The organism is Synechococcus sp. RC10A2 (genome assembly GCF_047502605.1).
The window spans coordinates 1-57671 of record NZ_JANSHP010000023.1 but is presented as its reverse complement, the minus strand read 5'-3'; the positions used below and the strand labels follow the sequence as shown (position 1 = coordinate 57671).

Genomic DNA, 57671 nt, shown 5'->3' with positions numbered 1-57671 from the left:
GCAGCCGCTCCGCCTTCACCGCGTCGGGTACTTGGTCGCGCATCGTTTCGGCGGGCGTGTCGGGACGCGGTGAATAGCGGAACAGGTGCGCTCGGCAGAACTCCACCTGCTCCACCACGAAGCAAGTGTTCTGGAACGCCGCCTCGTCCTCGCCTGGGAAGCCAACCATGATGTCGGTGCTGATGGCACAGTTCGGAATCCGCGCGCGCAGCCGACGAATCAAGTCCAGATAGAACGCCTGGTCGTAGGGACGGTTCATCGCCTTCAGAATGCCAGAATCGCCGCTTTGCAACGGGATGTGCAGATGGGGGCACATCTTCGGGTGTGTTGCAATAAGGTCTATTAGGCGGTCGGACACTTGGGTCGGCTCGATGGAACTGATGCGGATACGCTCCAGCCCCTCAATTTCGCCCAGCATCGCGCACAGTTCGGCAAGGTCGGGACCACCGCTGCCCGTTTTGGGACCGTAGTCGCCAATCAGCACGCCTGTTAGCACGATTTCGCGGTAGCCGTCTTCGACCATCGAGCGCGCCTCTTCCAGCACCTCGGTGTAAGGCGTGCTGCGCATCACAGGGCGCGTATAGGGGATGGAACAGAAACTGCAGTAGAGGTTGCAGCCGTCTTGGATTTTCAGCACGGCGCGGCTGCGGCGGCGAATGGGCATCTCGCCGTTTCGGTGCGCCTGCGCCAGCTGCTCCTTGAAGCGCGGGAAATGCTCCAGCAGGTACTCGGCGGTTCGCAGTTTGTCGGGGTTCGGCACGACCAAGTGCGCCTCCTCCAGCCGCTCGCCACGCCGTATCGTGAACTGCGCGTAGCAGCCCGTCATCACCACGACCGCGTTTGGGTTCTGCCGTGCGGCGCGGCGCACCGTCTGGCGCGACTTCGCCTCCGCCGTCTGCGTCACCGAACAGGTGTTGATGACATACACATCGGCGGGCGCGTCAAAGGGCACGATTTCGAAGCCCAACGCCTCGAACCGTTCCAGAATCTTCTGCGTCTCGTATTGGTTGACCTTGCACCCCAGCGTGGTGAACGCAGCGGTCGGCATAGCGGGGGAATTGTACCTTTTTTATGCCTGCTTACGCTTCCCTCCAGTCTACCATGCGAAGCGGATAACCTAACGCCGTCACGCGCTCGTAATGACGCGCATTACCCGTCACCAACACCAATCCGTGCGTGATTGCTTGGGCAGCTACGATTGGATCTGCCCGCCCGATTGGCTGACCCGTGCGCAGCAAGTCCCCATCGATTCGACCCGCCAGCACTGCGCTTTCCATGTCCACAGGCAGCACTTCCATCGCGTCAAGCGCCTGCAAAAACCGCTCTAACTGCTCCAAACGTGCCACCCGCTGCAACCCGCTCACGATCTCTATCACGGAAATCACCGAGACTGTCAGCATAGCGTGATGCCGCAGGTATGCTTCCGCCTGCGCGACCACTTGGGGATTGCGTCCCTTGAGAACTTCGGAGAGAATGTCTGTGTCAAGTAAAGCTTTATCCATCGTACTGGCGTAGGGGACGGGTTTCTCGATCGGTCATCACAGCTTCCAACAGAGTATCTAGAAGCTCCGCCTCATCGCGAAACAACCCGATGAGGCAGTGACTGTCCGTTTTGCCCACTGGAAGCACGAGGACGCGAACGCGCGTGCCCGCAGGGAGGTTGACAGGCTCCTCCAGCTCGATTCGGTTGCCTTGAACGGTTCCGAGGTGTGTCATCCGCGTCGCCTCACGCATAGGATACCTCACACCGAGTTGAAAGCCTGGGAGGCAGAAAACTAAGCACGCAGGACGAGTCCGCTCCCGACAAGCGCATCTACCAGCGTCGAAGAAGTGTTCGGGTACTTATGAAAGATTAACTGATGCATCGCGCGCGTGCTGACGACATAGAGCTTGCGCCTATTCTCTTCGCTGTTGGGAGCATACTGCGCGTCGGCGGCGTTCCACTCGCCCATGCGCGTGTCGTGCTTCTTGAAAGACTGGCTATACAGTACCTCTGATTTTCGCTCAAGCGGCGAAAGGCACAACCCCTTGACAAATCTGTCTGACCTGTGGTATAATCTTGACCGATGGTCATGATTGACCATCGGTATATCACTGACCGTTGGTACGCATGTTGGAACGCGCTATGAGCAAACCATCGTTAACCCGTCCGAGTCGACGCGAGCGCCGCCGAGAGGAGACGCGCCAACGCCTCATCGAGGCGGCCCTCGCGTTGATGCAACGAAAACCGTTCGAACAGGTGACCGTCGAGGAGATCACCGAACTCGCCGATGTCGCCAAAGGCACCTTCTTCACCTACTTCCCCACCAAAGAGCATCTGCTGCACGCTTACATGCGCGACCTGGCGGATGAGGTGTACGAGTTTCTGGAGGCGTTGGACGCGGAGAACGCGCCGAGCCAGTGGGAGGTGCTGCGGCAGGTGATGCTGTTCATCGCGCGGCGGGACGCCCGCTCGCTGCAGATTAGCCGCTCGCTGATGGTCGCTTGCTGCAACAACCCCGAAGTGCGCGAGCAGATGATGGACATCGTGCGCGAGGCGACCGAGTACGCTGTGGAGGGCTTCCGTAAGGGGCAACAGCGTGGCGAATTCCGCAACGATGTGCCCCCAGAAACCCTCGCGCACCAAGCGATTCGCCTCTACCGCCTGTGCCAAATGGAGTGGATGATGGAAAACGAACACGCCCCGCTGGAGCAAATTGTGGAGCAGATTCTGGCGTTTTACAAGCCCGCGTTTGTGCATCCCAGCCGCTTGCAGGAGGAGTCAACGGAATGAGAATAGAGCGCATCTTAGGGACAATCGTTTGCGCGTTGATGGCGTTTGGCGCGTTTGCACAGGGCGGCGAGCCGCTGACCCTGCAGGAGGCGGTCGCGCTCGCGCTGCGCAACAACCGCGCCGTGCAGATTAGCGCGCGGGGCGTCGACAAGACGCGCAACGCGCTGCGCGAGGCGCGCAGCAACGCCAACTTCACCATTCAAGGCAACGCGACCTACACCCGCTTCGATCGCGTCGCCGAGGCGCGCTTCGGACCACAGCCCGTGCGCATCGGCAACCTCGAGAACCGCACCGCGCGCATTACGCTGACGCAGGTGGTGGACATCAGCGGGATTATCCGCACGGCGATCCGCGCGGCAAACCTGACGCTGACCGTGAGCGAACTGGAGTTCGAGCGCACGCGCAACGACACGATTCTGCAGGTGGTGCAGGCGTATCAGGGCGTGGCGCGCGCCGATGAGTTCGTGCGCGTGGCGGAGGAGGCGCTGCGCAACGCCCAAGAGCGACTGCGCCTAATCCGCGCGCAGGTGGACGCAGGCGTCGCCGCGCAGTTCGACCTGCTGCGCGCGGAGACGGCAGTCGCCCAAGCCGAGCAAGCCGTGCTGAACGCCCGTAACCAGCGCGAACTCGCCGCCGCCGCGCTGAACAACCTGCTCGGACGCGACCTGAACACGCCCGTGCGAGTCGCCAAGCCCGAACGCCTGCCCGAACTGCAACTGCCCCCGCTGGAGACACTTACCCAGCAAGCGTTCCAGAACCGCCCCGAACTCATCGCCGCGCAGCGTGGCATTGAACTGGCGCAGGTCGGCATCACCAGCGCACGGCGTAGCCTGCTGCCCAACATCGTGCTGACGGGGCAGGCGGACTTCAACCTGAACACCTCGCCGTTCAACCCGCGCCGTGAGACCTACACGGGCGTCGCTGTGCTATCCGTGCCGATTTGGGACGGCGGGGTCGCCCGCGCGCGCGAAGCGCAAGCGCGCGACGACCTCGAAATCGCCCAGCTGCGCCTCAAACAGGCACAGGAAGGCGTCGCGCTTGAGGTGCGCCAAGCCTACCTGAACCTGCAGGACGCCAAAAAACGGCTCGAAGTCGCCCGAAAAGGGTTGGAGCAAGCGACAGAAGCCTTACGCCTCGCGCGCGTGCGCTTCGAAGCGGGCGTCTCGCCCCAACTGGAGATTAGCGACGCCGAACTCGCCTTCACCCAAGCCCAAACGAATCTCGTGAATGCACAGTTTGACTACCTCGACGCCTACGCCGCGCTGCTGCGCGCGATTGGCGCAATTGATGAGCAATACACACGCCTGTAATGCAGGAGGGCAGCAATGAAAACGAACCTTCGGAAACGGAAACTGTATGGGATTGTGGGTATCGTCGCACTGACGACGGCACTACTGGCGGGTTGCGGGCGCGGTGGAGGTGGTGGCGCGCCCGCCCCGCAAGCGCAAGCGAACGAAGCCGCCGCCGTCACCGTCGCCGTGCAGACCATCCGCACAGGCAACCTCAGCGAGACCGCCGCGGTCACGGGCGAACTGCAAGCCTACAACGACACAACTGTCGCGACCAAACTCGGCGGCAAGATTATCGAAGTGCGCGTGTTGGAAGGGCAGCGCGTGCGCAAGGGCGATGTCATCGCTGTGCAAGACCCGACCGACCTGAAGTTGCAGATTCGGCAGGCGGAGGCGGCGGTGCGCGCGGCGGAGTCGAACCTGCGCCAGGCGGAAATTGCCGCCCGCACGCAACCTGACCAGACCGACGCGCAGATTCGCGCCGCGAAAGCCGCGCTGGAGTCGGCGCGGGCGCGCCTGCGCGCCCTGCAAACGGGCGCACGCCCGCAGGAGCGCCAGCAAGCCGAGCAAGCCGTTGCCGCCGCACGCGCGAACTTCGAACTCGCCCGCGCGAACTACGAACGCGCCCAGCAACTCTACCAGCAAGGCGCAATTCCCAAGCAGCAGCTCGATTCGGCACGCACAGCGTTCGAGGCGGCGCAGGCGCAACTGCGCCAAGCGGAGGAGGCACTCAGCCTCGTGCGCGAAGGTCCGCGCCAAGAGGAGATCGAGGCAGCCGAGCAAGCCGTGCGCCAAGCGGAGGAGGCGTATCGTCAGGCGACGCTGGGCAAGGCGCAGGATGAACTCGCGCAGCGTCGGGTGGAAGCCGCACGCGCCGCGCTGCAGCAAGCGCAAGCCAATCTCGCGCTGCTGCGCCAGCAACTCGCCGATACGGTTATCCGCGCGCCCTTTGACGGCGTGGTCGCCCAGCGATTCGTGGATATCGGCGTCGTGGCGGGCGCGGGCACGCCCGTAGCGCGCATCGTGTCGCTTGACCGCCTCTACTTCGAGGGCACGCTGCCCGAAGTGCTGCTGCGCGAGGTGCGCGTCGGCATGCCCGTCACGGTGCGCGTGGACGCCTTCCCGAACCGCGTCTTCAACGCTCAAATCGAAGCGATATACCCTGCTGTCGCCGACCAAGCACGCAACCTACGCATCCGCGTCAGCCTCGCTAACCCCAGCGACCTGCCCCTCAAAACAGGGTTGTTCGCGCGGGGCGAGATACTTATCCGCGAATACAAAAATGTGCCGCTGACGCCGAAACTCGCGCTACTTGAAAAAGGCGGCACGACGCGCGTGTTCGTCGTCGAAGACGGCGTCGCCAAGCAGCGCACGCTCAAAGTCGTCGCGACCAACACCGACTACATCTACGCTGAAGGCGTGCGCGTCGGCGAAACCATCGTCACGCGCGGGCAAGACCTGCTCAGCGACGGGCAACCCGTGCGCGTGCTGGAACCATAAGGAGGCAAGCCCATGTGGATGACCCGATTGGCTCTGAACCGACCCGTCACCATCATGGTGTTCGTGGTCGCCATTCTCGTGCTGGGCTACTACGCGCTGGGGCGCATGCAGGTCGAACTGCAGCCGAAGGTGGACTTCCCCGTGATTACCATCGTCACGGCATATCCGGGCGCGTCGCCCGAAGAGGTAGAGACGCTGATTACTAAGCCCATAGAGGACGCTGTGGCAGGCGTGGAAGGGCTACGGGAGATTAACTCCGTCTCGCAGTTCAGCCTCTCGCAGGTCGCGCTGGAGTTCTACATCGGCACGGACATTTCGCAAGCGTACATCGATGTGCAGGCAAAGCTCAACACGGTGCTGAACCAGCTGCCCGACGGTGCAGAGCGCCCCTCCATCCTCAAGCTCGACACGCAGTCGCAGCCGACCATGTATATTTCGCTCACAGGCAACCGCCCCGCCTACGAGTTGCGCGAGCTGGCGGAAAACATCATCAAAGACCGCCTCTCCAGCGTGCCTGGCGTGGCGGCGGTCTCGGTAGCGGGCGGCGAGAAGCGCGAGATTCAGGTGCTGGTCGACAAACAGCGGCTGAACGCCTACGGGCTGTCCATCAACACGATTGTGCGCACGCTGCAGGGCGCGAACCTGAATGTGCCTGCAGGGCGCATTACAGAAGGCGAGCGCGACTACAGCGTGCGCCTGCTGGGCGAGTTCCAGTCGATAGACGAGCTGCGCGAGCTGGAGATTTACCTGCCGAACAACCGCAACCCGATGGCGCGCGGGAGCATCATCCGCCTCAAGGATGTCGCGACGGTGCGCGACGGCGTGGTGGAGCGCACGGACATCACCCGCGTCAACGGCAAGGAAGATGTCACGCTGGTCATCCAAAAGACCAGCGATGGCAACGCTATCGAGGTCTCGGAAGGCGTGCGCCAGCAGATTGCCCGCATCCAGAGCGAGTACCCCGACCTGAATTTCACCATCACTCAGGACACGGCGGACGCCGTCAAGGAGAGCCTGGCGGACTTGCGCCTCGCGCTCGGCATCGCGATTTTCCTCGTGGTGGTGATTATCTACCTGTTCCTCTACAATGTGCGCGGCGCGCTGATTGTCTCGCTGGCGATTCCGACCTGTTTCTTCGCGGCGTTCATCGCGATGTATTTCTTCGGGTTCACCATCAACTTTATGACGATGCTCGCGCTCTCGCTCGCGGTGGGGGTGCTGGTGGACGACGCGATTGTGGTCATCGAGAACATCTACCGCCACCTGTCGATGGGCGAGGAGCCGATGGAGGCGGCGTACAACGGGCGCACCGAGATTGGGCTGGCAGCCATCACGATTACCTTCGTCGATGTGGTGGTCTTTCTGCCGATTGCGTTTATGGGCGGCGTCACGGGGCAGTTTTTCCGCTCCTTCGGGTTGACCGTCGCTGTGACGGTGCTGTTCTCGCTGATTGTGTCGTTCACCCTGACGCCGATGCTCGCCAGTAGGCTCTATCGTCGGGGCGAGGGCGTCGAGGAGCCGCGCGGCTTTTTCAAGTGGTTCGACGACCGCCTGAACGCGCTCAAGCGGTCGTATCGGCGCGCGCTGGCATGGTCGCTGCGCCATCGCTGGCTGGTGATTCTAACCGCCAACGGCACGCTGGTGGCGGTCTTCGCACTGGTGATTGGCTCGGCGATTAGCGGCAGCCCGCTGCTGCCGTTCCGCTTCGCGCCCTCGCAAGACCAAGGGCTGATACAGGTGTCCATCGAGCTGCCGCCTGACGCCGCGCTGGAGCAGACCGACCGCGTGGCGCAACGCATCGAGCAAGCCGCGCTCTCCATCCCCGAAGTGAAGTATGTCTCCACGCGCTTGGGGCGGCTTGGGTCGAGCTTCTTTGGCGCAGGCGACACAGGTCCCCGCTTCGCCGCGATGCAAATCACCTTGCACGAGAAGAAAGCGTTGTTGGACAGCCTGCTGTTCTGGGTCAAGCATGACGAGCAGCTGCGCACGCGACGCGACATCGAAATCGCTGCAGAGTTGCGCCAGAAGGTGGGTGATATCCCCGGCGCTCAAGTAACGATTAACGCCGTGTCGGGCTTTCGCGGGGGCGGCTTCGGCGCGCCCATCCAAATCGCGCTCGTCGGCAAGGACACCGAGACGCTACTGGAGACCGCGACCAAAGTGCGCAACCTGATTGCGCAAATCCCAGGCATCAAAGACCCCGACCTGTCGTGGTCAGCGGGCAAGCCCGAGTTGCAAGTGCGCGTTGACCGCGAGAAGGCGACCTCGCTGGGCATCAGCCTTGCCGAGATTGCCGCCGCGCTGCGCACCGCCTACGAGGGCGACACCAGCGCGAAGTTCCGCGAGGCAGGGCAGGAGTACGACATTCGCGTGCGACTGCGCCCCGAACAGCGCCAGCGACTCAGCGACCTGAACGACCTCGTGGTCGGCTATGTGCAGGGCGCGCCTGTGTACCTGCGCGATGTGGCGAGCGTCTCGCTGGGCGAGGGACCGACCAAAATCGAGCGCACCGACCGCCAGCGACGCATTACCGTCACGGCGAACCTGCTGCCAGGCTTCACGCCAGGCAACATGCGCCAGGTCATCGACGCGAAGCTGGCGGAGGCGAACGCGGTTCCGCCCGGCGTGCGCGCCTCGTGGTTCGGCGAAAACGAGGTGATGGCACGCGAGGGCGTCTACATGGCACAAGCCCTGCTCCTCGCGCTCATCCTCGTGTACCTGCTGATGGTCGCGCTCTTCGAAAACTGGCTCTACCCGTTCATCATCATGTTCAGCCAGCCGCAGGCACTGGTGGGTGCGCTGCTTGCGCTCATAATCTTCCGCTCCGAGCTGAACATCATCTCGATGATTGGCATCATCGCGCTGGTAGGGATTGTGGGCAAGAACGCTATCCTGCTGGTGGACTACACGAACACGCTGCGCCAGCGGGGCTTGCCGCGCGACGAGGCGTTGCTGGAGTCGGGCGAGACGCGCCTGCGCCCAATTCTGATGACGACGCTGTCGCTGGTGCTGGCGATGGTGCCGATTGCGCTGGCGGTCGGGCGCGGCTCGGAGTTCCGCGCGCCGCTCGGTATCGTGCTGATTGGCGGGCTAACGGTTAGCACGCTGCTGACGCTGATTGTCATCCCGTGTACCTACACGGTGATGGACGATGCGACGCGCTGGCTGGGCAAGCTGATTTGGCGACGCGGTGCTGTGCCCGTAGAAACGGCAGCGGTGGAACCTGCAGAGCGCGAAGAGGAAGAGGTCGCCCCGCGCCGATAAGGGGGCGACCCCCTTGACAACCCCCTTGAAGCGGGTAGAATTGGGACGCTGGCGCGAACCCTGAAACTTTTCGCGCCACAAGATTCCAGAAACAGGAGGAGAGATGCTATGCGGTGGACAGTAGGGCTTGCGGCAATCGCGTTCTGTTGCGCACTGTGGGCGCAAGACGATGTGGCAGATGTGCCTTCCCAGACTCTGTATGCTGGCGACGACAAGAACAAGATGTATTTCCTCATCGGTCCGTACCCGAACACGCCTGCGCCGAAAGAGGGCTACCGACTGCTGCTGATTCTGCCAGGCGGCGACGGCAGCGCGGATTTTCACCCGTTCTGTAAGCGCATCTACAAGTATGCGCTGGACAGTAACTACCTCGTTGCGCAACTGGTTGCCCCGAAGTGGTCTGACGACCAGTTTGAAAAGGTCGTGTGGCCTACAAAGCGCAATCCTTGGGCAACAGCGAAGTTCACCACCGAAGAGTTTATCGAGGCGGTGATTGCCGATGTGAGGAAGCGGCATCCGATTGATTCGCGCTACATCTTTGCGCTGGGCTGGTCGTCGGGCGGTCCGCCAGTGTATGCCGCCGCGCTTGAGGAGAAGACCAGCCTGCGTGGGGCATTCGTCGCGATGTCGGTGTTCAAGCCCAACCAGTTGCCGCCGCTCAAGCACGCGGAAGGGCGCAGCTTCTACATCCTGCATTCGCCAGAAGACTTCATCCCGATACGGATGGCGGAGCAGGCAGAGACGAAGCTGCGTGCGCACGGCGGGCGTACGAAGCTCACGACCTACGAAGGTGGGCACGGCTGGCGCGGCAATCCCTACGACATGATTCAGGAAGGTATCCGCTGGTTGGAGAAGCAGGCGCAAGCGTCGGCGCCTTCTTGAAAGTCATTTTCCGCCACCTTACCAAATTCTGCCACAACAACGCTCTCTGCGTGCAGGCGGTTGCTACATCTCCGCAAACGCCTGCCGCAGAATCCCAACTGCCTCGTCGACATCGGCGGGGGTGATGACCAGCGGCGGCACGATGCGCAGGATGGTCTCGCCGACGGCGTTCAAAATCAGGCGTCGCTCCAAGGCTTTCTGCACGACCGTGCGGGCAATCGGCTGGCTCAGTTCCACGCCGACCATCAAGCCGCGCCCGCGCACTTCGTGGATGGGCGCGCCTTCATCCTGCAACGCCCGCAGGCGCGCCTGCAGGTAGTCGCCAACACGCTGGGCGTTCTCCAGCAGCCCCTCCTCTTCGATAATCTCGATGACCGCCAGCGCCGCGCTGCAGGCGAGCGGGTTGCCCCCGTAGGTCGTGCCGTGTTCGCCGGGCTGCAGCACCTCGGCGGCGACGCCGCGCAGCAGGCACGCGCCGATTGGGAATCCGCCGCCCAGCCCCTTCGCCGTCGCTACGATGTCGGGCGTCACCCCAGCGTGCTGGTAGGCGTACCAGCGTCCCGTGCGCCCGAAGCCCGCCTGCACCTCGTCGACAATCAGTAGCGCGTCGTAGCGGTCGCATAGCGCGCGCGCCGCGCGCAGATACTCGTCCGCAATCGGGTAGACGCCCCCCTCGCCCTGAATCGGCTCCAGCAGGATCGCCGCTGTGCGCTCGCTGAACGCGGCATGCAGCGCATCGAGGTCGTTGCGTGGAAGCGCACGGAAGCCTGGCAACAGCGGCTGGAACGGCGTCTGGTACTTGGCTTGCATCGTCGCTGAGAGTGCGCCCATCGTGCGCCCGTGAAAACTGCCCTCCAGCGCGAGAATCTCGTAGTCGGGCGTGCGCTTGACAGCGTTGGCGTACTTGCGGGCAACCTTGATTGCCATCTCGCACGCCTCCGCGCCGCTGTTGGTGAAAAACGCCTTCTCCATGCCCGACCGCTCGCACAGCTTCAGCGCCAGTCGCGCCTGCGGCTCGGTCAGGAAAAAGTTGCTCACATGCATCAGCTGCGCTGCCTGCTCCGCGATGCGCTGTGCCAGTTTCGGGTGGCTGTGCCCCACATTACACACGGCAATCCCCGCGAGGAAGTCCAAGTAGGCGTTGCCGAACTCGTCGTATAGGCGCGCGCCCTCTCCGCGCACAAACAAAATCGGCTGGCGACGGTATACAGGCAACACATAGCGCTGATCCAGCGCGGCAATCGTCTCCGTCAGGCTCGCGTGTGTGGCGGTCATACGCTTGAGTATACCTCGCGCAGGTATAATCCCCGCCGATGACGCCCAGAGTCAGCGTGCTGATACCCAGCTATAATCACGCGCTGTATCTGCCCGCCGCCTTGCAAAGCGTGTTCGACCAGACCTACCGCGACTACGAAATCGTGGTCGTGGACGACGGCAGCACGGACGGCTCGGTGGAGATCCTGCAAGACTACGGCGAGCGTATACGGCTCTTTGTGCAGGCAAATCGCGGCACTTACCCGACGCTGAATCGGTGTGTTGCCGAGTCGCGCGGCGAGTATTTGGCGATTCTGAACTCGGACGACTTGTGGATGCCCACAAAGCTCGAAAAGCAGGTCGCGCTGCTGGACGCGCACCCCGAAGTGGGGTTGGTGCATACAGGGGGCTATTTCATCGACGGCAAGGGCAACATCCAGCCGGGCAACCCGTTGGGGTTCGAATGGCCCCGCACGCCGACGGGGAATATTATCGAGGCGCTCGTGCGCTGCAACAAGATTATCGCCTCGTCGGTGTTGGTGCGGCGGGCGTGCTTCGAACGCTTGGGCGGCTTTCGTGAGGACCTGTTCGGCTCTGGCGACTGGGAGATGTGGTTTCGGATTGCGCTGGAGTGGGACATCGGCTACATCGACGAGCCGCTCACGATGTACCGCGTGCATGGGGCGAACGCCTCGTTCCAGCATCGGCGCGTCTACGAAGACGATGTAAAGGTGCGCACGGAGACGATACATGCCAACGAGCCGCGCCTGTGGCAGCGAGCGAACGATGCGCGGGCGATGCGCCTGGCGTTGGCGCACTCCTACGCCTGCTTGGGCACGGAGTACGCGCTGCTGGGCGACCGCGCGCGGGCGCGTCGGGCGTACTTGCGCTCGCTGCGGCTCTACCCGCTGCGCTTCAAAAGCGTGCTGCGCCTGATGCTCACCTTCCTGCCCGTAAGGCCGCCGCTTTAGCGCCGCGTGCCGACCCGCTGCTTGAGGTAGTCCTCCAGCAGCACCTTGCCGTTCTGCACGGTGTTCATCACCTTCGCCAGCGCGCCTTCCAGCTGGGTCAGCACCTCGTAGGCGTACTCGTCCGCGCCCTGCCGAATTTGCTGCGCCTTCTCGCGCGCCGATTCGAGAATCTCTTGCGCCTGCGTCTGCGCGAGTTGGTAGATTTCGGTCTGGCTCAGCATGCGCTGTTGCTCGGCGTGAGCGCGTTCGAGAATCTGCTCAGCTTCGCGCCGCGCCTGCTCGATGATGCGGCGGGCTTCCTCGTGCGCCTGCGCGATGGTTATCTGCGCCTCGGACTGCGCGCCGCCAATCAGGCGATCCGACTCGCGCAGCACCCGCTCCGCCTTGTCAAAATCGCTCGGCAGGTTCGCCAGAATCTGCTGGACTCGGTTATGACACTCGCCTTTGTCCAAACCGAATACAACAGGTCCGAAGCTCCGCGCGTTTTCGAACGCCTGATCCAGTTCCCGTAGCCACTTCCTAATCGTTGAAACATCCGTGTGTATCATCGTTCGAGCCTCCCCTATGTGGCGTCAATTTCGCCCGATGGGTGGGGGTTCCTGCCGCTTTGGGGGCGAATCGCTCCCGTAGTTTGTGGGCGACATTTGGGGGCACGAGCGTCTCCACTGAGCCGCCCAGCCGCGCGACCTCCTTGACAATCGACGACGACAGGAACGCATACTGTTGATGGGTCATCAGGAAGCAGGTGTCCACTTCGGGCGCGAGTTGGCGGTTCATCGTCGCCATCTGGAACTCGTACTCGAAGTCGGAGACGGCGCGCAGCCCGCGCACGATTGCGCACGCACCGACCTGTTGGGCGAAGTGCGCCAGCAAGCCTTCCAGCGAGGCAATCCGCACATTCGGCAAGTGTGCGCAGCACTCCTGAAGCATCTGCACGCGCTCCTCCAAGCTGAACAGCGGTTGCTTCTGCGAGTTGACCGCGACGGCGACGATGAGTTCGTCGAACAGCCGCGCCGCCCGCTGGATAATGTCTATATGCCCCATCGTCGGCGGGTCAAAGCTGCCTGGGTAGACCGCCCGCCGCACCTGCTCGCCCATCAGGGGAAGTGTACCCGATGGCTGTTCGCCTGTCGACTCGGCGAACCGCTTCAATTCGGCGAGGGTCTCCCACAGCCGCGCGAGCAACCCAAGGCGCGCTTGAGTTCAATCAGATTGCCCAGCTCCACGCATGGTCAGGGCACGCTGAACAGTTCGATCACGACAGCAGACTCGCGCGGCAGAGCTGTGGTGCAACTTGCCTAATTAGAGACGATGTTCATCGTCGTGTTCGTTGGCGCTTCACTTGCTGGCTACCCCATCGCGTCGGCAAGCCTTTGGTGAGTAATTCGCGCGCCTCAGCAAGCGTGAGCGTCGTCTGCGGTGCACTCGTGGTTTGCCACAGTTGCGCCAGCAGATCCAGTGCTGATGTCGGCGCACTGAGCGTCAACAGTGCATTTAGCCGCTGCTTGATAGCCTCTACCTCCTGCTCAAGGCGCGTCAACCGCTGAGTCAGTTCGCGTTCGGCAACCATCTCTATACAATATACCCTTTGCGCCTGTGAAACGGGGTAGAATTACGATGGTGATTGCGCTTGGCTCGGAGATGCACAGTGCAGACGGGCGTGTTGGACTCGCGCAAAGCCGCCATTTTGCGGGCGGTGGCGCGTGAGCACATCCGCACGGGCGAACCTGTCGGCTCGCAGGCGATTGTGCAGCGGTACGCGCTGGGGGTTAAGCCCGCTACCGTGCGCAACGAGATGGCGGCGATGACCGAGTACGGCTACCTCGCGCAGCCGCACACCAGTGCAGGCAGAGTGCCTACCACGCGCGGCTATCGGTACTATGTGGAACACCTGATGGGGCAGGCAACCGCCCTCCGCATCGAGAGCTACTTCCGACGCTTGCCCGAGCATGGCGAGAGCCTGACCGAGCTGTTGCAGGCGACCTTGCAACTACTGGCGCGTGCAGCGCAATCGGTCGCCTTCGCCGCCACCGCGCGCGATGAGACCATGCGCGTGCTGCGCTGCGTGCTGACCCTGTGCAGCCCGCGCCGCGTGCTGTCGGTCGTGATGATGGAACACGGCGAGGTGGACAACCGCTTGGTGGATCTGCAGCACGCGCCCTCGCAGCGCGCGCTCAGCCGCATGCAGGGTATCCTTGCCACGATGGTTGAGGGGCAGACGGTGCGCGCAGTGCTGGCGCTCGACCCCGCCCACGCACCGCCGATGGAATCGCCCGCCGAGCGCGAGACGCTCGCCAGCCTGCTCCGCGCCGTTCAGCAGCAAGTGCAGGAAATCGCCGAGGGCGAGCTGCTCTACGACGGGATGGTCTATCTGCTGCGCCTGCCAGAGTTCCAGCGCGAGGTGCGCCAGTTGGAGGCGGTGCTGCGCGTGCTGGAGGCGCGCAAACCGCTCTACCGCCTGCTGCAACAACGGGGCGACGCCGAGCTGCACATCACCATCGGCGAGGAGAACCCCATCGACGCGCTGCGCGGCTGCGCCCTCATCTACGCACGCTATTATGCAGGCGGGCGACCCGCAGGCGTCATCGGGCTGATGGGACCCGTGCGCATCGACTACGACCACGCGCTGCCCACCGTGCGACACGCCGCCAACGCGCTGAGCGACCTGCTTACGCGCACCCTCTACTCGTAAATAGGAGCCACATCGTGAAAGTTCTGGTGATTGACAACTACGATAGCTTTACCTACAACTTGGTGCAGTACCTGGGCGAGTTAGGTGCGGAGCTGACCGTCGTGCGCAACGACGAGCTGACCGTCGAGCAGGCGCTTGCGCTCCAGCCTGACCGAATTGTGATTTCGCCGGGTCCCTGCACGCCCCATGAGGCGGGCATTAGCATCCCGCTGATTCAGGCGGCGGCGGGCAAGGTTCCGATACTCGGCGTGTGCTTAGGGCATCAGGCGATAGGCGCGGCGTTTGGGGGCAACATCGTCCGCGCGAAGCGCCCGATGCACGGCAAAGAATCGCTCGTGCGCCACACGAATATAGGCGTCTTTCGCGGCACGCCTAACCCGCTGCGCGCCATCCGCTACCACTCGCTGGTGATTGAGCGTGCGACCATCCCCGACTGCCTCGAAATCACCGCCGAAAGCGAGGATGACCACGAAATCATGGGCGTGCGCCATAAGCATTACCCCATCGAAGGCGTGCAGTTCCACCCTGAGTCGATTCTCAGCGAGGCGGGGATGCAAATTCTCAGCAACTTCCTCTCGCTGCACGAGGGTGGTAATACCAATCACATGTGCAAAGTTCGTGATTTATCCCCCTCCGTTGGTTCCCCCCGCTGGCGGGGGGAACCTTAAGGAGGGGGGTGCAAATATAAACTCTGATTGCGCAGTTGGTATAATACACCATCTGGCGTAGTTTAGTCGGCGCACACTTGCGCTGGCTCCGCCTCCCCACGTTCCTCTCTAATCACGCGCGTATCGCCACAAGCGGTATACTTGTGTTGTCATACGCAGGGGTCTTGTGTGTGGATCGCATTAAGAGCGATTGGGCTGGCGTATTTGGGGAGCGTGCTTTGGGCGCGTGCGGTTCCTGATACGGCGTGGCTGGGTTTTGGCGGGCTGGCGCTCGGCGCGCTGGCAGTGAGCCTGTTCGAGCGTCGCGGGCGCACGGTCGGGATAACCACCGCGGCGTTGCTCGCTGACTATGCGCTGGTTGGGGGGCTGGTATGGGCACTGGCGGGCGCAGCGGTCGCCTATTGGCTCTTTGTGGCGCCGTTGGTATATGCGCTTCATCGGTCGGGCGCGGTAGGGGCGTGGCTGGGCGGCGCGTTGGGGGGCGCTACAGTCTATTTAACCGACTGGCTGCGTGCAGGCGCACCGCCCATAGAAGCGATGACCCTAAGTTGGACAGGGGGCGTTGTTGGGCTGGGCGGCGCGCTGGGCTGGCTCTGGCAACGGCGCATGCAATCTGAGCAGAACGCTCTGCTGGAGGAGGCGGCGCGCGCCGTAGAGCAGAGCGAAGCCGCCGAACGGCGCATTCGCGAGAGCTACCGCGAACTGGCGTACCATTACCATCGGCTGGAGGAACACCTCACCGCCTTGCAGGACGCCGCAGAACTGCTGCACGCGCTGCAACAGGCGCGCGATTCCGAGTCGTTGATGCACACACTTCTGGAGCGGTTGCGGGCGCGGTTCGGGGCTTCGGGCGCAGCGATTTGCCTTACCGATGAGACAGGCGCGGTCTTGCAAGCGGCGTGCGCGACTGGCGCACTTGCCAAACTCCAAAAGACCGCCTTCACCGTCCCCGTGCGCCCGTTTCAAAAACAGCCTAGTGTCCAGCCGTTGGTCACTCAGATTCGCACGGCGGTTCTCGAAATCGAGCGATTAGCGGAGGCGCATAGCGAATCTGCCGATCGAGCGGACGCGGTCGTCGTTCCCCTCTTGGACGATAGGCGCATTCTGGGCGTCGTGGCGCTTACCGCCCGCACACAAAACGGATTCAGCCCTGAGACACGCGCGCGCATCCGCGCGCTTGCGCCGCATCTGTCCGCCCTGCTGATGCTGATTGACCAGATGCGCCTGATGAGCGTGCGCCTTGCGGAGACCCAGACGCTGTACGACCTGGAGAATCTCCTCTTCAGCGTGGAAAGCCCGCGCACCTTGCCGCAACGGGCGCTGAGCGTACTCAAGTTCGTGCTGCCCTATGAGCATGCGCAGCTGCTCCTCAAGCAAGGCGAGGGGTACGAACTCGTCGCGCAGATGGGCGCTATGCCGCCGCTTTCCGAGGGACTGCTCCAACATAGCGAACCTACCGAATCCGTTCAGGCGTGCCTTTACGATACCAGCCATCCCCACGCCGAATCGTTCGCGCCCGCCACGAGCGTAATCGTTGCCCCCTTGCGCGGTGGCGTGCGCGTGCAGGGGCTTCTCGCGCTCGGACGCACAGAACTGCACCCCTTCAACGAGCTTGACCTCGAGCTGCTGCAGACGCTGGCGTTCCAGTTGACCAGTGTGTTGGAGCGCGCACTGCTGCTCAGCGATTTGGAGCGCCTTGCCGTCACTGACGGGCTGACGGGCTTATATAACTATCGCCACTTCCAAGAGCGTTACCGCGAAGAGGTGAACCTCTGCCGACGCTACCACCATCCGCTGGCGGTGATGCTCATCGACTTGGACGGCTTCAAGCAGGTGAACGACACCTACGGGCATCTGGAGGGCGACTACCTGCTGGTGCAGTTGGCGGATGTGCTGCGCAATACCCTGCGCAACACGGAGCTGATTGCCCGCTACGGGGGCGACGAGTTTGTCGTGATGATGCCGTCCACGAATTTGCAGGGGGGTGTCGCCGCCGCCAATCGCGTGCTACAGGCGGTACGCGAGACGCGGTTTTTAGATACGCTGGGCGAGCCGCGCTTTAGCATCACGCTCAGCATCGGCGTCGCCGCCTACCCCAACAGCACACAGAACCCCGTCGAATTGTTGGAAAAAGCCGACGAAGCACTCGAAACCGCAAAGCGAAGCGGCAGGAATCGGGTCGTCGCCTACGAAAATATCGCATAAATACTGAAGTCGCCCACATCGCTGGTGGATTATAATAGAGGCGGCGTAATGGGCGAAAGTGGAGAGCGCGTGATGAAACCCACGACCCTGCAACAAGCCGAGGAGTATCTACAGCGCGGACGGTTGAAACAAGCGGCGCGGGTGCTGCGACGCGCCGTGCGGTCAGGTGATGCGCCGCTGGAGTGCTATCTGCGCCTTGCGGAGGTGTGTCGCTTGCAAGAGAACTGGCGTGGCGCGATTGAAGCTATCCGCGCAGCGCTCCAGTGTCAACCCGACTCCATTCCCGCGCGCGAGCGGCTCATCGAACTGCTCCTCGAGAGCGGACGGCTCGCGGAAGCCATCGCCGAATGCGAACGCTGGCTCCAAGAGATGCCCGAACATCCGACCCCGCTGGAGCATCTGCTGGACGCCCACTGGCAAGCGATGGACTACCTGCGCGCCCTGCAAGTGGCGAACCGACTGGTGCAACTGCAGCCGCGCTCTGCGTACTATCGGCTGCGCCGCGCACGCCTGCTGGACAACCTCGGTCGGCACGCCGAAGCGATTAGCGACTACGAGCAACTCGCGTTCGAGGCGGGCGCGCCGCTGGAGATTATGGTCTGGGCAACGCTGGAGCTGGAACGGCTTGATCAGATGCAGATGCATCAGATGGTGCGCCTGCTGATGGAAGACGCGCTGTTCTGGGTGAAGTTTGTGCGCGACCCGAAAGGCGCGGCGCGCGAGCGCGGCTTCACCTTCAGTCGCGTCGGCGAAGAGGTGCTGGAGACGCTGCCCGACACGCTCCTGCGCGAGATGCCGCGCCCCCCGCGACGCAATGCATGCTATAGCTGAGCGACTGCAACCAGTTCGCCAAGCCATCGATGCACGCACGCTCATCATGGGCGTGCTGAACACGACGCCTGACAGCTTCTACGACGGCGGCAGGTACGCGGCGTTCGAGACCGCGCTCGCACGCGCCGAACAGATGCTCGCCGAAGGTGCGGACATCCTCGACATCGGCGGCGAATCGACCCGCCCTGGCGCGGAACCCGTGCCCGAAGACGAGGAACTGCGACGCACCCTCCCCGTCATCGAGGCAATCGCGACGCGCTATCCCCAGGCGACAATCTCCATCGACACGACCAAAAGCCGCGTCGCCGAACTTGCCCTGCAAGCAGGCGCGTGCATCATCAACGACATCAGCGGGATGACCTTCGACCCGCGCATGGCGGAGGTCGCAGCGCAGGCAGGCGCACTGGTCGTGCTGATGCATATTCAGGGCACGCCCCGCACGATGCAACTTAGCCCCCACTACGCCGATGTGGTTGCCGAAGTGCGCGACACGCTTCGCGCTCATGCCCAACGCGCCGAGCAAGCAGGCATCCCGCGCGAGAACATCTGGCTGGACCCTGGCATCGGCTTCGGCAAGACCGTGCAGCACAACCTGCAACTGCTGCGCCATCTGCCGACGCTCAAGTCGCTGGGCTACCCCATCTTGATTGGCACTTCGCGTAAGTCGTTTATCGGGCATCTGCTGGGCGGGCTGCCCCCTGAAGAGCGGCTGGAGGGCACGCTGGCGACGCTCGCGCTCGCCGTCGCGTGGGGCGCGGACATCGTGCGCGTCCATGATGTGCAAGCCGCCGTGCGCACCGTGCAGATTGCTGACGCGCTTGTGCGTGGGGGCGCGCCGATGGTTTAGGGCGCACCGCCGTGCGCCCCTACAAGTTAAACGCCTATGAACCGCTACCTGTTGAGGAATGGACGCCTGCTTGACCCGTCGCAGTCGCTGGATAGGCGGGGCGACCTGCGCCTACGCGAGGGACGCATCGCTGAACTCGGCGACGCGCTCGCGCCCGACGCGGGCGAGACGGTGATGGACTGCACGGGCTGCTGGGTCGCGCCAGGCTTGGTGGACATCCATGTGCATCTGCGCGATTTGGGGCAAAGCTACAAGGAGACGCTGCAGACGGGCGGCGCGGCGGCGGTCGCAGGCGGGTTCACCAGCGTCTGCTGTATGCCCAACACCGAGCCGCCGCTGGACAGCCCAGCGCTCGTGCGCGAGATTTACGCTCGCGCCGAACGCGAGTCGCCCTGTAGGGTCTATGTGGTCGCTGCGCTCACGCAGGGCATGCGCGGCGAGACGCCGTGCGACTACCACGCGCTGCGGCGGGCGGGCGCGGTCGCCTGCTCCGACGACGCCTTCCCCGTGCAGTCTGCCGAGGTGATGCGCCGCGCGATGCTCGGCTGCGCCGCCTACGGGCTGCCTGTGGTGACGCACTGCGAGGACAAGTCGCTCAGCGACGGCGCGAGCATGCACGCGGGGACGGTCAGCGCGCGGTTGGGGCTGAAGGGCGCGCCCGCCTCCGCCGAGACCGTGCAGATTGCTCGCAACGCGCTGCTGGCGCACGAGACGGGCTGCCACCTGCATGTGCAGCACCTTTCGACGGCGGTGGGCGTCGCGCTCGTGCGGTTTTTCAAGGGGCTGGGCGTGCGCCTAACAACCGAAGTCGCCCCGCACCACCTGCTGCTGACCGACGCGGCGTGCGCAGGCTTTGACACAAACGCCAAGATGAACCCGCCCCTGCGCACAGACGCCGACCGCGACGCGCTCACGCACGGCGTGCTGGAGGGCGTTATCGACTGCATCGCGACCGACCACGCGCCGCACGCGCCGTTTGAAAAAGCGCAGCCGTTCCCCAGCGCGCCGTTCGGCATTGTGGGGCTGGAGACCGCGCTGGGATGCATCCTGCACTGGAACCGCCAGTTGCCCCAGCCGCTGGAGCCGCTGCAACTGGTGAACTTGATGAGTACCGCGCCCGCGCGACTGATGGGGCTGCCTGCGGGCACACTGCAACTCGGCGCGCCCGCCGATGTGGTAGTGATTGATCCCGACCTGCGCTGGCGGGTGGACGCAACGCAGTTCCGCTCGCGCAGCCGCAACACGCCGTTCGAGGGCTGGGAACTGACGGGCAAGGCGCGCTATACCTTCGTCGGCGGCGCGTTGGTGCATCGCGGGGACTAACCCCCTACTCGCGCTTCTCCATCAGCATTTGCAGCACGCCGTCGTCGGGGAAGCGTTGCAGTCCGCGCCACGCCCAAGTGCGCATCCTGCCCAATTCGCCGAGCTTGTAGGCTCTCAAGGCAAGCCAGCGGTAGGCGTACAGCAGCCCCTCCCGCTCGAACGGATTGCTCGGCGTCCAGTCCGCGCCGTTCTCCACCGCCCGCAGCAGATACCGCTCGCTCAGGTCGTACCGCTCCGTGTAGAGCAGGTGGTAGCGTCCCAGCTCGGTGAAGATGGCGATGCTCTTGGGGTTGTTGCGCGCGCCCTCTTCCAGAAACGCCAACGCCTGCGGGAGGTTTTTGGGGTTGTCGAACAGGATCATCTGCGCGCCCACTAAGTAGCCTGGCACGAAGGTCGGGTCAATCCAAGTCATGAATCGGTACAGGGGCAGCACCTCGCGCACGGGGCGGTGGAAGTGGTGGCGCACATCGAAGTAGGGCTTCACACTGCGCTCGATGTCGCCCCAGAGCCAGCGCGGGTCGCGTTCGGGTTCGGGGATGACGCCCGTTTCGTCGTGGTGGTCGTGCAGTCCGTCCGCGCTGCTGGCGGCGTGCGCCGTGCCGTGATGCTTCTCGCGCTCGGTCATCGGGCGCAGGCGCACACCCCCGTGCGTGTATTCGTCGGTCTTCGCCCACAGATAACTGGCGACGCTGCCCCGAAACTCGCCCATCACGGATGCCAACGCCTTTTTGTCGTAGACGGTCAGCGCGTCCAGCGTTTCGGCGCGCTGCGTGTGGTAGGGCGTGGCGACCCGTACCAGCGCGCCGCTCACTACTGCGCATAGCCCGCACACGACGAAGCTCGTGAGCAAACTCGCCTGCACAGCGCTAATTGTCGGCATCGTGGTTGGCGCGCTTTACTTGCGGAACGCTACGAGGTGCGCGTCTTCGCCTCCAGCCGATTCAGCCAGAACACAATCCCACCGAGTATCGTCGCCATCCCAAGCGCGGTTGGCAGGTAGGGTAGGTGCAATGTCTCGTGCAGGGTGAGCTTGCCCAGATTCAGCGGTTGGATGAGAAGGGGCTCCAGCGCGGGATAGGCGAGGATGAAGACGAATGCGCCGAGCAGCCCGCCCGCGACCGCGAGCAGTCCATCCCGGACGCCGCCGCCCAAACCCACCAGCGCCGTGCCGGGGCAGTAGCCAGCGACCGCCATCCCGACGCCGAAAATCAAACCGCCGACCACGATGCCCCACACATAGAGCGACTTGACCTTCAGATGCGCCGTCTCAGGCGCAAAGGTCGCCAGCGCTGCCGCGCCAACCATGCCCACCGCGATTGCCGTGAGCATCACTTTGAGCATCGTGAAGTCGCGGAACGCCAACCCCCGCATCACTAACCCGCAACGGCTGAACCCTGCGCGATGCAACGCGAACCCAAACAAAATGCCTGTTATCAGCCCCAACAATTGCGTCATTTCCATCTTATTGCCCTCCATTTGCTCGTTTGAGTAGCCGCGAGGCGGTCAGCACGCCTGTGGCAAACGCCGCCGCGCCGAACAGGAAGCCACTCAACGCAAGTTGCGCGATTCCGCTCAGCATGTGCCCCGAAGTGCAGCCGCCTGCAAGGCGCGCCCCGAACAGTATCAGAAAGCCGCCCACGAACGCCGCCAGCCCGCGCGCCCACGACGCGCGAAACACAGTCGGCAACTCACAGGCAGGCGTGCGGTCGCCTCCCGGCATTAGGCGCGAGAGCAGCGCGCCCAACGCCATGCCGATAATCAGCATCACCTCCCAGCCAATCTTCGCGCCAATTTTTTGCAGGTACGGCTGCGACTCGGCAAAACCCGGCACGACCTTGTCCACCAGATAGCCCACCAGTTGCGGGTAGGCGGTGGAGACACCAAGCGGCTGTACCGTTGCAATCGCAAAGATTTGCACCAGTCCAATCATGCCGCCCCAAATCAGCCATGGCGGCAGCGGCGTGCGCGACGGTGTGTCCGATGCACACACCGCATGCGACGAAACTTCTGTGCGCTCCGTTATCATGGTGCGGATACCTCCAAAGCGTTAGAGGCTGCCGCCGCGCGAAACGATTCAATTCCTCTTGCGAAGTGGAGGGAACCTACGGCGGGGAATTGCGAACTCTGCCCCTGCGATTATTACAGGGCGGCGGTTGTGAGAAACCATAGGCACGCACAGGCGTCCGTATATGTGCCTGCCTATGCAGGAGAACTCTTCCCATGGAGGTGCAGTATGCGAATCACTCACATTTGGGTGCGTGGTCTACTGGTGGGCGCAGTGCTGGGACTGATCGCGCCGTCTGTCGCGCCTGCGGCGCACGCGACGCCCAAGCGTGCGGAGCGCAAGTCGCCCCCTGCAACAAAGCGCGTGCAAGCGTGCCTGCCCGCGCCGCCATCGCCGTCCGCCCCGCCGAAGCCGAAACCGTCCGTTACCCCTGCCGCGTCGCCTGAGCGTCGGGTGGAGTCCACCGAGCGCGTCGGCGTTTCGGCGGACTGGACGCCAACCCACTTGCCCAGTGAGGCGATTGAGGTCGTCGGCGTCGCGCCCTATCCCGTCCGAGCCGAGTCGCGCGTGCATGCGCGCCAGCAGGCGCGACAGGCAGCGATTCTGGATGCCCAACTCCAACTGGTCGAACAACTGCACGGCGTTCAGATTACCGCTACGCGGCGCAAGAGCAATCGCGGCATCGACGAGGACATCACTGCCAGAGCCGAGGGCGTGCTACAGGGCGCACGGATTGTCGCCGAGCGCGATCGGGGCGATATGTACGAGGTGCGTATGCGCTGGACACCGCCCAACGGGGCGGTCACACTCCCCAAGCCAGAGCAACCGTCTACACTGCCCGCCGCGCCGAAGCCGACGCCCGCGCCGCCTGCCCAAACGCCCCCCGCACGCCCAGCCCCGCGTATCGCGCAGGGCTACACGGGCGTGGTTATCGACGCGCGCGGACTGGGACTGCAGCCCAGCATGTCGCCGCGCCTGCGCGACATCTACGGCAACACGCTCTGGGGCAACCTCGAGATTGCGCCCGAAGTGGTTATCGAGTACGGGCTGGCGGGCTGGGCGCGCACGCACGCCGAACTGAACCATCCGAACCTGCGCGCTCGCATCGGCGACAACCCGCTCTGGATTCGCGCCGTCGGCGTGCAGGGTGTGGGGCGCAACGAGGTAATCCTCGACTCGTCCGACGCCGAACGCCTGCTCCGCGAGAACGCCGTCAGCGGCTTTCTGGAACGGCTGGCGGTGGTGTTTCTGTACTGAATTCTGATGCGGTGTTGAATCCCCACACTCCCTGCGCCCTCTCCCTCCTTGTCAAGGGAGGAGAGGGTTGGGGTGAGGGGGGATTCAAAACCTGCCGTATTCGCGAACTCTGCTCACGCGATTGGTATTACATCCGTCCCAGCACCAGCACGCTATTGTGCCCGCCGAATCCGAAGGAGTTGGTCATCACATAGCGCAGTTGGGCAGGGCGCGCTTGGTTGGGCACATAATCTAAATCGCATTCAGGGTCGGGGTACTCGTAGTTGATGGTGGGCGGGATGGTCTGGTGCTGCAGGGCAAGCACACAGATTGCCGTCTCCACCGCGCCCGCTGCGCCCAGCAGGTGCCCCGTGACCGACTTGGTGGAACTCACGGGCACGCGGTAGGCATGCTCACCGAACAGCCGCTTAATCGCGAGGGTCTCTTTGGCGTCGTTGTAGCGGGTGGAGGTGCCGTGCGCGTTGATGTAGTCGATGTCGGTCGGTTGCAGTCCCGCATCGTCGATGGCTTTGCGCATCGCGCGCATTGCGCCGTCGCCGTCGGGGTCGGGCTGCGTGATGTGGTAGGCGTCGGCGGTCATGCCGTAGCCCAGCACTTCGGCGTAGATACGCGCGCCGCGCGCCTGCGCGTGTTCCAGCGACTCCAGCACCAGCACGCCCACCCCCTCGCCCATCACGAAGCCGTCGCGCTCGGCATCGAACGGGCGGCTGGCGTGTTCAGGGTCATCGTTGCGGGTGGACATCGCGCGCGCAGCGCAGAAGCCCGCCAGTCCGATTGGCTCGATTGCTGCCTCCGTGCCGCCTGCCAACATCACCTCCGCATCGCCATATTGAATCAGGCGCGTCGCCAGCCCAATCGCGTCCGCGCCTGTGGAACACGCCGTCACGGCGCACAGGTTCGGTCCCTTGATACCGAAGTGGATGGAGACCATCCCTGACGCCATATCGGCAATCATCATCGCGGGCAGAAAGGGGCTGATGCGGTCGGGTCCGTAGCGATCCAGCAAGCGCACCTGGCTGTCCATATAGTCGATGCCGCCGATGCCTGACCCAATTAGCACGCCGATTTGCTCGCGATTGGCGTCGGTGATTGCGAGTTGGGCGTCTTCCAGCGCGAGTTGGGTCGCGGCGATGGCAAACTGGATGAAGCGCGCGGCGCGGCGGGCGTCCTTGCGATCCATAAACTGGGTCGGATCGAACTCCTTCACTTCCGCCGCGATGCGCGTGCTGTAGCCTGATGCGTCGAAGCGGGTGATAGCTCCTATCACGCGCCGCGGCAGGGTTAGCCCCTCCCACAGCGCGTCTTTGCCCTGTCCCAGCGGGGTAATCAGTCCCAACCCCGTGATGACCACTCGACGACGCATCTTACTCGTCCGCGTGCAGTTTCTCGCTCAGCAGGCGCACCGCATCCGCTACCGTGCGCACGCGCTCCGACTCCTCCTCCGAGATGGAGACATCGAACTCCTGCTCGAACGCCATCACCAGCTCGACCAGATCCAAGGAGTCGGCGTTGAAGTCGTCGATGAAGCTCGCCTCTGGCGTGACCGCGCTTTCGTCCACGCCTAACTGCTCCACGATGACCTTCTGCACTCGCTCGAAGATTTCCTGATTCATTGGTCAACCTCCTCTGATTAGGGTTAGATTCCGACGGTTAGCCCGCCGTCGATGACGAAGACTTGCCCCGTGATGTAGGCGGCGTAGTCGCTGCATAGATAGAGTACCCCATAGGCGATGTCTTCGGGGGTTCCGAACCGCCCGACGGGGATGCGTTGCAGGGCATACTCGCGCGCCTGCGGGGGCATCGCCTGCGTCATGTCGGTCTCAATTAGTCCAGGCGCGACGGCGTTGCAGGTAATCCCGCGGCTGCCCATCTCCAGCGCGACGCTCTTGGTGAAAGCAATCAGCGCGGCTTTGGACGCCGCATAGTTCGCCTGCCCCGCGTTGCCCGTTAGCCCAACCACCGAGCTGATGTTCACGATTCTACCCCAGCGTTGGCGCATCATGGGCTTCAAGGCGGCGCGGCTGCATAGAAACGCCCCTTTCAGGTTCGTCTGCAGCACGGCGTCCCAGTCCTCGTCCTTCATGCGCAGCAGCAGTGTGTCGCGCGTGATGCCGGCGTTATTGACCACGATGTCCAGCCGTTCCCAGTGCTTTAGGGTCTGCTCGATGACGGTCTCCACCGTGCTGGGGTCAGCGACATCGCCGCCGAAGGCGAGCGCGCGCCCGCCCGCCGTTTCGATTGCGTGGGCGACCTCCTGCGCATTCGCTTCGGTACGGCTGAGTGCAGCGACTTGCGCGCCCGCTGCGGCAAGCGTCTGCGCCACAGCCTTGCCAATCCCTCTGCCTGCGCCCGTGACAAGCGCTACGCGCCCTTCTAATGAGAGCCTCATGCGACGCCTCGCAAAAACGCAACGGTCTCGTCTAAGGTTTTAGAGTCTACCACACGGAGCGTGCGCGCGTCGGGGACAATACGCTTGATTAGCCCCGACAGCACATCGCCGACGCCGAGTTCGATGAAGGTATCCACGCCCTGCGCGTGCATCGCCTCCACACTTTGCTGCCAGCGCACGGGGCGTGCGATTTGCTGCCCCATCACTTGGCGAATTTCTTCGGGGTCGTCCAGCACGCGCACTTCGATGGTGGAGAAGAAAGGGTACACGGGCTTTTGGAAGTGCGCCTCGCGGTAGGCTTCGGTCATCAGGTCGGCGGCAGGCTGCATTAGCGGCGAGTGGAACGCGCCCGCGACCATCAGGGGCACGATTCGGCGTGCGCCTGCTTCCATCAGGCGTTGCGCGGCGACCTGCACGGCGTTCACCGTGCCCGAAATCACGATTTGGTGGGGAGCGTTGTAGTTCGTGGGTGTGACCACCTCGCCCGTCTCTTGCTGTACCTGCTGACAGACGGCTTCCACCTGATCGCCTGTCAGCCCCAGCACCGCCGCCATCGTGCCAGGCACCTGGTGCGCCAGCACATGCATCGCTTTGGCGCGCTGCTCGACCCAGCGCAGCGATTCCTCGAAGGTCCACACGCCCGATGCGGCGAGCGCAGGGTACTCGCCGACGCTGTGCCCCGCAACGAAGTCGGGCGCGAAGTCGGGAACCGCCTCGCGCAGCGATTCCCAAGCGGCGTAGCAGGCGACCAGCAGCGCGGGCTGCGCGTTCTCCGTGCGCTTAAGCGTCTCCTCATCGGTGTCAAAGCATAGTTGCGTGAAGGAGCGTCCCGAAAACTCCGTGGCAATGTCGAACACCCTGCGTGCAGCGGCGCTACGCTCGTAGAGTTCGCGCCCCATCCCTGGACGCTGCGACCCCTGCCCTGGGAAGACGACCGCGATAGCCATGACGGGGGAGAGTATACCTCATGCTATGCTCTTGTTCGCCCGTCAAGCCCGAAAAAGCGTCGTTCGTGGAGCGCTGCTCTTATGACCGCTTCACGAAGACCCACCACTCCACCATCAGCAGGGCGAGCAGGGCGAGCGCAATCGGCTTCCACAAATCGCGTAGCGTCGTCAGAGTATTCTGCGCGGCGACGGTTTTGCCGCCCAGTTGGATGCTCGTGCGCGGCTGGATGTTCGATTCGTCGGCGTGCATCAGGTTCGCTGCGATGCGTATCTCGGTCTTCCGCCCTTGCACGGTGTGGATGCCCGCGCGCTCCAGTCCGGGGATGACCACTGCACCGTCGTTCACGGGGTAGGCGCGGGTATTCCCGTCAGCGTCGCGGATAGTCAGCTCCTGCTCGGCGGGGTCTACCGCGAGGCTGAAGGGGACGCCCGTGCGTACGGTGAGGTCGGTCGCGCTGCCTTGCTCGCCGACCGCCCAGCGCAGCAGGTTCGCGAGGAAAATCGGGAACGCAGGCTGCAGCGGAAAGTCCGACTCCAGTAAGTCCCAGCCGACGCCGACCCATCGCCTGCCCTGATGCTCGCCTGCGACAATCAGCGGCGTCTGCTGGCTCTCGGCAAGCACTTTCGCCCATGGGGCGGGCGTAAGGCGCGGCGCATTATCGATCAGCAGGCTACTCAGTTCGAGGTAGCGCATCAGGGGGTGTTCGCGCTCCCAAAGCACGACGCGCGGCGCGCGCACAGGTTGCCCTATCGATGCAATCGGACCGCCACGCGCCTTGATGACCATCACCGCGCGCGCCTTGACGGGCACGGGCGCGATGCGGTCGAAGATAATCAGCTCGTAGTTGCCGCCGCCGACGCGCTCGCCGCGCTCGCTTTCGGGCACGCTGGGCGCTTTATCGACCTTCACATTCGGCTCCAACGCCAACGCGCGCTCCAAAAAGAAGTTCCCTTCGCCCACCAGCAGCACGCGGACGGGCTTTTGCGCAACGCCCACGCGGAAGGCGCGGTTGTCCGATTCCAGCGCGTCGTCCGCCTTGAGACGCGCCTCCAGCGGCTCTGGCAGTTGCCGCGCGGTCAGCGTCTGCCCAATCGTTTGCCCCGCTTCTACAGTGATGGGGCGCGCGTCGATGAGTTTGTTGTTCGCGTAGAACTCCAGAATCGCCTTTTTGGGCTGGCTGCCGTAGTTGCGGATGCCGACGAACCACTCCAGCGCGCCGCCGCGCTCCTGCACATCCATCGCGCTAATTGCGAGGTTGTCGCCGCTTGTGCCCAGCGATTCGAACACCAGTTTCGCGCTGCCCGCCGAGAAGTCGCTCACAGGCGGGAATGCGCCGTCGGAAAGCAGCACGATTCGGCTCTCGTTAGACTTGCCCACCAGCGCGGCGGCGAGGCGCAACGCCTCGTCCAAGTTGCCCGCCGCGTCGGTCGGCTGGATTTGGTTGATGGCGTTCAGCAGTTTCTGCTTGTCGCTGGTGAGCGACGCCAGCACGCGCACCTGTGCGCCCGCTTCTACAATCGCCAGTTGCTCGCCAGGGTTAAGTTCCTGCACGAATCGGCGCAGGCGGTTTTTGGCGACTTCCAGTCGTGAAGGCGAGACATCGGTTGCGCGCATGCTGGCGGAGGTGTCCACCACAATCACCGACTGTCCTGGCAGCCCCTTGGCTTGAATCATCGGGCGGGCAAGGGCGGTCAGTAGCAGCAACGCCGCCAGCAGTTGCAGAAACAGCAGCAGGTTCGGGCGCAGTTTCTGAAATAAGGCGTTCGCCCGCACATCGGTCGTAATCGGGGGAAACAGGAACTTAGCGGGCACGCGCACCTCGCGCCGCCGCACCTTCAGCAGGTACAGCAGGATGATAAATCCCGCCACAGGCAGAAACCAGAGCAATACCCCCAGCGACTGGAACTGCATGGCACTATTTTACCGCACCCAGCCCAATCGCTCAGCGAGGTTGAGAATGGAGACCGCCGTCAGGATTTGCCCCAGATCAAGGCGGTTCACCTCCGCAAGGTAGATAACATCTCCCTCTTGGATGGGCGGGTTCGCTTCCAGTTTGCCGCGCTTGAGGAACTGCTGGTAGGGCACGCGCAGGCGTTTGAGGTTATTGCCCTCCATGCGCAGGATGGTCACGGTAGAGGTGATTGCGCGAGGCGTCATCCCGCCTGCCTGCGCAATCGCGTCGGACAGCAGGAACGGCTTGCCCTCGGGGATGGGGTAGTAGCCCGGGCGCGTCACCTGCCCGACGATGGCGTATCGCTGCAGGTTCTGCGGCACGACAATCACATCGCCGTCTTGTAGGGGTGGGTTGTTGCGCACGCTGGTGTCGCCTTGCACGCTGGCTCGGTACAGGTCAAAAGGAATAATTTCGCCCCTTCGGTCAATGAACGCGCGCTTGAGGGCAGCGAATTCCGTGACGCCTTCCGCTTGCGCTATCGCTTGGATTACTCGCGAGTCGGCGTCTAAGTCGTAGTTGCCTGGGCGTTTCACCTCGCCAAGAATCGCTACGCGAATGGCGGGCTTCTGCTGCACGCTCAGCAGGTCGCCTGGCTGCAGGAGATAGTTCGTGCGCTGGTCGCCGCGATGGAGAATGGCGGGCAGATCGATGGGCATCGTCTGCTCGCCGCGAATGAGGGTCGCCACGGTGCGCTCTGGGAGGATTTTCAAGCCCTCTGCGGCGGCGACGGCGTCTGCCACGCGCCAGCCTGGTTGGATGGGGTGTGCGCCTGGGCGATTCAGTTGCCCCTCCACGAACACCAGTTGCGGGCGCGCCTGCTTGAGCGACACGAATACTTCGGGGTTGCGCAGCCGCTGGCCCAGCCGCTCGCGCAGCGTGTCGGCAAGCCCCTGCAAGGTCTGCCCGCGCACTTGCAGGCTTCCCACGCCAGGAAAGACCACATTCCCATCGGGCGGCACGGTGTATTCACCGCTGAACTGCTCGTGGCGCAGCACCACCACTGCAATTACATCGCCCGTGTCCAGCGTGTAGTCGGCAGGTTGCGCGATAAGCGTTGTTACGAACAGCACTGCCAGCAGGCTCCAAAAGGCTCGCATCATGTGTCCACCTCCACCAGCACGACGCCGACCAGTCGATCGCCCGTTTGCTGTAGCATGCGGTAGGTCGTCTCGTCCAGTGTATAGCCTTTCGGTGCGACAAGAATCAGGCGTTCAGCGGTCGGCACGGCGGGCGCATCGGGCGAGGCGGTTTGCAGGGTCAACGCGCCGTTCGGGGACGGCAGCGCGGGGAGGTTGGCTTCCGAATCGGGTACGACCGCGTTCTGGAATGCGCTCGCCAGTTGTTGTGCGAGAGGCTTCGCGTGCGCGGCGAGGGGCATCACTGCCGCCGAGTGCCATGTGTCGCCGCCGCCCAGCGCGCGCAGCTGCCAGCCCAGAAGTTGAATGTGGGCGGGCGCCAGTGGCGCGCGCGCCTCCAGCAGCACAGGCGCGCCCAGCAGTCGCTCCACCTCCCAGCGATTGCTCAGTGCGCGATTACGGAACGCCGCGCCCAACGCCATGAAAATCCCCAGCATCAATCCCAGCACCACACCCAGCCCCGTCGTCAACACGGGGCGCGGAAACATAGGGCGGTCGGGCAGCGCGGGCGGCTGCAGCAGCACGGGCGAGACCTTGCCAATCAGTTGCTGCGCTCGCGCCTGCTCGTAGGCGCGCACCTTCTCTGTCCAGACGGTGAGCGCCGCCTCATACTGACGCTTGAGGTCGGCGTATTCCGCCATCGTGTCGGGCGTCTGGCGGAACAGTCGCTCGAACTGTGCCTGCTGCCGACCCAACACGGCAAGCGATGCTTCGGTCGCCTGCAAATTGCTCTGCGACTCCAGAAGCGCTTTCAGCAGGTCTTGGTAGATGGGGTTAACCGCCTCTTGCTTCGAGAGGGTCAGGAACTGTTGGTCTACCGCACGCGCCAGAATCTGCTCCCGCTCGCGCTTTGCCTGGGCAATCCGCTCCTCTACAATTTTTACTTCGGCTGCGGTCGGCTGGAACTCCTGCAGCAAGCCGCTACGCTCAATTTCCAGTTCGGCAATCTTGGTGTTTAGTTGTTGCACTTCGGGCGGGATTGCCAGGTTGCGGGTCGCTTCGTAGAAGCGTGGCTGGCGCTGCAGCTCTTTCTGGATAGCGTCTATCTGTCGCTTCAACGCGAGCCGTTGCGCCTCCAAGTTGCGCGCCTGCTCCAGCATATCGGCGTATTTCTCCACCGCTTTGGTCAACTCTTCCTCAGGTGCGACCATCTGCCGCTGTTTGAGGAAGGCAGTGAGGCGCTGGCTGATTGTCTGCAATCGCTGTTCTTGGTTGTCTAATTCACGGCTGAGTTTCTGAACCAGCGTGCTGGGGTTCTGCTCATACAGCGAGCGCACATGCTCCAAGTAGTTCTGCGCCCAGATTTGCGCCAGTCGTTGCGCGCCATCAGCGGTGGAGTCGGATGCCGTGATTTGCACAATATTCGTGTTACGCAGGGCGGTCGCCCGAAACCGCTTCGCGAAGTCGCGGTACGGCTCGTCGATGCCCGCTTGTTGCTGCACCTTTTCCAGCAGCGGGCGCGCCAGCAGCACCTCTACTTGCGTATTCAGGTCGGGGTTGCCGCCGCCAATCAGCGCCGAGAGAGAGCCTGCCGCGCTGCTGAGGCTTACCCCTGTTGGCGATTCGATTAATAACTTCCCCTCCGCTTCATAGCGTCGCTCGCCGAAAAGCACGATTCCCAACGCAAGCGCGACACCCAGCGCCACCCCTGTCGCGACCCATTTCCACTGACTGCGCAGGGCATAGGCAACCCACTGTACCGAAACCACCTCCTGTCGTTCCGCCCAGCGTTCCATCGCCCAGTATAATACCTGACCAACCCCTTCGTTTTCAGGGAGCAGGTAGAATTGGTTCCGATGCGGCTGGGCATATTTAAGGATTGGCTGGGCAAGGTCGGTCAGCTCTTCACGCGGCGCGGCGTCGACGAGGAGTTGCTGGAGGAGCTGGAGGAGACACTGATTGCTGCTGATGTGAATGTGAACGCGGTGCAAGAGATTCTGGAGACGCTGCGTCAGGAGGCGCGGGCGCAACGCCTACGCGAGGCGGATGATGTGCGCGCGTGCTTGCAGACATTGCTCAGAGGCTGGCTGGGGGAACCTGCGCCGCTTGCGGTTAGCGCAACGCCGCCGACCGTTTACCTTTTTGTAGGCGTTAACGGCGTGGGCAAGACGACCAGCATCGCGAAAGTGGCGCACATGCTCCAGCGTCAGGGCAAGCGCGTGCTACTGGCGGCGGGCGACACCTTCCGCGCTGCGGCAATTGATCAGCTCCAGATTTGGGCGGAACGGCTCGGCTGCGACCTTGTGAAGCACAAGGAGGGCGCGGACCCCTCCGCTGTCGTCTTCGATGCGATTCAGGCGGCGCGGGCGCGCGGGGTGGACTTCGTGCTGGCGGACACGGCAGGACGCCAACACACCCACGCCCGTCTGATGGAAGAGTTGAAAAAGGTTCACCGTGTCGCCGAGAAAGCTCTCGAACGCCCGCCCGACGAGGTGTTGCTGGTGCTGGATGCCGTCGCGGGGCAGAACGCGATTCGCCAAGCGGAGGAGTTTGCGCGCGCACTGCCGCTGTCGGGCATCGTGCTGACCAAGCTGGACAGCACCAGTCGCGGCGGCGCGGTGCTGACCGTGCGCAAGCAGTTGGGCATCCCCATTAAGCTCGTCGGGCTGGGCGAGAAGGCGGATCAAATCGCGCCGTTTGACCCCGACACCTTCGTGGAGGGGCTGCTCGCTGCCGAGTAGCTTACAGGTGTTCGGCAATCTGCACAGCGTTCAGCGCGGCGCCCTTGCGCAACTGGTCGCCGCAAGCGAACAGCGCGACGCCGTTGGGAACGCCCGCGTCGTACCGAAGGCGTCCCACCAGCACCTCGTCGCGCCCAGTCGCCTCGATGGGCATCGGAAAGTAGTTGCGCGCGCGGTCGTCCACCAGTCTAACACCTTCGAACGCGCGATACGCCGCGTAAATCGCCTCCAGCGACGGGCGCGTCTCCAACTCGACGACGATGCTCTCGCTGTGCGCTCGCAACACGGGCACGCGCACACAGGTCGGCGAGACCGCTATCTCCGGGTCGCTCCAGATTTTGCGCGTCTCCAGAATCATCTTGCGCTCCTCCTCGTTGTAGCCATCGTCGCCGACCGCCGAGTCGTGCGAGAACAGGTTGAAGGCGTAGGGGTGGGGCAGCACAGTGGGCGTGTAGGTTTCTCCGCTGAGGTAGGCGCGCGTAGCGTCCAAGAGTTCCTGCATCGCCCGCGCGCCCGCGCCGCTTGCCGCCTGATAAGTGGAGACCACAATCCGCCGAATGCGCGAGAGGCGGCGCAACGGCTCCAACGCCATCAGCAGAATAATCGTCGAGCAGTTCGGGTTCGCGATAATCCCCTTGTGCGAGGCGATGGCTTCGGGGTTGATTTCAGGGACGACCAGCGGCACTTCGGGATTCATGCGAAACGCCGACGAGTTGTCGATGACGACTGCGCCTGCCTGTGCCGCGTAGGGCGCAAACTGCTTGCTGCGCGCGCTCCCTGCCGAGAAGAAGGCGATGTCTATGCCGTGAAACGAGTCGTCTCGAAGCGTCTCCACGCGCACGCGCTCGCCCTGAAAGCACATCTCTTTACCTGCGGACTGCTCCGACGCCAGCAGGCGCAGCGCGCGGACGGGGAATCGGCGCGTCTCCAGCACCTGCAGCAACTCTTGCCCCACGGCGCCCGTTGCGCCCACAATCGCGACCGAGTATTTCACGGCGCAGGATTGTACCCGACGGGGGTATAATCGCCGCGCATGCGTGGGGCGGCTCTGCACTTGGGCGCGTTGGTTGGGTTGCTGGCGGTTCCTGCATGGGCGAGTGTGCCGAACTTTTTTTGTGCCCTCACCCCCAGCTCCTCGTCTATGCAGTGGGAGAGGTGGGTAGGGGCGCACGGCTGTGCGCCCTTTGAGCATCAAGCCCCCACCCCAACCCTCCCCGCGGGCGGGGAGGGAGTCGCGGCTCCTCCCCCGTTCACGGCTCAAAACACGACAGTTTTTAGGGTGAGCCGAAAGTGGGGCAGATTTTGCCCCCCTCTTACAGGTTCCCCCCACTTCGTGAGGGGAACCAAACAGCCGTTCCCCCTGCGAGCAGGGGGAACCTTAAGGAGGGGGTCGCGAAAACTGTCGTGCAATGAGACCTTGACGGGGGAGGTAATAAGTGCCTATGCAGTAGATTTTCGACATGCGCAGCACTGCGCACAAGGGGGCAACCACAGAGGGTTGCCCCTACAAGACGGCGTCTCTGTAGGGGCAGACCCTCGTGTCTGCCCCCACTCGCATGTCGAAATCATAGCGCGAAGGCGCTTACCAATCGCCGTACCAGACTTTGTAAAAACGGCAAGTAGGTTGAATCCCCCCACTCCCGCACCCTCTCCCCCCTTCTCAAGGGGGGAGAGGGCTGGGGTGAGGGGGGATTCGGGACCTGCCACATTAAGTTTTGCTCAGGCGATTGGTATAAGTCCGCCCGCGCCAGATTCCGCCCTCCAAATCCGCGCGACGCACTACGCCCTAACGCGCACCGCCGAAGGCGAGCTGCTTATCGAGTTGCTGGGCAAAGTGAGCCTTGAGTATCAGGGGCGCAGGTTGGAGGGCGAGCGGTTGCTGTTGGACACTGAGCAGGGGCTTGTGCGTAGCGAGGAGCCGTTCAGCCTCGTTGCCGAGCAGGGCGTGCTAAGGGGACAACGCGGCGAGTACCGCTATGAACAGGGGCGCGGGCGATTCGAGGGGGTGCAGGCGACCGTGCTGGGCATCTACTTGGACGCCGCGCTGCTGGAGGGCGACCTGAGGGATTTCACGGCGCAGGAGGTGGTCGTCTCCACCTGCGACCCGTTCCGCCCGCCGATTCGGGTGCGTGCGGGACGCGTGCGCCTTGTGCGCGGCGCGCGGCTGACGCTGCGCAACACGCGGCTGTTTTTGTACGGGCAACCGCTTCCGAACCTGCCGCAGCTGACGGTGCGCGTCGGCGAAACGGCGGAAGTGGTGAGTCTGCCCGCGCCCGTCTACAGCGCGGAGACGGGCTGGGGCGCGCGCGTGCGACTGGAGTTGCCGATAGGCGCGAACGCGCTGCTGCAGGCATCCGCTGTGAGCTACCTGCGCGCGGTTCCTGAAACGCGCGTGGCGGTCGGTGTCGCGTTGCAAGGCGGCGAGCCTGCGCTGGGCGACCCCGATGTGCGCCTACGCTTCGAGCAGTCCGCGCTGTATAACCTGCGGGCGCGCCCCGAACGCGCGCCGCCTACCGACGCGCTCACCCTCCGCGCGGAGCTGACGCGCGATGTACGCCCGCTGCTCTCGCCTCGCGAACGGCTGCGCGTCTCTCGTACCGAAGTCGGGCTGGTCGCCCCCCTGCAGTCCCGCAGCGGCTTCGGCGAGGTGAGCCTGCGCTATGGCAGCCTCCGCGAGCGTATCGACGGGCAACTTACCTCCACCCGCACGCGGTTCGCGTTAGAGGGCGACTGGTTCCAGCCGGTGCTGGGGCGCGATGGGTTGCAACTGCGCCTGCATCTGTGGGCGAGCTACGCCCATTGCGCGGGGACTGGCGACTACCAGTGGCTGCGCCCGCAGCTGGAGCTTCTTTGGCAGCCCAGCGACGCGCTTATGGTCATGGCGGGCTACGCACGCGCCTCCACACGCGGCAGTAGCCCATTCCTCAGCGAGCAACTGCGCGCCCGACGCGAAGCGAGCTTACGCGCCGAGTACCAGCAGGGTAACTTGCGGCTGGGCATGTTGCTCAAGTACGACCTCGAACGGCGCGACCTCTATGATGTGCAGGCGCTCATCGGCTGGCGCGATCGATGCTTGGAGCCGTACCTATTTTGGCGGCGCACCCCCAGCAGTGTGCTGCTGGGGGTCAACCTCACGACGCTGACGCGATAGGCGTCGCGCTCACTCCAGCGTGGTCTGAATCGCCTGCATCACCCGCGCCAAGTCGGGCAGCACCGCGTACTCTAACTCAGGACAGAACGGGATATGCACATCGTAGCGGGCGACCAACTGTGGCGGTGACAGCAGCAGGTTGAACCGCTCAGGCACGCTGGTCATCTCGGTAATAATCGCCTGCCCGAAGCCGCAGGTGCGGTTGTCTTCGTGAATCACCACCAGCCTGCCCGTCTTCGCCAGCGACCCCTCGACGGTCTCCCAATCGAAGGGAACCAGCGTGCGCGGGTCGATAATCTCCAGCGAGACGCCTTGCTGGGCAAACTGTTCGGCGGCTTGGAACGCCAGTTCCAGCGTGTTGCCCCACGCGACGACGGTGACATCCGTACCCTCGCGGCGGACGGCTGCCTTTCCGAACGGGATGGCGCGGTACGCCTGAACGGGCATGCGCACGCGGAAGATGTGCTTTGGGATTAGCAGCAGCGTCGGGTCATCGTCCTGAATCGCCGCCCAGAACAGCCCCACGATGTCTTCGGGCGTGCTGGGGATGGCGACGCGGATGCCTGGTGTGTGCGCCCACCAGCCGTCGTTGCTCTGGCTGTGCCACATCCCGCCCGCAGGCAGGTACGCCCCATACGGCGAGTAAATCACCAGCGGGCACTTCCATTCGCCCTTGCTGCGCCAGCGCAGGGTGGCGATTTGCGAGACCAGTTGGTGGAAGCCTGGCGTGATGAAGTCGATGAACTGAATCTCGAACACGGGGCGGTAGCCTGTCGCTGCCAGCCCGACCGCTGTGCCCACAATCGTCGCTTCTGCCAGCGGCGAGTTGCGCACGCGCTCAGGATACTTCGTGCTGAGTCCTTTCGTGAAGCCGAACACGCCGCCTTTGGGGTCTTCGATATCCTCGCCGAACATCACGATGTTGTCGAAGGTCTCCAGCGCGGCGTGCAGGACGCGATTGAAGGCGGCGACCATCGTGGTCGGCTCGCGTTCCACCTCCAGCGGCAGGGGCTTATACTGCGCGGGTGGCTCGCCAAAGAGGTGGTCTAACACGCGCGCGGGGTCGGGCAGGGGGATGCGCTCCACCTCTTGGTAAATCGCGTCTACCTCGCGCACAATTTCCGCCTGCATCTGCTCGTACTGCTCCTGCGTGAGCGCGCCCTCGGCGATGAGCTGCTCGGCGAACAGGCGGATGGGGTCGCGCTCGAACATCGCTTCAATCTCTTCGGTGGGGCGGTATACGCGGTGGTCGTCCGCGCTGGTGTGCGAACTCAGGCGGTCGATCTCGCACCACAGGATGGTCGGTCCGCCGCCTGTGCGCGCCTTGCGTATCGCCTCGCCCGACTTTTCGTATACCTCGTTGGCATATCGCCCATTCACGAAGACGACCCACCGCTCGTCGAACACATGCAGGCGCATCGGCAGCATGTTCTGCGTGGGGGTGCTGATGCCGTACTGGTTGTCCTCCACGACGAAGACGATGGGCAGGTTCTCTTGGATGGCGTAGCACACTGCCTCGTAGAATTCGCCTTGTCGAGTGGCGGCGTCGCCGATGCTGCAGACCACCACGCGATCGTCGCCTGCGAGTTTGACGCCCCACGCTGCGCCCACCGCAGGCAGGCACTGCGACCCTGTTGGCGTCGCCACCGAGAACACATTCAGGGCGCGCGACGAATAGTGCGCAGGCATATTGCGCCCGTCGGAACTGGAGCCTGCCCGCGCCATAAAGTCGAGCGCAATCTCGCGCGTGGTCATCCCGCGTGCCAGCATCAGCGCACGGTCGCGATAGGTCGGAAAGATGTAGTCATCGGGGCGCAGGTGATACGCAATCGCCGCCAGCGCCTCGTGTCCCATGCCAGGCACTTGGAACCAGCCCTTGCCTTGGCGCATGAGAATCCCTTCGCGGCGGTCGCCCTCGCGCGAAAGCATCATCGTTCGCAGCAGCTCTAACTTCGGGAAACTTGCTCGCTCCATAGTCGTCGGCGTCATCGCCACAGAACCTCCTCTGTAGAGTACACGCCTGCCCTGCGCAGGCTGAGCGGATTATACCCGCTGAGCGTCAGGTATAACTCTCCCCGATGCAGACCTACACGATTACACTCATTCGCGGCGACGGGATCGGTCCCGAAATCGCCGAGAGCGTGGTGGAGGTGTTCGCCGCCGCCGAAGTGCCCATCCGCTGGGAAGAGGCAGAGGCGGGGCTGGCATGCTTGGAACGCCACGGCACGCCTATCCCCGAAGCGACGCTGGAGTCCATCCGACGCAACCGCGTCGCGCTCAAAGGTCCCACGACCACGCCCATCGGCGGCGGGCATCGAAGCATCAATGTCGCCATCCGCAAGGCGTTCGAACTGTTCGCGAATGTGCGCCCCGCCCGCTCCATCCCTGGCGTGCAGACCCGCTACAACGACATCGACCTGATTCTGGTGCGCGAGAACATCGAGGACACCTACGCGGGGGTGGAGTATTGGCAGACGCCCGATGTCGCCGAGTCGTTGCGCCTGATTTCGCGCCCTGGCTCGGCGGCGGTGATCCGCTACGCCTTCGACTTGGCGCGGCGGCTGGGCAGGCGCAAGGTCACCTGCGTCCACAAGGCGAACATCCAGAAACTCTCCGACGGGCTGTTTCTGGAGTGCTTCCGCGCGATTGCCGCCGAGTACCCCGACATCGAAAGCGATGACATTCTGGTGGACAACGCCTGCATGCAGTTGGTGCTACGCCCCGAGCGGTTCGATGTGCTGGTGCTGCCGAACATGTTTGGCGACATCGTGAGCGATTTGTGTGCGGGTCTGATTGGGGGGCTGGGCGTTGCGCCTGGGGGCAACATCGGCAACGGCTACGCGGTGTTCGAGGCGGTGCACGGCTCCGCGCCCGATATTGCGGGCAAGGGGATTGCCAACCCGACGGCGTTTTTGCTCTCGGCGGTGCAGATGTTGCGCCATCTGGGGCTGCACGCCGACGCCGAGCGTATCGAGAGCGCGCTGCGCTACACGCTCGTGTCGGGCATCAAGACGCGCGATCTGGGGGGCAACGCGAACACGCGCGAGTTCACCAAAGCCATCATCAGCAACCTGCCCCCACGAAGCCAAGTGCAGGCGCAAAACGCGCCTGTGCAGGAGCCGTACCGCACACCCATGCTACCCCCGCGCAGCACCGACGCCGAAGGGTGGCAGACCGTTGGGGTGGACCTGTTTTTCCACGCGCTCGCGCCGCCGACTGACCTGCCCACGCAGATTGGCGCGGCGCGCCTGCAGGCAATTTCCAATCGCGGCATCGCGCTGGACTCGCACGAGGTGGGCGATCGCTACCTGCTGAGCTGGTTCCGCGCGCGCTATGTGTCCGAGACGCCGCTGAACGAGGCGGAGGTCGGGGCGATTCTGGAGACGCTTGCCCCGCGCCTGCACTGGACAACTATCCAGCGGCTCTACCGCACGCAGGAGGGGATGAACCTGTTTAGCCCCATTCAGACCGATTAACGGCGAAACGCCCCGCCACTGCGCTGGGCGGGGCGCGGTCTTTCGCAGCGTCGCTCAAAACGAGCAATTCAAAGCATCACTTCTTCGCGCGTCGGCGTAGCAGCAGTCCTGCCAGTCCCGCGCTCAGCGCGAGCATGCTCGCAGGCTCAGGCACCCAGTCTTGCTCCACCAGCAGCAGTGAGGCAGTCGAGGTACCTGGCGCGGGCGCGCCATCGATATGCACGATGAAGGTCTCGATGACCTGCACATTCGCGGACGGCGCAGCGAGCGGCACAAAGGCGCTGATACCGACAATTCCGTCGCCGCCGCCAGGGTAGCTCGCCCCGCTGAACACGCCACTGCCGTTGTAGAGCACTCGGCTGGTGCCGAGATCCACCACCTTCTTCGTCCAGATGATCTGTCCCAGACCGGAGACGAACCCGCTTACGACGAAGTTGAACCCAGTCAGCGGCGCCTTCGTGCTGGTGATGGTGTACGCAGCGGTGTAGGTGCCGCCCGTGAAAAATGTGCCGTCGCCCACGAGAATCGGGTTCGGGTTACCCAGCGTCGTCAGGAAGTTCACCTGTGGCAGGGTGTTGACGAACTGAGCCGCTGGCGCGTTGAATGGCCCGAATGTGTTGATGATGAACGGCACATCGGTCTGCGTCGTCGACACGCTCGGACCGAACAGTATCCCTTTACTGGTCGAGACACTGACCGTCCAGCCGCTGGCGAACGCTACAGAGACTGCTGCTATTGACAGCGCGATACCGAAAAGTTTAAGCCCTTTCATCCTGTTGTACCTCCAGGTTAGGATTAGATGCCGTGTGTGCCTGCCATGCCATGACAGGCATCGGTTGCTTCGACATCCACACTTAAAGACTCAAAAACCCCCGAAAAGCGGACAGGTGTTGGAGCGATTTCTGCGGTTTTTGGGGCGAATTGGGGGTCAGTATCAAGCGTGGTGTATAATTAGGCTACCCGCGCCCCCGTAGCTCAATGGACAGAGCAGCGGCCTTCTAAGCCGTTGGTTGTGGGTTCGAGTCCCGCCGGGGGCGCCAGTGGGGTGTTATGTCCGCGCGTGCGAAGGCTTTCTGTCGGGGGCGTATGGCAAGCGTGTCTGCGTCCGACGCACAATTGGGTACACTACCCGCTGAGCATGAAGCGCTACTACATCACGACGCCGATTTATTATGTCAACAGCTCGCCGCACATCGGCACCGCGCTGACGACGATTGTCGCCGATGCCTGCGCACGGTTCCAAAAGCGGCGCGGGCGCACGGTCTACTTCCTGACGGGCACGGACGAGAATGCGCCCAAAGTGCATCGAGTCGCCCAAGAGCGCGGCGTCCCCACCCAGCAGTTCGTCGACGAGATGGCAGAGGTGTTCCAGCGCACATGGCAAGCCCTGCATATTGAGTACGATGTGTTCATCCGAACGACCGAAGACCGCCACAAGCGCGTGGTGACGGAAGTCTTCCGTCGCCTGCGCGACAAGGGCGACATCTACTTGGGCAGTTATCAAGGCTGGTACTGCGTCTCGTGCGAGACCTTCTTCGCCAGCAGCAAGGTGGACGAGTCGCGCACTTGCCCCGACTGCGGCAAGCCGCTGGAGTGGCGCGACGAGCCGTGCTACTACTTCCGCCTGTCTGCCTACGAATCGCGCCTGAAGGAGCATATCGCGGCAAATCCGCGCTTTATCGAACCGGAGGTGCGGCGCAACGAGACGCTGGGCTTCATCGCGGAGGGGTTGCAGGATATTGCTGTCACGCGCACAGGCACGGATTGGGGCGTGCCCGTGCCTGACGACCCTGCCAGCGGCGTAGTCTATGTCTGGTTCGACGCGCTGCTGAACTACCTGACGGCGACGGGCTGGCTGGAGCGCGCGGGCTACACCGACACCTGGCCGCCCGATTTGCAACTGATGGGCAAGGACATCCTGCCGCGCTTCCATGCGACCATCTGGCCCGCGATGCTGATGGCATTAGACTTGCCCCTGCCCGAACGCCTGTACGGGCACGGCTGGTGGATTGTGAACAAGCAGAAGATGTCCAAGTCGCTGGGCAATGTGTACGCGCCGCTGGAGGTCGTGCAGTCGTTGGCGGTGGCGTCAGGCTGCGAGACGCCCTACGCGGTGGACGCCTTCCGCTACTACATGCTGCGCGAGATGCCCACCGATTCCGATGCCGAGTTTAGCCTGGAGGGGCTGGAAACGCGCTACAACGGCGACTTGGCGAACGATTTGGGCAACATGTTGCACCGCACGCTATCGATGATGCACCGCTACTTCGGCGGGCGCGTGCCCGACAACGCGCGTGTGGACGCGGGGCTGGCGGACCTATTTGTCCAGCAAGCCGCGCGGGTGACGGAGGCGTATGAGGCGGTGGACTTCCCGCGCGGGCTGCGCGAAGCGTGGCAGATTATCAGCGCGGTGAACCGCTACTACGACGAGCAGGCGCCGTGGACACTGATGAAGCAGGGCAACACGGCGCGTGCGGGGCAGGTGCTGTATGCAGGGCTTATCGCGGCGCGGCTGCTGAGCGCGTTGGTGGAGCCTGCGAAGCCCCAAGTCGCCCGCGAAATCGCGCGACAACTCGGCATCGGAAATGTGCCCACTTGGAGCGAGGCAACTGCGATGGACGCGCTGCCTACAGGACATGCGCTGCAGGAGCCGAAACCTATCTTCCCGCGCCTACAAGCAAAGGCGGCGCCGAAACAGCCGCCCGCGCCTACGCCCGCCCCTGAACCTACGACGCAAGGAGCCACAGCCATGCAAGACACCATCACCATCGACGACTTCAAGCGGCTGCAGATACGGATTGCGACCATCACCGCCGCCGAGCCTGTGCCCAAGTCCACCAAGTTGCTGAAACTGACGCTCGATGTCGGCGGTGAGACGCGCACGATTGTCGCGGGCATCGCCGAGGACTACGCGCCCGACCAGTTGGTGGGGAAGCAGATTCCCGTGCTGGTGAACCTGCAGCCTGCGCTGATACGGGGCATCGTCTCGGAGGGCATGATGCTGGCGGCGGATGTGGACGGCAAGGCGGTGCTGTTGCATCCCGACCGCGAAGTGCCCAGCGGCAGCATCGTGCGCTGAGACGGCAGGAATCCACCGCGCGCCGTCTAACCATTCCGTTGGAGGTAGACGACGATGGGGTTCCCGTATCGTGATACTGAGCAGGCGAAGGCGTTCGTGCTGGAGTTTATCGAGCGGCTGCGCGAGGTGGATGTCATCCGCGAGGGCTGGCAGAAACTGGACATGCTGATTGCCATCCACATCAAGCAGCCCGACATAGATTTCTGGATCGACACGCGCGGCGGCAAGTTGGAATTGGCAACCGAAAAGCCCGACGGCGAAGAGGAAGCCGCGCTGACCCTAACGGCGGACTTGTTCCACAAGCTCTACACGGGTCAAGAGAACGCGATGATGGCGTTCACCCAACGCAAGATTCAGCCCAAAGGGCGCGTCAGCGGCATCATGCAACTCACCAGCACGATGCCGCAGGCGGTGGCGGTCTATCGGCAATACCTGCAAGAGAAAGGGTTAGCGGGATAGGAAGCATATGTGGGGCGACGCATTCGGCTTCTGCGTCCGCCAGTGGTGGCTTCGCTGTTCAAGGGGCGCATGGCTTTGGCGAGTCTCCCGCTGCCTACAGGTATGCTCGCAGGTACAGCTCTGATATTCACTCCTCAAGCGGCAGCGTGTCCGAAAAGAGGTGAATCGTAGGGGGTTCGCCGCTGTCGCCCTCAATCCGCGCTTTGGCAAGCGCGTAGTAGCGTGCATCAACTTCGATGCCGATAAAGTTGCGCCCAAGACGCTTGGCGACGACGCCCGTCGTGCCCGAACCCATAAACGGATCCAGCACTGTGTCGCCCTCGCGTGAGCCGAGCAACAAAACGCGCGTGAGGAGCGTTTCGGGCTTCTCGGCGGGATGCTCCGTGCGGTGCTTCTCAGCGGGGATGACCCACAGATTGCGCATCTGCTTACCCCCGTTGAGACGCTTTGCCATATCGTAGTCGAGGTAATACCGCTTCGACTTGCTGGCGACCCAGATAAGTTCGGTCGCAGGCGCAAGCCGATTGGTGCGGAGCAACGGCGTAGCGTTCGGCTTATACCAGATGATGTCGTTGATAATCCACAGTCCCAGTTCCTTGAGCGCCATCCCGATAGAGGGGTGATTGTGCAGCGTGCCCGAAATCCAGAGCGTGCCTTCGTCTTTGAGGACGCGCACACACTCGGCTATCCACTGGCGATTGAAGGCATGCAGGTCTTCGACCTGGTCCCACACGCCTTTATCGCACTTTTCGGGGCGTCCCGAGCGACATGTCAAGAACCCGCTGCCTGACAAATTGTAGGGCGAGTCCGCGAAAATCATATCGACGCTTGCCGCCGCCATTTGCGGCAGGTACTCAAGCGCGTCCCCGTGAATGAGTTGAATCGTAGGCATTCTCCATCAGATTGTACCTCACCCCCTGAGGGTGTTCGAAAAATAGGGCGCGGGAACCGCGCCCGTACCGATTAGCAGGTAAGGGCGCGGTCGCCGCGCCCTGCGAAAAGGGCTTACCGAACATGCTGCCGAACGATTTTTCGAACACCCTCTCACCCCCTTGACTTCCACCCTACTCTGCTGGGTATACAAATGTATACATGCTCATCCTAAAGGGTGGAGGCGTTGTCATGCAAGCCCACGAGACGGAGTTCTGGATCGCATCGGAGCGCAACGGAGAGTATCCCTTCACGCGCGAGGATTCGTTTGAGCGCAAGCTGCGCCGCCATCGCAAACTGCAGGCGCAACTGCACGACCTCGTAGACCCGCAGCGGCGGGCAATCGCCTACTTGGAGCGCGTGGAGATCGAAAGCGTGCTGGATCGGGCGAACCTGACCCCGCGCCAGCGGTATGTCTGCGAGCAGTACCTGAACGGCTGGACGCTCCAGGAGATTGGTAGGCAGCTGGGCGTCACCAAGCAGGCGGCAGCGAAGACGCTCAAGTTCGCGCTGATTAAGCTCAAGCAGGCGTGGCGCAACAATCCGTTTTATGGGCTGGCAGAGGTCTACCGTAGCGAGACACGGCGGGTGGGCAGTCGTCGCTAAAGCACACGCACGAACGCCCCACCAGGCATCCGCCGTGCCAGCCCCTGCATTTCCAGCATCGTCAGTTCCGCCTGTGCGATATGCACCGCCAGCCCCACCTGCCGTGCCAGCGCGTCCACATGGCGCGGCTCCAAATCCAGCGCACTAAGCAGTTTCTCCTGCACTTCGGTCAGTAGCGGCAGGCTCTCGGCGCGTTCGCGCGGCGCGGCGGTGATTTTCAGCGTGCTTAGGATGTCCTCTGCCGATTCCGCCAGCGCTGCGCCGTCTTTGATGAGCGCGTGGCAGCCCTTGCTTTTGGGGTTATCGATGCTGCCAGGCACGGCGAACACCTCGCGCCCGTACTCGGCGGCGAGCCGCGCGGTAATCAGCGCGCCGCTTTGGGCGGGGGCTTCCACCACCAGCACGCCCAGCCCCCACGCGGCAATCAACCGATTGCGCACGGGGAACCGCCACGGGTCGGGCGCGGCGTCCCACGCATACTGCGACACGACTGCGCCGCCCGATTCGGCGATGCGTCGGAACAGCGCGCGGTTCTCGGCAGGGTACAGGTTGCCCAGCCCGCTGCCCAAGATGGCGACAGTGCGCCCGCCCGCTTCCAGCGCGGTGCGGTGCGCGACCGTGTCGATGCCCAGCGCGCCGCCGCTGACAATCGTCAGCCCTGCATCGCACAAATCGCGCGTGAACCGCTCGGCGACCATGCGCCCATATGCGCTCGGCTGGCGCGTGCCCACCACGCCGACGGCGAACCGATCGCGCTCGTGCAATTCGCCCCACACCAGCAGCGCGGGCGGGATGTCGGGCAGCCCGACCAGCGGGCGCGGGAAGTCGGGGTCGGACTCCAGCACCAATCGCGCCTCGCCCGATTCCAGCAGCGCGGGGATCTCGACAGGCTCGCGGGCGACGCGCTCAATCGCGACGACATCCGCCTCGCGCATGCCCGCAACTTCGCGCAGCGCGTCTGCAGGCGCACGCAAGACGCCCTCCGCATCACCAAACCGCTCCAACAGCGCACGCACCTTGCTCGGCGAGAACTCCAAGCGCAGCAGTCGCAGCCACGCGCACAGTTCCTCTCGGCTCATGGTCGCTCCACAAACTCCCACTCGCGTTTTCTAAAATAGCTCAGCCCCAACAGCGCGATGCTCAGCCCCAGCAGCAGGTTCAGTCCCAGCAACCACAGGGGCAACGGCATGTCGGGGAACTGGCTCGCCTGTCCCAACGCCGTATGCTCTTGCACAATCGTAATCGGGGGCAGAATCGCCTTGCGGTACGCCATCGCCAGCGTCGCCATCGGGTTCAGCACATGATACGCCCAGAACAGCCCCTCGCGATACGCCTCTGGAACCAGCGTCGTGTAGCGCAATTGCTCCGAGAAGTAAATAATGGGCGTCAGGAAAAACAGCAGCTGCAGCCCGACGCTCACCAGGTACTTCACATCCTCGTAGAACACATTCCAGCAGGCGATGATTGCCGCCAGCCCCACCACCCACAACAACTGGCTCAGCATCGCCACAGGCAGCCACAGCAGTCCCCACTGGGGCGGCGTGCCCACGAAGCCGTAAAGGTAGACAAACAGCACGCCCAGCGCCAGCAGGAAATGGATAAAGTTCGCCAGCACCGCCGCCAACGGCAGCAGCACGCGCGGAAAGTAAATCTTGCGAATCACCTGCATATACACCAGAATCGTCTGGCTGGCGTCCAGCAGCGCGAACTGGAAGAAGGTCCACGGCAGATACGCTGCCAGAATGTACGCTGAATAGTTCGCGATGCGCATGCCCATCACATACTTGAACACAATCGTCATCACCAGCACGGTCGCCAGCGGGTTCACCAGCGACCAGAAGAAGCCCAAGGCGGAGTTTTTGTAGCGCACGCGCAACTCGCGAACCACCAGCGTTCGCAGCAGTTCGCGATAAGCCCACAGTTCCTGCACCAGCTCGCGCACGCCTCTCGGATTCGGCAGTCAGGTCAGAAGTCCTGTGAGCAAACCGCTTGACTTCGGTCGCGATTAGGTATAATAGGGAGGTGTTGCCGGGTCGTCTAACGGCAGGACGCCAGACTCTGGATCTGGTAGTGGTGGTTCGAATCCACCCCCGGCAGCCAAAACCGCATCAAGGAGCCTCCTAATGAAACTCTTCGTGGACACGGGCAGGGTTGAGGAAGTGCGCAAAGCGGCGGAGTGGGGCATTTTGGACGGCGTGACGACTAACCCCTCGCTGATAGCGCAAGCAGGGCGTGGCTTCAAGGAGACGGTGCTGGAAATCTGCTCCATCCTTCCTCACGGTTCCATCAGCGCGGAGGTAGTCGGCACAACCGTCGAGGACATCCTGCGCGAGGGGCGCGAAATTGCTTCGTGGTCGCCCAATATCGTGGTCAAAGTACCGATGACGCCTGCAGGGATTGCCGCCACGCGCCAACTGACCCGCGAAGGCATCCGCGTGAACATGACGCTGGTCTTCTCGCCAACGCAGGCGCTTTTGGCAGCGAAGGCGGGCGCAACCTACATCAGCGTGTTCGTCGGGCGCGTGGACGATGTCTCCAGCGAAGGCATGCGCACCATCGAAGACGCCGTGCAACTCGTGGCGAACTACGGTTTCGACAGCGAGGTGCTGGTTGCCAGCATTCGCCACCCGATGCATGTGGTGGAGGCGGCGCGACTGGGCGCGCATATCGCCACGATGCCCTTCAAGGTCTTTGAGCAACTGTTCCAGCACCCGCTGACCGACATCGGCTTGAAACGCTTCCTGGACGACTGGAACAAGGCGGGGCTGCGGATTTTTGAATAACTGTTTGGAGTGCTGAAGCGTTCGCTTCAGCGTGTTGCGGAAGCTGCGCTTCCGCACTCCAAAGTTAGCTTCTGTTCCGCTTCGCCTTCAGCAGGCGTCCCAGTGTATCTTCGGGCGCGCCGTCCGTGCTGGTCGGTTTCGGCGCCGTGGCGACGGGCGGCGGTTTTTCGGACGGCGTGTCGGGCTGGGACGGCGGCGTGCGCACGGTCGCAGTCGCAGCGACGCGCTCGCGCGGAGCGGTAGGAACCTGCGTGCGCTGGGCAGCCCGCTGTTTAGCCGCCTGCAACCGTGCAGCGACAGGCGCAGTCGCCCCGCGCCGCTCCCGACGCCAGCGCAACCGCCCCACGAGCGCGGCAACCGCTTCGGGAAGCGTAATCACCACGCGCCGTACCGTGATGTCCACCATCAGCAGCATGAGCGCGAGCAGCAACGCGAGCGTCCACAAGTCGCGCGTGAACCGCTGGGGCGCAGGCGGCGGGTCGTAGGCGCGGGCAGGTTCAGGCACGACGCGCCCACCCGTCAGCGACGCAATCCGCTCCAGCAGCGGGCGGTTCTGACGATAAAAACGGTACTCCAGCGGGTAGGGCACTGCCAGCGCGGTGGTCAGCGTCGCGGTGCGCCCCGTGCCGAAATCGCCCTGCGTGCTTAGCACATACAGCCCCTGCCCCCGCAGTGGGAACTGCGCCGTGTAGCGTCCTGCGCCCTCCATGCTCAGCGTGAGTTCCGTCGTCTCGCCCGACGGTGCGCCCACGGTCAGTTTCGGCGTCAGCCCGTTAATCGGCTCGCCCTGCGGGGTGAACGCCTGCAGTTCCACAATCGCTTGCCCGTTGCGCACGGTCGCCGTCAGCCCCAGATTCGGCTGCGCGCTGGGGCGCATTGCGCTGCGAATCACCTGCGTCCAGAAGACCGAGTAGCCGTCCCAGCCCAGCCAGCGTTGCGCCCAGCGCGGCTGCGCGTCCGAAGTGAACGCAATCGCCGTGCCCAGCCCGTACCGCCACACCGAGAGCAGCGGGTCGTCCTTGTGCGTGCGCATCAGCGTCTGCGCCAGCGGTCGCTCCGAGACCAAGTTGTACGCCAGCAGGGCGGGCGTGCGATTCCAGTCCACCTCGCGCAGTCGCTCGTCCGCCGTGTTCACTTTGGGGATGAACGCGCCCTGCTCAATCGCGCTGCGCGTCATCGCGCTCACATCGGCAGTGAACAGGCGCGGTAGGGACGCCGCATCGCGCGTCTGATAGAACTGCCCGCCGCCGACCCGCGCCAGTTGCTTCAAGAATTTGGTTGCGTCGCCGTCGCCGAACGCCACCACGCTCAGCGTCACGCCCATCGCTCGCAACTTCTGAGCGATTTCGATACTGCCCTCCTGCTCGTCGCAGTCGTTGGCGTCCGCCAGCATGATGATGTGCCGCGCGCGGTCGGGCGGCTCGGTCAGCATCCCGCGCATCGCCATCTCCAGACTGCCCCGCACGAAGATCCCGCCCCCTGTGCCGTACACCTTCTGCAGCACGGCGATAATCGGCTCGCGCTCACTCGCGGGGAAAATCGCGCTCGGCGGCTGACCCGCACGCCGCCCGTGACAGCCCTGAAACTGGCGACCGTCGCAACTGAACGGGTCGAATCCCGTGCGCGCCATATCGGGCAGCAGCCAGTCCGACCCATGGCTGCTGATAATCACCCCGAAGCGGTCGATGGGGCGCAGCATCTGCAGCGTCTTGATGGATGCTTCCGCCGCCAAGTGCGCCACCTTGTGCTGCCCGATGTAGTTGTTCATACTGCCCGAAGCGTCCACAATCAGGATAACGGTCGCCGCGTGCTGAATCTGCCGATGCTTGATCTCCAAGTCCACGGGCAGCAGTTCGGCAATCGGGGTGCCGTAGTAGCCGCCGGGCTGGTACGAGTTCTCGCCGCCAATCATTATGAAGCCGACGCCGCCCTCGCGCACGGCGGATTGCACCGCTTCCATCTGCTGCGGGCTAAGCGCGGTCGCGGGGAAGTCGTTGAACACAATCGCGTCGTAGTCGAGCAGTTTTTCGGGGCGGTCGGGGAAGCCGCCCTCGCGCACGCGCGTGACGGCAATCGCGTTCGCCTGCAGCGCGCGGGCAATCGCGTCGCTCGCGCCTGCCCTGCCCTCCGCAATCAGCACATGCGGCTTGCCCTGCACGCGGGTCAGCGCCAGCCCAAGGTTGTTGCGTAGGTCGCTGTCGGGTTGCACCTCCAGCACGGCGCGAATGCGCTGCACGCCTGGCTTGTCCGCCCGCAGGGTGGTCGTAATCAGGTTCGCGCCGGGCGAGAGTTTGACGGGGATGCGCTTGATGGGCGCGCCCTCGCGGTCAAGGGCGATTGTGCCCTCCGCGTGCTTTTGGGACTGCACCACGATGCGCACGGTGTACGGCTCGCCGACTTTGGCGACGCTGGGCGCCTCCACCACTTCTATCAGCGCGTCGTTGCCCGCCTTGCCCGTCGGCAACGGCACGACATCAATCGGGATACCCTCCACCGCGGCGACCTGCGCGGCAGCGTAGGCGTCGCCTGCCGTCTCGTTGCCGTCGGTCAGCAGCACGATGCGCCGCGCGTAGCCGTCGGGGAACAGCGCGCTCGCCAAGCGCAACGCGGCGGCAATATCCGTGCCGTCGGGGTTCGGCTTGGCGTACATGCTGTCCATCGTCTTGCGCGGTGCGGGCAGCCACTCCACCATCGGCTCCGCGCCAAACACCACCAGCCCCGTCCGTGCGTCGTCAGGGGCTTGGCGAATCGCCTCTTGCAGGTACTGTTGCGCGGCGGCGCGCCCCTCGTCCGAAACGCTCGCCGACTGATCCAGCACAAACACTGTGCAGACGCTGCGCAGCGACCCGACCCCCTGCCAGCCCGCCAGCGCCAGCACAATCAGCAGCACCAGCGTGAAGCGCAACGCCAGAATCACCCGCCGACGCGCCCGACTGACCCCCAGCAGACGCCGACCCGTCCACCAGACCCAGCCCCACGCCACAGGCAGCAACAGCAGATACCACGGCTCGGTGAAACGCATGGCACGGTAGTTATACCCGAAGAGTGCTTACCCTGCTGTGGGATATAATACTGCTGTGAAGCGACCTAAAGACCCGCTAACGGCGCGAGTGAACCCAGCTGCCGAGCGCGACCGTATCTGCACCGTGTTGCGCCAGCACTTGCCAGACCTGCAGCGACGGTACCCCATCCGTGCGCTATGGCTGTTCGGCTCGCACGCGCGCGGCGAGCAGCGACGCTGCAGCGACATCGATGTGCTGGTCGAGTTCAGCGAAACGCCGACCCTCCTCGATCTCGCGCGGCTCCAGCACGAGTTAACCCAGCTGCTGGGCAAGCGCGTCGACCTCGCGCTCAAGGATGCCCTCAAGCCCCATATCGGGAAGCGGATTCTGGAGGAAGCAATCCCTGTATGAAGCGACAAAGACGCGCGATTCGCGACCACTTGGAGGACATTCTCCGCAACGCCGAGAAGGCACAGCGTTTCGTGACTGAGGTACCCTCACTCGAGGTTTTCGCTGACGACGAGATGCGAGTCATGGCAACGATCCGCGCCTTAGAAGTTATTGGGGAAGCGGTCAAGCACATCCCGAACTCGCTTAGACGCAAGTATCCAGAAATCCCCTGGTAGGAAATTGCGGGAATGCGCGACATCCTTATTCACGGCTACTATGATGTCAGCGTAGAGATTGTCTGGAAGACCGTGCGGGAAGACCTCGCGCCACTCCGCCAAGCAATACTTACGATCCTCACCTCTCTCGACACGGACGAGAGCGGTTAGCAAGGTGTGCCATGTGTGCAGTTCGCCCGCTTCGGCGACACTGGATACCTCCAAGCACTAATCAGCGCAGGGTTCGGGGAAGCACGCGCCCGCCGTAATGTTGACCCCCCAGAAGCGGATGCGTCGGTTGCCGAGGTAGTAGTGTCCGTCCGCGCCGACGCGCACCCAGCCTTTCGCGCCTGCGGGCTTGTGATCCAGCAAAACGCTAAAGTCGGGCGCGCCCTGTAGTGGTTCGTTGTAGCGCGCCACCCACGGGAAACTGCCCTGTGTTGGCATAGCAGGGCATGGGTTCGCGGGCGTGCAGCGGGTTCCTGCTTTTCATACCAATCGTGCGGACAGAGTTCATATTTGCCCCCCTCCTTTAGGTTCCCCCCGCTTCGCGAGGGGAACCAAGCCCATCGGTTCCCCCTGCGTGCAGGGGGAACCTCAAGGAGGGGGTCGTCAACTGCTGTTTTTTGTAAACTTTGGTGCGGCGATAGGTATTATTCAGCGCGTTGGTGAAGGCGTTCTTGCGGGCGATCAGTTGCGCTTCCCAGTTGGCGGGCAGTCCCAGCGCGGTCTTGACGGGTCCGAGGTTCGCCAGAAACTGCGCCACTTGCGCTTCAAACTCACGGTCGCGTCGCTTGACAAAATCGGTTCGCATGGTCAGTCCTCCGTCGGCTAAGTTCGACGCACAGGGGGCGACTCCTGTTGATGGCGGCTTCCCATCGCCCGCGGTCTGCAGACCATGGCTTGCGGTCTGTAGACCGGCGTCCGCGGTCTGTAGACCATGGCTTGTGGTCTGTAGACCATGCGCCGCGGTCTGCAGACCGCTTGCAGGTGATGCCCTCACCCCCAGCCCCTCCGCCACGGTGCGGCGGGTCGTAGGGGTGACGGGCCCGTCGCCCCTACAACCTTGCGTCGCCCTACTTCATCCCCGCAGCGGTCGCCAGTGGTGCTGTTCGCTGTCCAAGATGCGCACGGCTTCGGGGGGACCCTCGCTGCCTGCGGGGTAGGTGGGCAGGGGGCTGTCGTCGCTTTGCCACGCCTTGAGGATGGGGTCTAACACGCGCCACGCCCACTCCACCTCATCAAAGCGCAAAAAGTGCTGGCGGTTGCCCTCCAGCGCGTCCAGCAGCAGGGTGGTGTAGGCGTCGAAGCCCTCCTGTCCCGCCTCGCGGTAGGGCGCACGCAGCACCAGCGTGCGCGGGGTCAACTCCAGCCCGACCTTTTTCGCTTGCGCCACAAGGTAGATGGCTTCCGCGGGCTTCATCTCGAACAGAAACCAGTTCGGCTCCAGCCGATCCAGCGGCGTCTCGCGGAACAGGTGCAGCGGGGGCGTTTTGAACTGCACAGCGATTTCGCTGCGGTCGGCGGCGAGGCGTTTGCCCGTGCGCAAGTAAAACGGCACGCCCCGCCAGCGCCAGTTGTCCACATAGAGCTTGATGGCGGCGTAGGTCTCCGTGCGCGAGTCGTGCGGGATGCCCTCCTCTTCAAGGTAGCCGGGCACGCGCCGTCCGTCCACCTCGCCAGCGGTGTATTGGGCGCGCACGGCGAAGGCGTTCACCGCGCTGCGCGGGATGGGGCGCACGCTTTTGAGTACCTTGACCTTCTCGGTGCGTAGGTCGTCGTACACGAGGCTACTGGGCGGCTCCATCGCCGTCAGCGTGAACAGTTGCATCAGGTGGTTTTGAATCATGTCGCGCAGGGCGCCCGCTTGGTCGTAATAGCTCGCGCGCCCTTCCAGCCCTGCCGTCTCCGCCGCCGTGATTTGCACATGCTCGACATAGTTGCGGTTCCACAGCGGCTCCAGCAGCAGGTTCGCGAAGCGGAACACGAGGATGTTCTGCACGGTCTCCTTGCCGAGGTAGTGGTCGATGCGGAAGATTTGCTCTTCGCGCCAGTGTTCGCGCACTTGGCGGTCGAGCGTTTGTGCGCTTTCGAGGTCGTAGCCGAAGGGCTTTTCGATGACGAGTCGTCGGAAGCCGTGCGTTTCGTCGTGCAGTCCCGCGTGGGCGAGGAGTTGGCTGGCAGTGGCGAACGCGCCTGGGGGCAGCGCGAGGTAGAACAGCGCGTTGCCGCGGATATGGTCGTGCAGTTGGCACACGCCCTGTTCGTCCAGTCCGCCCTGCACATAGGCGACGAAGCGGGTGCAGAACTCGCGCCAGCCGTCGAGCGGTTTGCCTGCGGCGCGCAGGTCGTCTTCGACTTCGGCGAGGTAGGTCTGCAGGGTGTAGGGGCGTCGGGCGTAGAGGAGGATGCGCACGGTGTCGGGCAGGGCGCGTGCGCGGCACAGTTGCAGCAGCGCGGGCAGCAGCAGGCGTCGGGTCAGGTCGCCCGTCGCCCCGAAGATAACAATCGTCGTCTCGCGCGCGTTCATGGCGGGGTTAAGGATACCTGCACGGGGCGGGGTATAATCGGCGACAAGATGGGGCTGTACGAGGCACACCTGACCACAACCGATAGGGTACGCGAGCAGATGCGCCTGCATTTGGGGCTGGCGGAGAGCGACGGCGAGGATTGGGACTACGCCGCCGCCGACACCAAAACGCACACCCACGGCTACCACATCTACCCCGCGATGATGATTCCGCAGGTGGCGCGGCGACTGATCCGCACCTACGGCGGGGGCGCACGGCTGCTGTTAGACCCCTTCTGCGGGTCGGGCACATCGCTGGTGGAGGCGCGTCTGGCGGGCGTCAACGCCGTCGGAATTGACCTGAACCCGTTCGCCGTGCTGCTGGCGCGGGTCAAGACGACCGACTACGACCTGCTTGCAGTGCATCGCCACGCGCGGGAACTCCGCCAGTGCGTAGACGACCTGCTGAAGCGAGGGGTGGAGATTCCCCCGCCGCGCTTTTACAACATCGACTACTGGTTCAAGCCTGAAGCGCAGCGCGACTTGGCGCTGCTGCGGTATGCGATTGAGAGCGCAGTGCCTGCCGAGACGCGCGACTTTTTCTGGGTGGCGTTTGCGGCGACAGTGCGCGAATGTTCCAACACGCGGCGCGGCGAATACAAACTGTACCGCATCCCCGAAGCCGAGTTGCCTGCCTACCGCCCGCGGGTGTTCGAGACCTTCTGGGAGCGGCTGGGACGCAACCTGCGCGGGCTGGAGGAGTTCCTGCGCGACCGCGATCCGCACACACGGGCGGATGTGTACGAGCGCGACCTGCGGGAAGGCGTCCCGCTGCCAACGGGCGCAGTGGACATCGTGGTGACCTCGCCCCCATATGGCGACTCGCAGACGACGGTGGCGTATGGGCAGTTCTCGCGGTTGGTGTTGCAGTGGCTGGGCTACGACGATGAGACGGCAAAATCCATCGACAAACGCGCGTTGGGCGGCAGGCTTGCCCCGACCGAGCCGCGCTACGAGTCGCCAAGTCTGGCGCGTGCGCTGGCGGCAATCGGCGACGCCTGCCCCAAACGCGCCGCGCAGGTCAAGCAGTTCTACGACGACTTCGCGCAGTGCTTCCCCGAACTCAGTCGCGTGGTCAGGGCAGGCGGATACGGCTGCTTCGTGGTGGGCAACCGCACTGTGAAGGGTGTGCGCCTGCCGACCGACCGTATCCTTATCGAGATTGCCGCCTGCTTCGGCTGGACGCACATCACGACGCACCACCGCAACATCCCGAACAAGCGGATGCCCCTGCGCAATAGCCCCTCCAACAAGCCAGGCGAACTCTCGCCGACGATGACCGAAGAGCATATCGTGGTGCTGCAGCGACAGCCATGAGCGACGACACCCTGCGCGACGAGATTCTGGGTGACGACGGTTTTGCCAACTGGCTACGAGGGGAGCGACTTTCGGGCAAGGCGTTGGCGGAGCAGGCGCAAGCGCGTATCCAAGCCGAACTGGGCGCGGTCAGTTGCGCGAATGTGAATGACTACCTGTGCAGGCTGCTCGACGCCGAGTACGAAATTTACTTGGAGACGGAGCGCGAACTTATCGAAGGGGCAGTGGAGGCGTTCTTGGCTGCCGATGACACAACCCAAAGCAAGTACCCTGCGCTGCGGAGCCTGCTTGAGGGCTTGCAGGGGCGTCTGGCGACGAACCGTGAACCGCGCGAGGCACTGATAGCAGTCTCCAAGTCGCTGGCGCCGTTCTACAAACTACTCACAGAGTCGTTTGCGCAAAGTCGCAAGACCCGCGCGGGCGGCAGTGCGCAGTACCATGTGGCGTTCATCCTGAACCAGTTGGGCTATCAGGGCTTGTACGAGCGTCAGCGCACCCTCAACGGCACGGTCGACTTCCTATTCCCCAGCCTTGCGATGTGGGAGAAGGATAGGCGACGCTGTACCGTGCTATCGGTCAAGCGCACCCTGCGGGAGCGGTACAAGCAGGTGTTCGAGGAACTCTCCGCCACGCGCGGGCTGACGATGTACCTCATGAGTACGCAGACCGAGGCGGAGGCGCAGAAAGACATCACCGCCGAGAAGGTGCAGGTCATCAGCCAGCAGAATGTGTACCTCGTGGTGCGCGACGCAATCAAGCATGCGCGATTCGCAAGCGAGGCAAGCGTGCTGGGCTTCACCGAGTTTTTTTGCAACGAGTTGCCGCGCTTGAAGGCGGGGTGGACAAGCGACGCAGGGAGTGTATCTACAGGGTAGAGTATAGTAGGGTACAATCTTGCGGGGAAGGAAATGAGAAGAGATCCGTCGCAGAAGCAGGAGTCACTGGTTGAGGTCGCTGCGCTGGAATACTTCACGAACCGCGAGGGCGCAATCGAGGCGTTTGAACGCTACCTAAACGCCCCCGCAGGCACAGACCTGCGCGTGCTGACCTTCTACGGCGTGGGTGGGATTGGCAAGACCACCCTTATCAACAAACTGTGCGACAACCTACGACAAGCCAAAATTCCCCACGCCCGATTCGACCTGCAGACCGTTCGCGACCCAACCCAGGCGTACCGCGAGGCGCTGCTCCAGATGCGCTACGATTTGGAGAGCCAGTTCCGCATCTCGTTCCCGCGCTTCGACCTGTGCCTTGAGGTGATTTTAGCACGCGAGGGTGGCGAACCACCGCCACTGGTGCGGATAAATCCCATCCTGCAAGACGCTTTTAGGTTTATCACATCTATCTTTCAGGCGCCGCGTGAGGGATTAGGCGGGCTGATTGACGCGAGCATACGCCGCTTTCCCAAACTGGAAGCCCATGTGCGCAAGGTGTTCAACACCGAGGATGTCATCCATCTGCGCGACGACCAGCAACTCTATGAGGAACTCATCCGTCGGTTCGCCGAAGACCTCAAGGAGAACCTGCCTCCCCGTGCGGGCAAAGCCTGTCGGGGCGTGCTGTTTCTGGACACCTATGAGGCGCTCTGGTCAGGGCGCGAGATACATACGGCGCAGGGACGCTTGCTGGATGAGTGGGTGCGCCACCTGGCGGAATATTGCCTCGGCAGCGGGGTGCTGCTGGTCATCAGCGGGCGCGACCGCCTAATGTGGGACGAAGACAACCCCGACTGGCGCGGCTGGCTGGATCAGCATCTGCTGGGCGGGCTGTCGGCGCGGGACGCGCAGGCGTTCCTGTCCAAGTGCGGCGTCGGTCCCCCGCCTGACGAGCCGACCACACCCCTTCAGCAAGCCATCATCGAGTGCTGCGATACCGAGCCAGGACCCGTGGTCAGCTGCCACCCGCTCTACCTCGCGCTCTGCGCCGAGATTGTGCTGAACACGCGCCAGAACGAAGGAGTAGACCCCAAGCCCGATGTGTTTCGGGGCATCCCCAGCCAGCAGGTCGCTTCCGAGCTGGCGACCCGATTCCTGAGGTCGCTCCACAACGGCGCGATGGAGTTGTGGGTGACGGAGCTGAGCCTCACGCCGCGCTTCGACCAAGCGGCTGCCCTTGCGCTCGACAACGAACGCCTGCATCACAACGGTCGCGCGGGCTGGGAGCTACTCACCCGCTTCTCGTTCGTGGAAGCGTTGCCCGACGGCTTCTACCGCCTGCACAAAACGATGGCGGAGGCGCTGCAGGAACAAATCCCGCCTGACCAGGCAGAGACGCTCCACCAGTGGTTTTTGCGCCACTGGTCTAAGCGCGAGCAACCAGCGCTGGCGTGGTTCCACCGCTGGCGATTGAACCCGAAAGAGGCGTTGGAGGAGTGGCGAGAGGCGCACGAGTCCGCGCTGAGGGAACGGCGCATCAGCGAGGCGCGGGCAATGCTGGAGCACTGGCAGGAGGTTGCCCTAGACGAGGGGGAGCGCAGACGGGTTGGCGACGAACTCTGGGCAAAGGCGCACTTTGGGCTTGGCGTCGCCTTAGTGAAAACTCCCGTTGTGTCGCGCGCCTCCGTCCTTCTCACCGCCATAGAGCATTTCCAGTCCGCCCTGCGGGTCAGAACCGAAACGGAATTCCCCTATAACTGGGCTATGACGCAGCACAATCTGGGGAATGCTTATCTCTTTCTGCCGACGGGGGATCGGAGCGAGAACCTGCGCAGGGCGATAGCATGCTACGAGAACGCCCTGCGGGTCTACACTGAAACGGAATTCCCCTATGCCTGGGCAAGCACGCAGCACAATCTGGGGGCTGCTTATTCCAAGCTGCCGACGGGG

The 57671-nt window shown here is 63.6% G+C and carries 51 protein-coding genes, 2 tRNA genes and 1 pseudogene (1 of these 54 running past the window's edge); 27 read left to right on the top strand and 27 right to left on the bottom strand.

Translation table 11 applies throughout. The features are described 5' to 3' along the window. The 3 genes in view from mtaB to NW848_RS02550 are tightly spaced (at most 31 nt apart) and all read right to left on the bottom strand, a layout consistent with a single transcriptional unit that may run on beyond the window. Positions 1-1048: the 5' portion of a tRNA (N(6)-L-threonylcarbamoyladenosine(37)-C(2))-methylthiotransferase MtaB gene (gene mtaB / locus NW848_RS02560; protein WP_414510410.1), read on the bottom strand. Its footprint begins 239 nt before the window's first position; 1048 of the gene's 1287 nt are visible here — the first part of the coding sequence; it begins with the start codon at positions 1046-1048; its stop codon lies off the left edge, out of view. A 31-nt stretch (positions 1049-1079) separates the two neighbouring features. Beyond that, positions 1080-1502, bottom strand: a complete 423-nt coding sequence (locus NW848_RS02555) for a PIN domain-containing protein (protein ID WP_414510409.1) — start codon at positions 1500-1502, stop codon at positions 1080-1082. After that, positions 1495-1716 carry a hypothetical protein gene (locus NW848_RS02550; protein ID WP_414510408.1) on the bottom strand — a complete coding sequence of 74 codons (222 nt, stop codon included), beginning with the start codon at positions 1714-1716 and terminating at the stop codon, positions 1495-1497. Before NW848_RS02550 ends, NW848_RS02555 begins: the two co-directional genes overlap by 8 nt. 409 nt (positions 1717-2125) lie before the next feature. Here NW848_RS02550 and NW848_RS02545 point away from each other — a divergent pair, with 409 nt between their 5' ends. The 5 genes from NW848_RS02545 (at position 2126) to NW848_RS02525 (ending at position 9708) form a co-directional block, all read left to right on the top strand. After that, entirely contained in the window at positions 2126-2773 is a 648-nt protein-coding gene (locus NW848_RS02545; protein WP_414510407.1) for a TetR/AcrR family transcriptional regulator, read from the top strand. After that, positions 2770-4083, top strand: a complete 1314-nt coding sequence (locus NW848_RS02540; protein ID WP_414510406.1) for a TolC family protein — start codon at positions 2770-2772, stop codon at positions 4081-4083. The genes NW848_RS02545 and NW848_RS02540 overlap by 4 nt, the downstream gene beginning before the upstream one ends. Before the next feature lie 15 nt (positions 4084-4098). After that, positions 4099-5562 carry an efflux RND transporter periplasmic adaptor subunit gene (locus NW848_RS02535; RefSeq protein ID WP_414510405.1) on the top strand — a complete coding sequence of 488 codons (1464 nt, stop codon included), beginning with the start codon at positions 4099-4101 and terminating at the stop codon, positions 5560-5562. 18 nt (positions 5563-5580) lie between these two features. Further along, entirely contained in the window at positions 5581-8826 is a 3246-nt protein-coding gene (locus tag NW848_RS02530; RefSeq protein ID WP_414510404.1) for an efflux RND transporter permease subunit, read from the top strand. Between the two features lie 108 nt (positions 8827-8934). Continuing rightward, the gene (locus NW848_RS02525; protein ID WP_414510403.1) at positions 8935-9708 is read left to right on the top strand and encodes an alpha/beta hydrolase; all 774 of its coding nucleotides are present in this window, start codon (positions 8935-8937) and stop codon (positions 9706-9708) included. Between the two features lie 63 nt (positions 9709-9771). Here NW848_RS02525 and NW848_RS02520 read toward each other — a convergent pair whose 3' ends face one another. Next, positions 9772-10983, bottom strand: coding sequence for an acetylornithine transaminase (locus NW848_RS02520; RefSeq protein WP_414510402.1), 1212 nt, complete (start codon positions 10981-10983; stop codon positions 9772-9774). A 38-nt stretch (positions 10984-11021) separates the two neighbouring features. Between NW848_RS02520 and NW848_RS02515 the strand changes: the two genes are divergently transcribed. After that, complete coding sequence (locus NW848_RS02515) at positions 11022-11933, top strand: glycosyltransferase (RefSeq protein WP_414510401.1); 912 nt, start codon at positions 11022-11024, stop codon at positions 11931-11933. On the opposite strand, the gene NW848_RS02510 is transcribed toward NW848_RS02515, so the two are convergent. From NW848_RS02510 to NW848_RS02500, 3 genes are all read right to left on the bottom strand, one after another. Next, a complete protein-coding gene (locus tag NW848_RS02510; RefSeq protein ID WP_414510400.1) occupies positions 11930-12481 on the bottom strand; it encodes an ATP synthase F0 subunit B in 552 nt (183 codons plus the stop codon). The genes NW848_RS02515 and NW848_RS02510 overlap by 4 nt on opposite strands. Then, complete coding sequence (coaD, locus tag NW848_RS02505) at positions 12453-13031, bottom strand: pantetheine-phosphate adenylyltransferase (protein WP_414510447.1); 579 nt, start codon at positions 13029-13031, stop codon at positions 12453-12455. The genes NW848_RS02510 and coaD overlap by 29 nt, the downstream gene beginning before the upstream one ends. A 217-nt stretch (positions 13032-13248) precedes the next feature. Then, positions 13249-13503 carry a hypothetical protein gene (locus NW848_RS02500; protein ID WP_414427616.1) on the bottom strand — a complete coding sequence of 85 codons (255 nt, stop codon included), beginning with the start codon at positions 13501-13503 and terminating at the stop codon, positions 13249-13251. A gap of 60 nt (positions 13504-13563) precedes the next feature. On the opposite strand from NW848_RS02500, the gene hrcA reads away from it, so the two are divergent. From hrcA to NW848_RS02470, 6 genes are all read left to right on the top strand, one after another. After that, positions 13564-14625, top strand: a complete 1062-nt coding sequence (gene hrcA, locus NW848_RS02495; RefSeq protein WP_414510399.1) for a heat-inducible transcriptional repressor HrcA — start codon at positions 13564-13566, stop codon at positions 14623-14625. 14 nt (positions 14626-14639) lie between these two features. Further along, positions 14640-15293 carry an anthranilate synthase component II gene (locus NW848_RS02490; protein WP_414510398.1) on the top strand — a complete coding sequence of 218 codons (654 nt, stop codon included), beginning with the start codon at positions 14640-14642 and terminating at the stop codon, positions 15291-15293. A gap of 168 nt (positions 15294-15461) precedes the next feature. Next, positions 15462-17498 carry a diguanylate cyclase gene (locus NW848_RS02485; protein WP_414510397.1) on the top strand — a complete coding sequence of 679 codons (2037 nt, stop codon included), beginning with the start codon at positions 15462-15464 and terminating at the stop codon, positions 17496-17498. Between the two features lie 72 nt (positions 17499-17570). Beyond that, positions 17571-18329 (top strand): tetratricopeptide repeat protein, encoded by a 759-nt coding sequence (locus NW848_RS02480; RefSeq protein ID WP_414510396.1) that lies wholly within the window; start codon positions 17571-17573, stop codon positions 18327-18329. Beyond that, a complete protein-coding gene (gene folP / locus NW848_RS02475; RefSeq protein ID WP_414510395.1) occupies positions 18313-19176 on the top strand; it encodes a dihydropteroate synthase in 864 nt (287 codons plus the stop codon). Before NW848_RS02480 ends, folP begins: the two co-directional genes overlap by 17 nt. Positions 19177-19212: 36 nt before the next feature. Next, positions 19213-20499, top strand: coding sequence for a dihydroorotase (locus NW848_RS02470; protein ID WP_414510394.1), 1287 nt, complete (start codon positions 19213-19215; stop codon positions 20497-20499). Positions 20500-20503: 4 nt separating this feature from the next. Here the strand turns inward: NW848_RS02470 and NW848_RS02465 are convergent, their stop codons facing one another. Genes NW848_RS02465 through NW848_RS02455 form a run of 3 tightly spaced genes read right to left on the bottom strand, consistent with a single transcriptional unit; the run spans position 20504 to position 22525 of the window. Continuing rightward, positions 20504-21379, bottom strand: a complete 876-nt coding sequence (locus tag NW848_RS02465) for a tetratricopeptide repeat protein (protein ID WP_414510393.1) — start codon at positions 21377-21379, stop codon at positions 20504-20506. A gap of 29 nt (positions 21380-21408) precedes the next feature. Beyond that, entirely contained in the window at positions 21409-21960 is a 552-nt protein-coding gene (locus NW848_RS02460) for a DUF6691 family protein (RefSeq protein ID WP_414510392.1), read from the bottom strand. A gap of 1 nt (position 21961) precedes the next feature. Beyond that, a complete protein-coding gene (locus NW848_RS02455; protein ID WP_414510391.1) occupies positions 21962-22525 on the bottom strand; it encodes a YeeE/YedE thiosulfate transporter family protein in 564 nt (187 codons plus the stop codon). 207 nt (positions 22526-22732) lie between these two features. Here NW848_RS02455 and NW848_RS02450 point away from each other — a divergent pair, with 207 nt between their 5' ends. Then, a complete protein-coding gene (locus NW848_RS02450; RefSeq protein ID WP_414510390.1) occupies positions 22733-23761 on the top strand; it encodes a hypothetical protein in 1029 nt (342 codons plus the stop codon). A gap of 127 nt (positions 23762-23888) precedes the next feature. Here the strand turns inward: NW848_RS02450 and fabF are convergent, their stop codons facing one another. The 7 genes from fabF to NW848_RS02415 all read right to left on the bottom strand — a co-directional run bounded on the left by fabF (position 23889) and on the right by NW848_RS02415 (position 31924). Further along, entirely contained in the window at positions 23889-25124 is a 1236-nt protein-coding gene (gene fabF, locus NW848_RS02445; RefSeq protein ID WP_414510389.1) for a beta-ketoacyl-ACP synthase II, read from the bottom strand. Position 25125: 1 nt separating this feature from the next. Then, positions 25126-25374, bottom strand: a complete 249-nt coding sequence (locus tag NW848_RS02440) for an acyl carrier protein (RefSeq protein ID WP_414510388.1) — start codon at positions 25372-25374, stop codon at positions 25126-25128. Positions 25375-25397: 23 nt separating this feature from the next. Then, positions 25398-26150, bottom strand: coding sequence for a 3-oxoacyl-[acyl-carrier-protein] reductase (gene fabG, locus NW848_RS02435; RefSeq protein WP_414510387.1), 753 nt, complete (start codon positions 26148-26150; stop codon positions 25398-25400). Beyond that, a complete protein-coding gene (fabD, locus tag NW848_RS02430) occupies positions 26147-27097 on the bottom strand; it encodes an ACP S-malonyltransferase (RefSeq protein WP_414510386.1) in 951 nt (316 codons plus the stop codon). The genes fabG and fabD overlap by 4 nt, the downstream gene beginning before the upstream one ends. Positions 27098-27176: 79 nt before the next feature. After that, positions 27177-29009, bottom strand: a complete 1833-nt coding sequence (locus NW848_RS02425; RefSeq protein WP_414510385.1) for a vWA domain-containing protein — start codon at positions 29007-29009, stop codon at positions 27177-27179. A 9-nt stretch (positions 29010-29018) separates the two neighbouring features. Beyond that, positions 29019-30152, bottom strand: a complete 1134-nt coding sequence (locus NW848_RS02420; protein WP_414510384.1) for an SLBB domain-containing protein — start codon at positions 30150-30152, stop codon at positions 29019-29021. Further along, the gene (locus NW848_RS02415) at positions 30149-31924 is read right to left on the bottom strand and encodes a GumC family protein (RefSeq protein WP_414510383.1); all 1776 of its coding nucleotides are present in this window, start codon (positions 31922-31924) and stop codon (positions 30149-30151) included. Before NW848_RS02415 ends, NW848_RS02420 begins: the two co-directional genes overlap by 4 nt. Before the next feature lie 60 nt (positions 31925-31984). On the opposite strand from NW848_RS02415, the gene ftsY reads away from it, so the two are divergent. Then, a complete protein-coding gene (gene ftsY / locus NW848_RS02410; protein WP_414510382.1) occupies positions 31985-32869 on the top strand; it encodes a signal recognition particle-docking protein FtsY in 885 nt (294 codons plus the stop codon). A gap of 1 nt (position 32870) precedes the next feature. Here the strand turns inward: ftsY and NW848_RS02405 are convergent, their stop codons facing one another. Next, on the bottom strand, positions 32871-33863 hold the full coding sequence (locus tag NW848_RS02405; RefSeq protein WP_414510381.1) for an aspartate-semialdehyde dehydrogenase: 993 nt from the start codon (positions 33861-33863) through the stop codon (positions 32871-32873). Positions 33864-34550: 687 nt separating this feature from the next. Here NW848_RS02405 and NW848_RS02400 point away from each other — a divergent pair. Beyond that, a complete protein-coding gene (locus tag NW848_RS02400) occupies positions 34551-36020 on the top strand; it encodes a hypothetical protein (RefSeq protein ID WP_414510380.1) in 1470 nt (489 codons plus the stop codon). Positions 36021-36029: 9 nt separating this feature from the next. On the opposite strand, the gene NW848_RS02395 is transcribed toward NW848_RS02400, so the two are convergent. After that, the gene (locus tag NW848_RS02395; protein WP_414510379.1) at positions 36030-38009 is read right to left on the bottom strand and encodes a thiamine pyrophosphate-dependent enzyme; all 1980 of its coding nucleotides are present in this window, start codon (positions 38007-38009) and stop codon (positions 36030-36032) included. A gap of 89 nt (positions 38010-38098) precedes the next feature. Between NW848_RS02395 and NW848_RS02390 the strand changes: the two genes are divergently transcribed. Further along, positions 38099-39496: an isocitrate/isopropylmalate dehydrogenase family protein gene (locus NW848_RS02390; protein ID WP_414510378.1), complete on the top strand. Its 1398-nt coding sequence runs from the start codon at positions 38099-38101 to the stop codon at positions 39494-39496. Positions 39497-39572: 76 nt separating this feature from the next. Here NW848_RS02390 and NW848_RS02385 read toward each other — a convergent pair whose 3' ends face one another. Beyond that, positions 39573-40268, bottom strand: coding sequence for a PEP-CTERM sorting domain-containing protein (locus NW848_RS02385; RefSeq protein ID WP_414510377.1), 696 nt, complete (start codon positions 40266-40268; stop codon positions 39573-39575). 192 nt (positions 40269-40460) lie between these two features. Between NW848_RS02385 and NW848_RS02380 the strand changes: the two genes are divergently transcribed. The 3 genes from NW848_RS02380 to NW848_RS02370 all read left to right on the top strand — a co-directional run bounded on the left by NW848_RS02380 (position 40461) and on the right by NW848_RS02370 (position 43034). After that, positions 40461-40536, top strand: a tRNA-Arg gene (locus tag NW848_RS02380). 20 nt (positions 40537-40556) lie between these two features. Continuing rightward, complete coding sequence (gene metG, locus NW848_RS02375) at positions 40557-42575, top strand: methionine--tRNA ligase (protein ID WP_414510376.1); 2019 nt, start codon at positions 40557-40559, stop codon at positions 42573-42575. Positions 42576-42629: 54 nt separating this feature from the next. Continuing rightward, entirely contained in the window at positions 42630-43034 is a 405-nt protein-coding gene (locus NW848_RS02370) for an SCP2 sterol-binding domain-containing protein (RefSeq protein WP_414510375.1), read from the top strand. Positions 43035-43161: 127 nt separating this feature from the next. On the opposite strand, the gene NW848_RS02365 is transcribed toward NW848_RS02370, so the two are convergent. Beyond that, positions 43162-43926 (bottom strand): DNA-methyltransferase, encoded by a 765-nt coding sequence (locus NW848_RS02365; protein ID WP_414510374.1) that lies wholly within the window; start codon positions 43924-43926, stop codon positions 43162-43164. Positions 43927-44156: 230 nt separating this feature from the next. Between NW848_RS02365 and NW848_RS02360 the strand changes: the two genes are divergently transcribed. Further along, positions 44157-44570: a hypothetical protein gene (locus NW848_RS02360; protein WP_414510373.1), complete on the top strand. Its 414-nt coding sequence runs from the start codon at positions 44157-44159 to the stop codon at positions 44568-44570. Here NW848_RS02360 and dprA read toward each other — a convergent pair. Together dprA and NW848_RS02350 are read right to left on the bottom strand one after the other, a co-directional pair. Next, entirely contained in the window at positions 44567-45649 is a 1083-nt protein-coding gene (gene dprA / locus NW848_RS02355; RefSeq protein WP_414510372.1) for a DNA-processing protein DprA, read from the bottom strand. The two genes, NW848_RS02360 and dprA, sit on opposite strands and share 4 nt — an antisense overlap. After that, on the bottom strand, positions 45646-46512 hold the full coding sequence (locus NW848_RS02350; RefSeq protein WP_414510371.1) for an ABC transporter permease: 867 nt from the start codon (positions 46510-46512) through the stop codon (positions 45646-45648). Before NW848_RS02350 ends, dprA begins: the two co-directional genes overlap by 4 nt. A gap of 84 nt (positions 46513-46596) precedes the next feature. On the opposite strand from NW848_RS02350, the gene NW848_RS02345 reads away from it, so the two are divergent. Beyond that, positions 46597-46670 (top strand) — tRNA-Gln (locus tag NW848_RS02345). Positions 46671-46693: 23 nt separating this feature from the next. After that, complete coding sequence (gene fsa, locus NW848_RS02340) at positions 46694-47353, top strand: fructose-6-phosphate aldolase (protein WP_414510370.1); 660 nt, start codon at positions 46694-46696, stop codon at positions 47351-47353. Positions 47354-47417: 64 nt separating this feature from the next. Here fsa and NW848_RS02335 read toward each other — a convergent pair whose 3' ends face one another. Beyond that, positions 47418-50375, bottom strand: coding sequence for a VWA domain-containing protein (locus tag NW848_RS02335; protein WP_414510369.1), 2958 nt, complete (start codon positions 50373-50375; stop codon positions 47418-47420). A gap of 55 nt (positions 50376-50430) precedes the next feature. On the opposite strand from NW848_RS02335, the gene NW848_RS02330 reads away from it, so the two are divergent. After that, on the top strand, positions 50431-50766 hold the full coding sequence (locus NW848_RS02330; protein WP_414510368.1) for a nucleotidyltransferase family protein: 336 nt from the start codon (positions 50431-50433) through the stop codon (positions 50764-50766). Then, positions 50763-51131, top strand: a pseudogene (locus NW848_RS02325) (DUF86 domain-containing protein). Before NW848_RS02330 ends, NW848_RS02325 begins: the two are co-directional and overlap by 4 nt. Positions 51132-51188: 57 nt before the next feature. Here the strand turns inward: NW848_RS02325 and NW848_RS02320 are convergent. The 3 genes from NW848_RS02320 to zwf all read right to left on the bottom strand — a co-directional run bounded on the left by NW848_RS02320 (position 51189) and on the right by zwf (position 53490). Continuing rightward, positions 51189-51407 carry a hypothetical protein gene (locus tag NW848_RS02320; RefSeq protein WP_414510367.1) on the bottom strand — a complete coding sequence of 73 codons (219 nt, stop codon included), beginning with the start codon at positions 51405-51407 and terminating at the stop codon, positions 51189-51191. Between the two features lie 85 nt (positions 51408-51492). Further along, the gene (locus NW848_RS02315; protein WP_414510366.1) at positions 51493-51774 is read right to left on the bottom strand and encodes a hypothetical protein; all 282 of its coding nucleotides are present in this window, start codon (positions 51772-51774) and stop codon (positions 51493-51495) included. Positions 51775-52041: 267 nt separating this feature from the next. Beyond that, on the bottom strand, positions 52042-53490 hold the full coding sequence (gene zwf, locus NW848_RS02310; protein WP_414510365.1) for a glucose-6-phosphate dehydrogenase: 1449 nt from the start codon (positions 53488-53490) through the stop codon (positions 52042-52044). Here zwf and NW848_RS02305 point away from each other — a divergent pair. The 3 genes from NW848_RS02305 to NW848_RS02295 all read left to right on the top strand — a co-directional run. Then, positions 53407-54846 carry a TRM11 family SAM-dependent methyltransferase gene (locus tag NW848_RS02305; protein WP_414510364.1) on the top strand — a complete coding sequence of 480 codons (1440 nt, stop codon included), beginning with the start codon at positions 53407-53409 and terminating at the stop codon, positions 54844-54846. The genes zwf and NW848_RS02305 overlap by 84 nt on opposite strands. Next, positions 54843-55721 (top strand): type II restriction endonuclease, encoded by an 879-nt coding sequence (locus tag NW848_RS02300; RefSeq protein WP_414510363.1) that lies wholly within the window; start codon positions 54843-54845, stop codon positions 55719-55721. The genes NW848_RS02305 and NW848_RS02300 overlap by 4 nt, the downstream gene beginning before the upstream one ends. Positions 55722-55754: 33 nt before the next feature. Next, positions 55755-57671 (top strand): hypothetical protein (locus NW848_RS02295; RefSeq protein WP_414510362.1); only part of this gene is annotated, 1917 nt, incomplete at its 3' end.

Coding starts and splice junctions, on each gene's coding strand:
- NW848_RS02555 (WP_414510409.1), bottom strand. CDS start 1,502: ATGGATAAAGCTTTACTTGACACAGACATTCTCTCCGAAGTTCTCAAG.
- NW848_RS02550 (WP_414510408.1), bottom strand. CDS start 1,716: ATGACACACCTCGGAACCGTTCAAGGCAACCGAATCGAGCTGGAGGAG.
- NW848_RS02545 (WP_414510407.1), top strand. CDS start 2,126: ATGAGCAAACCATCGTTAACCCGTCCGAGTCGACGCGAGCGCCGCCGA.
- NW848_RS02540 (WP_414510406.1), top strand. CDS start 2,770: ATGAGAATAGAGCGCATCTTAGGGACAATCGTTTGCGCGTTGATGGCG.
- NW848_RS02535 (WP_414510405.1), top strand. CDS start 4,099: ATGAAAACGAACCTTCGGAAACGGAAACTGTATGGGATTGTGGGTATC.
- NW848_RS02530 (WP_414510404.1), top strand. CDS start 5,581: ATGACCCGATTGGCTCTGAACCGACCCGTCACCATCATGGTGTTCGTG.
- NW848_RS02525 (WP_414510403.1), top strand. CDS start 8,935: ATGCGGTGGACAGTAGGGCTTGCGGCAATCGCGTTCTGTTGCGCACTG.
- NW848_RS02520 (WP_414510402.1), bottom strand. CDS start 10,983: ATGACCGCCACACACGCGAGCCTGACGGAGACGATTGCCGCGCTGGAT.
- NW848_RS02515 (WP_414510401.1), top strand. CDS start 11,022: ATGACGCCCAGAGTCAGCGTGCTGATACCCAGCTATAATCACGCGCTG.
- NW848_RS02510 (WP_414510400.1), bottom strand. CDS start 12,481: ATGATACACACGGATGTTTCAACGATTAGGAAGTGGCTACGGGAACTG.
- coaD (WP_414510447.1), bottom strand. CDS start 13,031: ATGGGCGAGCAGGTGCGGCGGGCGGTCTACCCAGGCAGCTTTGACCCG.
- NW848_RS02500 (WP_414427616.1), bottom strand. CDS start 13,503: ATGGTTGCCGAACGCGAACTGACTCAGCGGTTGACGCGCCTTGAGCAG.
- NW848_RS02480 (WP_414510396.1), top strand. CDS start 17,571: ATGAAACCCACGACCCTGCAACAAGCCGAGGAGTATCTACAGCGCGGA.
- folP (WP_414510395.1), top strand. CDS start 18,313: ATGCATGCTATAGCTGAGCGACTGCAACCAGTTCGCCAAGCCATCGAT.
- NW848_RS02470 (WP_414510394.1), top strand. CDS start 19,213: ATGAACCGCTACCTGTTGAGGAATGGACGCCTGCTTGACCCGTCGCAG.
- NW848_RS02465 (WP_414510393.1), bottom strand. CDS start 21,379: ATGCCGACAATTAGCGCTGTGCAGGCGAGTTTGCTCACGAGCTTCGTC.
- NW848_RS02460 (WP_414510392.1), bottom strand. CDS start 21,960: ATGGAAATGACGCAATTGTTGGGGCTGATAACAGGCATTTTGTTTGGG.
- NW848_RS02455 (WP_414510391.1), bottom strand. CDS start 22,525: ATGATAACGGAGCGCACAGAAGTTTCGTCGCATGCGGTGTGTGCATCG.
- NW848_RS02450 (WP_414510390.1), top strand. CDS start 22,733: ATGCGAATCACTCACATTTGGGTGCGTGGTCTACTGGTGGGCGCAGTG.
- fabF (WP_414510389.1), bottom strand. CDS start 25,124: ATGCGTCGTCGAGTGGTCATCACGGGGTTGGGACTGATTACCCCGCTG.
- NW848_RS02440 (WP_414510388.1), bottom strand. CDS start 25,374: ATGAATCAGGAAATCTTCGAGCGAGTGCAGAAGGTCATCGTGGAGCAG.
- fabG (WP_414510387.1), bottom strand. CDS start 26,150: ATGAGGCTCTCATTAGAAGGGCGCGTAGCGCTTGTCACGGGCGCAGGC.
- fabD (WP_414510386.1), bottom strand. CDS start 27,097: ATGGCTATCGCGGTCGTCTTCCCAGGGCAGGGGTCGCAGCGTCCAGGG.
- NW848_RS02425 (WP_414510385.1), bottom strand. CDS start 29,009: ATGCAGTTCCAGTCGCTGGGGGTATTGCTCTGGTTTCTGCCTGTGGCG.
- NW848_RS02420 (WP_414510384.1), bottom strand. CDS start 30,152: ATGATGCGAGCCTTTTGGAGCCTGCTGGCAGTGCTGTTCGTAACAACG.
- NW848_RS02415 (WP_414510383.1), bottom strand. CDS start 31,924: ATGGAACGCTGGGCGGAACGACAGGAGGTGGTTTCGGTACAGTGGGTT.
- ftsY (WP_414510382.1), top strand. CDS start 31,985: ATGCGGCTGGGCATATTTAAGGATTGGCTGGGCAAGGTCGGTCAGCTC.
- NW848_RS02395 (WP_414510379.1), bottom strand. CDS start 38,009: ATGACGCCGACGACTATGGAGCGAGCAAGTTTCCCGAAGTTAGAGCTG.
- NW848_RS02390 (WP_414510378.1), top strand. CDS start 38,099: ATGCAGACCTACACGATTACACTCATTCGCGGCGACGGGATCGGTCCC.
- NW848_RS02385 (WP_414510377.1), bottom strand. CDS start 40,268: ATGAAAGGGCTTAAACTTTTCGGTATCGCGCTGTCAATAGCAGCAGTC.
- NW848_RS02370 (WP_414510375.1), top strand. CDS start 42,630: ATGGGGTTCCCGTATCGTGATACTGAGCAGGCGAAGGCGTTCGTGCTG.
- NW848_RS02365 (WP_414510374.1), bottom strand. CDS start 43,926: ATGCCTACGATTCAACTCATTCACGGGGACGCGCTTGAGTACCTGCCG.
- NW848_RS02360 (WP_414510373.1), top strand. CDS start 44,157: ATGCAAGCCCACGAGACGGAGTTCTGGATCGCATCGGAGCGCAACGGA.
- dprA (WP_414510372.1), bottom strand. CDS start 45,649: ATGAGCCGAGAGGAACTGTGCGCGTGGCTGCGACTGCTGCGCTTGGAG.
- fsa (WP_414510370.1), top strand. CDS start 46,694: ATGAAACTCTTCGTGGACACGGGCAGGGTTGAGGAAGTGCGCAAAGCG.
- NW848_RS02335 (WP_414510369.1), bottom strand. CDS start 50,375: ATGCGTTTCACCGAGCCGTGGTATCTGCTGTTGCTGCCTGTGGCGTGG.
- NW848_RS02320 (WP_414510367.1), bottom strand. CDS start 51,407: ATGCCAACACAGGGCAGTTTCCCGTGGGTGGCGCGCTACAACGAACCA.
- NW848_RS02315 (WP_414510366.1), bottom strand. CDS start 51,774: ATGCGAACCGATTTTGTCAAGCGACGCGACCGTGAGTTTGAAGCGCAA.
- zwf (WP_414510365.1), bottom strand. CDS start 53,490: ATGAACGCGCGCGAGACGACGATTGTTATCTTCGGGGCGACGGGCGAC.
- NW848_RS02300 (WP_414510363.1), top strand. CDS start 54,843: ATGAGCGACGACACCCTGCGCGACGAGATTCTGGGTGACGACGGTTTT.